Source organism: Prevotella sp. kh1p2, from assembly GCF_900111525.1.
In the GTDB taxonomy this organism is placed as follows: domain Bacteria; phylum Bacteroidota; class Bacteroidia; order Bacteroidales; family Bacteroidaceae; genus Prevotella.
The window spans coordinates 115,344-173,014 of the sequence record NZ_FOHY01000002.1; the positions used below are offsets into that span (position 1 = coordinate 115,344).

Genomic DNA, 57,671 nt, shown 5'->3' on the forward strand with positions numbered 1-57,671 from the left:
CGTAATATTCGTAGAGCTCGGCCTGGCTTCTCAGGGGCTCTCCTTCCTGCAGTTGGTTGCCGCCGTTGCCGTCAATGATGCGGCCGTTGGTGGTGTCGGCGAGCCCCGTCTCGACCGTATTCATCAAATCGGCCTTGAGTTCATCATCGTAGACCGGGGTCATCACCTCGATGCGACTAAGCAGATTGCGCGGCATCCAGTCGGCCGAACCGAGGTAATACTTGTTCCGGCCGCCGTTGCAGAATATCAGTATCCGGCTGTGTTCTAAATAACGGTCGATGATACCCACAGCCCGGATGTTGTCGGAGAGTCCGGGCACGCCCGGAACAAGCGAGCAGTTGCCGCGCAGGAGGATGTCAACAGTCACGCCGGCCTGCGAGGCTTCGTAGAGTTTAGCTACCATTTCATAGTCTGTGATGTGGTTAATCTTCATCTTCAACCATGCCTCCTTGCCCTCTTTAGCGTTCTTTATCTCAATGTCGAGCATACGGAGAATGCGCCGCTTCATGGAGTTTGGCGAGACGAGCAGCTGGTTGAAGCGCACCTGTTGGAACGGTCGCTCGATGAACTGGAACACTTTTGCCACCTCGGTAACGATGGATGGGCGCGCCGTCATCATCAGATAGTCGGTATAAACCTTGGCATTGCTCTCGTGGAAGTTACCTGTACCCACGCAGGCCACGCTTCCTTTCTTGTCTTTAATGTAGAGTAGCTTGGAGTGAATCTTAAGTCCTTCGACGCCGAAGACCACGTTGATGCCTTCTTCCTGCATCCGTTTGCTCCACATGATGTTGCTTTCTTCGTCGAAACGGGCAAGAAGTTCAACCACGGCAGTTACCTTCTTCCCGTTGCGAGCTGCGCAGATGAGGGCTTCCACCACCTTGGAATCCTTGGCCAACCTATAGAGCGTGGTCTTGATTTCCTTCACTTCGGGTTTCAGAGCCGCCTCCCGGAGCAACCGGATGTAACCGTTGAAGCTGTGATAGGGAACATGGATGAAGCGGTCTTTTTCTCGAATGAGGTCAAGCAGGCTCCGAGAAGAGAGGAATTCCGGTTTCATCACCTGCTTCCATTGCGGATAACGCAGCTCCAAGTGGCCGCAGTCAGGGAAGTTCATGAGGTCTTTATGGTTCTGGTAACATTCGCTTCCGAGCGTTGTGTCGTTATCCCGAATCTTGAGTTTCTGCATCACCTTCTTCTGCATGTCACGCGGCATACTGCGGTCATAAACCACCCGGATGGGCTCGCCTCTCTTCCGGCTGCTCACTCCATGGGCTATGCGCTCCATCGTGCTGTAGTCGGCATCGTTGTCGACCTCCATTTCCGCGTCCTTGGTAAACTTGAAGCTGTAGGCGCGGTAGGTGCTTTTCTTGAACCCGCTGAATATGAGCGGCAGGCAAAACCGGATGACATCGTCGAGATACATCAGGTTGTCGAAGCCCTCGGAGCGTGGTATCTTGACAAAGCGACCATGGTTTTTGTCGGGCACCTTGATAATGGCATACTTGGGTTTCTTGGCATCCTTCTCCGTCATTTCTACGAGTAGATAGATGCGGTTGTCCTCCAATACGCTGAAGTCCTTCATCTCACTGACCCATATCGGGTTGGTATCGCCGTTAAGCCTGTCGTAGTAGAAGTCGCGAAGCCAGGCCTGCTGCTCCCCGTTCAGTTGCTTGTCGTTGAGCAGCCTGATGTTGTGGAGTTCCAGTTCGCGCATCACCTGCTGCGTTGCCTCTGAATACTCATGGCTGTACTGCTCGTTAAGTTTGGTGATGGTTTTCAGCGCTTTCTTCACTTCCTGCCGCATCTTGGGCGTCGCGTCGTCACTCTCAAGGATGCGGTTGAGCGAGGCCACGCGGACGCGAAAGAACTCATCGAGGTTGTTGGAGTAGATACCGAGGAACGAGATACGCTCGAGCAGCGGGACATATTCTTTGCGTGATTCCTGCAGAATGCGGTGATTGAAGTACATCCAGCTGACATCACGGTCGACATACATCGCTTTCGTCAATTTCTTTTTAGTCATAAACGGAGGATGGAAAGTAAGTAGGAGAACGAGAGGTCCTTTGCAGCAGCGCCCTTATTTGGCTTTCTTGGCAGGCGCGGCAGCCTCTTTCTTGGCCGGTGCTGCGGCCTCCTTCTTGGCGGGAGCAGCGGGCTTGGGCTCGTCTTTGCGGCCATCTACCATGAACTCCAAGTCATCTTCGTTCACGTGCAGGGCCTTGCGGATTGCCTTCACTCCGTCGGCGGGAACGGAGAACACCTGCAAGTTCTCGCATTCGGCAAAGGCCTTGCGGCTCAGCTCCTTAGGTACATCCTCAAAGTAGACGCTCTTCAGGCTGTCGCAATCGGAAAAGGCATAGGCCTCAATGTGCTCCACAGAAGCCGGAACCACCACGCTGGCAAGGGCATCACAGTCGCTGAAGGCGTCGCGTCCTATTTTCTTAAGCGTCTTGGGCAGCGTGAGCGCGGTCAGACTCTTCTTCCCCATGACCGCCCGGTCGCCTATTTCTTCCACTCCTTCGGGAATGGCAAGCGAAGCCTTGTCGCCCAGCACGTACACCAGCCGTTTCAGATTGGCTGTATAAACGAAATGACCTTCGAGCACATAGTCGCCCTCGTCCAGCTTCTGCAAGGCCAATGTGAGCACTTTACTCTCAAAACCGGAGTTCTTCTTCAACAGTTTGCTGATTTTGTCCAGCATCTTCTTCTTATTCTCTTTCATATAATGACTCAAATAATTTGTGTAAAGTTAGGCAGAAATATCTATATCAGGGCAAACTTACATATTACGTTATTGTTAAAATACGGTTACAACCAACATGGCCAGACCTCTGCAAAACCGCATGCGGAGGCCCGCGCGTGGTCAGCCAATCCGGCGTTCCGTAAAGTCTGCATGTTTGCAGCCGCTATGGCGGAGCTATCGTTCAAGGGCCTTGAAGGTATGCTTCAGCGGCCTTGACCCATACCTTCAAGGCCCTTGAACGATAGCTCCAAGAACGCAGGAGATGCGGACGGACGAAAGTAGCTGATACACATGCGGTTACAGAAATCATTCGTTCGCGAGTTTCCTGCCGGCAACAAACGTGCCTGTAAGGTTCCCTTCCGGGGCATGCCGCCACCGGGCAGCCTGCCTTTTGCTTACAGAACGTGCGCACGCCGGCCGCCACGCAGCGGCTTTTTTGTGTAAACAAACGATAATAAAGGCCACAAAGGCGCTGATTTCCAAATATTTTACGTAACTTTGCAGCCGTACAAAGGGAACGAACCACCTCATTGGTTCCTCCGCTAAAGAGGAACTATCGCGTGCTATGTGGGTTCTTGTTGGTGGTTGGCTGTCCCTTTTTTACAGGACAATTAAACATCAACAACATTGAAAACATTCGAAGAATTGGGCGTTTCTGAGCACATCAGAAAGGCCATCAGTGAGTTAGGATTCGAGCATCCCATGCCGGTCCAGGAAGAAGTTATACCCTATCTGCTCGGCGAGGGCAACGATGTTATCGCGCTGGCACAGACCGGCACGGGCAAGACGGCTGCCTACGGCATTCCCGTTTTGCAGAAAGTAGACCCGCAGAGCAGGGAAACGCAGGCGCTCATCCTGTCGCCTACGCGCGAGCTCTGCCTGCAGATAGCCGACGACCTCAATGCCTTTTCCAAGTACATCGACGGCCTGCACGTGGTTCCGGTCTATGGCGGAACCTCCATCGAGACGCAGATACGCCAGCTCCGCCACGGCGTTCAGATTATCGTGGCCACGCCGGGGCGCCTCATCGACCTCATGAAACGCGGCGTTGCCAAGCTCGACGCCGTGCGCAACGTGGTGCTCGACGAGGCCGACGAGATGCTCAACATGGGCTTCTCCGAGAGCATCAACGCCATCTTTGAGGGCGTTCCGGCCGACCGCAACACGCTGCTCTTCTCCGCAACCATGAGCAAGGAGATTGAAAGAATAGCCAAGAACTACCTCCATGACTATAAGGAAATAGTGGTGGGCAGCCGCAACGAGGGCGCCGAATTCGTGAACCACGTTTACTACATGGTGCACAGCAAGGACAAGTATCTGGCACTGAAGCGCATTGTTGACTTCTATCCGCGCATCTTCGCCATCATCTTCTGCCGCACGAAGCTGGAAACGCAGGAGATTGCCGACAAGCTCATACGCGACGGCTACAATGCCGAGTCGCTGCACGGAGACCTCTCGCAGCAGCAGCGAGACCTCACCATGCAGAAGTTCAGGCAGCATACGGTGCAGCTGCTCGTGGCCACCGACGTGGCTGCTCGCGGACTGGACGTTGACGACCTGACGCATGTCATCAACTACGGACTGCCCGACGACATCGAAAGCTACACCCACCGCAGCGGCCGAACGGGCCGGGCGGGCAAGAAAGGCACCTCCATCTCCATCGTTCACACACGCGAGAAGTTCAAGATAAAGGCCATAGAGAAGGTCATCGGCAAGGAGTTTGTGGACGGAGAGCTGCCCTCTCCCGAGGAAATATGCAAGAAGCAACTCTTCAAAGTCATGGATGACATCATGAAAACCGACGTCGACGAGGAGCAGATTGCCCCCTACATGGGCGACATCAACCGCCAGTTTGAGTACATAGACAAAGAAGACATCATCAAGAAGATGGTAACCATCACCTTCGGTCGCTTCCTTGAATACTACAAGAACGCGCCGGCCATAGAGAAACCTACATCGACCCGCAAGCGCGGAGACGACCGCGGCGAGGGCCGAAACCACGGAAAGGTATCGTCCGGGCGCCGCAAGCACGAGGCCGAAACAGGCTACAAGCGCCTCTTCATCAATCTGGGCAAGGCCGACGGCTTCTATCCGGGCGAGGTGATGCAGTTCATCAACGCCCATGTTCATGGCCGCCAGGAGGTGGGACATATCGATCTGCTGCAGAAGTTCTCATATATAGAGGTGCCGGAGCAAGATGCGGCCAAGGTGATGCGCGGCCTCAACGGCACCGTTTACAAGGGTCGGGAGGTTCGTTGCAACGATGCCGACGAGCAGGGGCACGGCCCCCGCACCCGTGGCGACCGCAGCGAGAGCCGTTCGCGCAGCCGCGACGCCAAGCCGCGCACGCCCCGCAAGTTCCGTACAGAGGACAACGGCGACTGGCGGGAGCTCATAAAAGGCAACTCGTTCAAGCTCAAAGGCGAGGAACCTGACTTCAATGAAGAGGGCTGGGCACGCCGCCGACCGAAGAAAAAGTAGGCCGGCAGCACCTTCATCAGGTATCCATTTACCACCCAACACCTAACACCCATCACCCAAAAGGTCACACCATTACCACCCAACACCCATCACCTATCACCCAAAATCCCATCACCCAACACCCAGAAACAATGGAAATAACCACATCCATCTATCATTCGCCGGTTGGCGAGCTGCGCTTAGGCTCGCTTGAGGGCAAGCTGTGCATGTGCGATTTCATTCTGCCGGGGCACGAGTCACGCACGGTAAAAAGGCTGAAAAACGCATTTCAGGCCCATTTCATCGATGGTATTACGCCCGTCATTACGCAAACCGGCATGCAGTTAGACGAGTATTTCGCCGGCCGCCGCAGCGCGTTCGATATTCCGATGCAGCTCTGCGGTACGCCGTTTCAGCAGCAGGTGTGGCGCATCTTGCAGACTGTGGGCTACGGAGAGACCATTTCCTACGCCGAAGAAGCAGCGCGGCTGGGCCGTCCCACGGCCTACCGGGCAGTGGCGAATGCCAACGGTGCCAACCCCATTTCCATCATCATTCCCTGCCACCGCATCATAGCAAGCAACCGGAAGCTCGGCGGCTACGGCGGCGGACTTGACAAGAAGCGCTTCCTCCTGCAGCTGGAACAGAGCCTGGAGAGGGTGAGGGAATAAGCAAAAGGTAAAGAAACAAAACGCATGAGAGCTGGGGCAAACCTCGGCTCTCATGCGTTTTAGGAGGCTGAAAACGGCGGATTAATCGTACGAAATGTTCCTCAGTTCGCCTATCTCGGCACTTGCGGCCTGCCGGGAGAGCGTTGCCTTCAGCTCTGAAAAGCTGATGGAGAACGACGGACGGAAGTCGGCAGAGTGCATGTACTGCAGCATCGAGCGGTAGAAAGCCCGCGACTCGGGATATTGCAGCTGCCGCCGCAGGTTGCTCATGCACACCAGCAGGCGCCCCCGGCCTACCTTGAACTCGAACACAAGACCCAACTTGTGGTTGCGTTCGATGTTGTCTATCACCTGCACAATGGGCCGGTAGGAGCGTGGGAAGACATCAAGTATCATGGGACTGGAGCCCTTGATGATGCTGAACCACTGCCAGTTGGTGTGCTCCTCGGTAGGAAAACCGCGGAAGAGCGGATGCTCCGGGTGCGTAAAAATGCCCAATGTGCCCGGTGAAACGGGCTTTTTGTTGTTCTCGCAGATGGTCTTGAACATGCGGTAATTCCAGTAGTCGGTCTGGAAAAGGCCCTGAACAACGGGCAGCGAGGCATTGAGCACGCTGTCTTCACGTACCGACGTAGGCGACGTGAGCCACAATACAGAGGCTCCGTTTTCGAGTTTTTTGCCCATTTCATCGGTCAGATGAGAGGTGATGAGTATTCCTTTTTTCAAATCCGTTATCTTGTTTTCCGCCTCCGGATAAACCCACAGAGGGTAGCTGTTGTGGTAAGGCGTGCCGCCGACGGCCACCTCTACCGTGAGGCGGGTGGGCTGCCGGATGCCCCGGAGGTCGGCGGCAGCGGTGCCGACACGGAACAGTCCCACGCTGTCAGCAGGCACCGGGAGGCTGCCCTCGGCCGCTGTCTGCCCGCCGGGCAGCACCAGCCGCCAGGTTAGTGTCTTGCCTTGCAGCGGCCGGCCGCTGTAGTTGGCAATGCTGAAGCCGGCCTTCCAGCCGCTGCCGCCGGCCTGTCCGGCCTGCCGGCTGGTGGCAAGAACGCAGCTGTCGGCCTCCATCAGCGGCACCACGGGCGAGCACCACTGGCGCCACTCCTCGGGAGTAACGAGCCCCTTGGACTGCATGTTGGCGTCGAGTATGCCCACATAGGCCGAGCCCTGGCCCGGGTAATCCTGAATGTCGAGCAGGTGGAAGCCCGCCATGTGGCGCGTGCGCAGGTCGGCCTCGATATCTGCTTTGTACAAACTCACGCTCCACGCGCCGCTTGCCCGGTGGAAGTCGGCAGCCTGGTCGCCCATACCGGCGGCCTGCAAGCGGCGGCGGAACTCCTCCATGTTATACGGACGGAGCACGCCCTGATATTGAGGAATCTCGCTGTCGAAGTCGGGATAGGTTTGGAACTGCCCCGTCTCGTGGCTGATAACGGGCACGGAAGAACGCAGGCAGGCCTGCTCGAAGTTCCACGAAGTGGAGGGGCGGAAGTGGTTGATGATGCCGCCGTCGAGCGCATCGCAGAACCCGAACGAGCCGCGCGTATGCGTGTGGAACTGCCCCCAGGCCTCTCCGGCCGTGCGGCAGGTGGTGAAGTAGTCCATTTCAGGGCTCACTCCCCGGAACCCGAGGTAGTAACTGGAGCCGAGGGTGTAGAGCTTCCGCGAGTCGAAAGCACGCAGTACGCGCACGAACTGCTGCATGGTCTCCACGCTGCCCCACAGCTCATTGCCCAGTGCCATCATCACAAAGCTGGGATGATTGCCGTAAGCCATGAGCAGCTGCTTGCCTTCGCGCAGCAGGAAGTTCATGAGCGTGGAGTCGGCAGCATTGAAATCGCCCCAGAAAGGCAGCTCCGGTTGCAGATAAACGCCCATTTCATCGGCCGCTGTAAAGGCCGCATCGGGCGGGCACCAGCTGTGAAAACGCACGTGGTTGATGCCGTACCGGCGGCACGTAGCCAGGTACCGGCGCCACGTTTCAACGTCCATAGGCGCGTGGGCGGTCTGCGGAAACACGCAGGCATCATGCTTGCCGCGCAGGAAGGTGAGGTTTCCGTTCACGTAGAAGTGGCGGTCGTGCGCCCGGAAGTCTACCAGTCCGAAGGTTGCGGAGAGCGTATCTTCGCCCGTGATTTCGGCCTTTACGACGTACCGCTGGGGCGAGAACTCGCTCCACAGCTTGCTGTCGGCACCCAAAGACAGCTCCAGTGGGAAGAAGTGTTCGGGCTTGGAAGTGGGTTCGAGGGTTATTTTACGGAACTCGCGGCTCGTCATCACGCGCCCCGCAAGGTCGGTTACGGCCACGCGGAGGCGTGCCTTGGCGCCGGGCGTGCCCTCGAAACGCAGCAGCACCTGCGCCTTGCGGGCCGCGGCATCGGGCTTAACGGTCATGCGGGTGAAGTGAACAGGGTTGACGGCCTCGAGGAAGAAGCGGCCGATGATGCCGTTCCAGTTGGTCTGCGTGTCCTCGGTAAAGGCGTGCGACGAGGCGTACACCTGCCGCGGCACGCCGCTCGAGTTGTCTACGAGGATGCAGATTTCGTGGCTTCCGGGCGTGAGCGCCGCGGTGAGGTCATATACCTGCGGCGTGCAGATGTTGCCCTGCGAGCCCTGGCTGCGGCCGTCTACAAAGACCGTTGAGGGCTTGGTACGCTCCATGTGCAGGCAGATGCGCTTGCCGCTCCACTCACGTGGGATGACAACCGTGCGCCGGTACCACGCCTTGCCCACGTAACTGAAGAGGCGGGTGAGGTGCCCCGTCTGGCTTCGGTCGGTGCAGGGGTTGCCCTGCCGGTTGGTGTCGGTGGTGCCGGGCAGCGTGACCATGGCCTCGCGGGGCTGCCTGGCGTCGGTTAAGGCGGCCGCATCAAGCGTGAGCTGCCAACTGCCCGAGAGGTCCATCTGCAGGCGGTAACTCTTCTCTTTGGCGTGTACGGGCAGGGCGAGGAGGCCTGCCAGGAGTGTAATCATGATGTGCTTCATGCCGCAAAGATAGCGAATGATTTTGAAAGGGGCAAAGTCTGAAAGTTATTTTTGGGTGATGGGTGTTAGGTGTTGGGTGTTCATGGAGAGCAGGATGAGGAGGAGGAGGGAGATTGAAGGATAACCCCACCCCGGCCCTCCCCGAAGGGGAGGGGGATTGAAGCTATCGGTCAAGGGGCTTGAAGGATAACCCCTCCCCGGCCCTCCCCGAAGGGGAGGGGGATTGGAGCTATCGTTCAAGGGGCTTGAATGGGTGCTTCAAGGGGCTTGAAGGTATCGGTCAAGAGGCTTAATGGATAGCTTTTGCAAACTCTCTGATATTCAGGTAGTTCTGCGGATGGCTTTTGAAGGGTTGGCGTAGGCTTCCCCGTAGGCGCCAGAGTATCCTCCCCTTGGAAAGGGGAGGTTAGGAGGGGATGACGCGTAAGCGGCTTGCTACCTTTCTGCCGGGTATCATCCCCTCCTCCGCCTCCCCTTGGAAAGGGGAGGATACCGGTTTGTCTTTCAACTGTTTTGTTGGCTCCTTGCCCATTGATAACCAACGAACAGGCGCCAGAGTTTGCTTTTCAAAGGAGAGAAAAACAAATATAAAAAGGGGAAAGCATGTGCAGATGCTTTCCCCTTATAGGTAAGGTGCGGCTGCGGAGAGCCGTTATTGGGCGCCTATTTCCTTGAGCAGGCGGTCGGCATGGCCCCACTTGTCCATCATGTAGAGCACGTAGCGGATGTCTACTCCGATGCAGCGGGCCAGGCGATGGTCGAAGTTGATGTCGCTCGAGAGGCTGTCCCAGTTGCCGTCGAAGGCCAGGCCGATGAGCCGACCCTTGCCGTCGAACATCGGCGAGCCGCTGTTGCCGCCCGTGATGTCGTTGTTCGTAAGGAAGCAGAGCTGCATCTTGCCCGTCGTCTTGTCCTGATAAGGGCCGAAGTCGGAGGCCGAGAGCAGCTGGTGCATGATGGGTTCGGCGAAATATTCCACGTTTTCATCGGCCTTTTTCATCTTCTCCACCATGCTTTCTGCCGTGGTGTAGTAGCCCGATGGACGGCCGCCGAGGTCGAAACCGCCCACCTGTCCGTAGCTCAGTCGCATGGTGAAGTTGGCGTCGCTGTAGTGAGGCAGGTCCTGCTCCATGTGTATCTTGGCGTCGCAGAGCAGCCTTTCCTGCCTGTCAATCTCGTCGGCATGCTCCAAGAGTTCTGTTCTTAAGGCGTCCATTACTTCCAGCAGGTCGAGCCCATACATGGTTCCGGGGTCCTTTTGGAACGATTTGCGGTTCACGTAGAGCTTGCGGCCGCTCTTCATCAGGGCCGATTTGCTCCACAGATAGTCGACATAAGCGGCGTAGTTGCCGCCGAACTTGGTGTCGATGGTCCGGTAGAACTTGGGCAGATACTTGGCGCTCACGTGCTGGCGGTAGTTCCTGAAGAGGGTGGCCATCACCTCCTTGTCGAGACTTGCATCCCACTCGGCCGAGTTGTCCTTAAATTCAACGTACTGCTTCTTGGGCTTCTCGGCCGGTCCTTGCAGCTCCATGTAGTTCAATCGGAACGCGCGCGTGTTGAATTCGCTGGTTCCCAGGAACGTTTCGCGGAAGAAGGTGAACGTCTTCATGGCCTCGGAGCGCTTGGCGTAGAGGTCTTTCATCTTGTCGAAGTCGAGCTCTCCCTTCAAATAACCGGTGGAGTCCTGCCATGACTTGATGTGTTCTTCGTACTCCCTTTTCTGGTTCACCAGCCCGATGGAATCGATACATTTGTTCATTCCGATAGAGTTTTTCCAGTAGTTGGCGCTCTGGGCGAACTTGGAGTCGTACTTGATGCGCACTGCCTCGTCGGCCCGCATGTGGCGGAGCATGACCTCCTGCTTTACGCCTCGTACCTGGGCGCGGGGCTCGTTGGTGGCATCGCGGCGCTCCCGGATGCCGTACGAGGAGAGGTAACGGCTGGTGGAGCCGGGGTAACCGATGGTCATGGCGAAGTCGCCTGCCTTGTATCCCTGCATGCTTACAGGTGCCCAGTGCTTGGGATGGTAAGGAACGTTGTCCTTGCTGTAAGGCGCCGGACCGTTTGTTCGTGGGTTGGCATAGATGCGGAAGACCGAGAAATCGCACGTTTGTCGTGGCCACATCCAGTTATCTGTTTCCCCTCCGAACTTTCCCATGCTCTTAGGAACGGCGAAAACGAGGCGCAGGTCGGTGAAGTCTTGATAGGTTGTGGCGTAGAACTTGTTGCCTTCGTAGAAGGCGTCGATGTCAACATGCAGTGTTGAGTCCTTGGTCTTGGCCTGGCGGGTGAGTTCATTCTGGAGCGAGTCGATAATGGCTTCCTGCCGTTCGGCGCCCTGCAGGTAGAAGCCTGTGCCCAGTACGCGGTCCGTGATGTCCTGTTGCGAGACCATGAAGCTAACGAACATGTCCTCGTTGGGCAGTTCCTCGCTGTAGTCCTTGGCGCAGAAGCCGTTGAGCATGTAGTCGTGCTGCACGGTGGAATGACTGCGTATGGACTCGAATCCGCAGTGGTGGTTGGTGAAGACGAGCCCGTCGGGCGAAACGACTACGCCCGAGCAGTAGCCCGAGAAGTTCACTACGGCGTTCTTGATGGCGTCCTGCCCCTCGTACAGTGCACCGTAGGGCAGCTGGAAACCCTCCTGCTGCATGGTCTCGTAAACGGCCTTGGGCAGGTTGTAGAGTGTCCACATGCCCTCGTCGGCATGTGCCGGAAAGGCCAGGAACGCAAGGAGATAAATAGGTAGAAGTACCTTCTGCAATGTTTTTTTCATATTGATAAGTTGATATTTTTATTTCTGTGAATGGCGGTGAAGCACCATGGGCAGGTCACGCTTCACGATAACGGCCACAAAAAGGGCTATGAGCAGCGTGTTGACTGCAAGGGCCGGCCACGTGGAAAGCATGGCATTGGAGAGGCTGATGGCGCCGAATAGCACGCCCGCCGTGAGCACATAGAGGGCTATCTCCTTGACGGGATAGTTGATGGGATAGTACTTCTGGCCGAAGAAATAGCTCAACACCATGCTCAGGGCGTAGCTTACGAAGCCGGCCCAGGCGCACGCCCAGTAGCTGAAATAGGGTATGAGGACGATGTCGATGGCAATAAGGGCCACGGCGCCTACGGCAGAAAAGTAGGCTCCCCAGATGGTGTGGTCGGTGAGCTTGTACCAGAAGCTGAGGTTGAAGAAGATGCCGAACATGATTTCTGCAGCCATCACGATGGGCACAATCTCAAGTCCTTCCCAGTAACTGCGGCCCACGATGAAGCGCAACACGTCCATGTAGCCCATCACGCAGAGAAAAGCCAGCAGCGTGAAGATGACGTAGAACTTCATGGCCTGGGCGTAGGTGGCCTTGTTGTCCTTGTCTTTCGACTTGCCGAACACGAACGGCTCGTAGGCATAACGGAAGGCTTGGGTAATCATAACCATTATCATGGCTATCTTGATGCAGGCACCGTAGATGCCCAACTGTGCGCGGGCTTCGGCTGCGGTGCCGTCGTACACGAAGGGGAAGATGATTTGCGAGGCGCACTGGTTGAGCTGTCCGGCCAGTCCCATCACCAATAGCGGCCAGGTGTAGGTGAGCATCCGCTTGCACGTAGGCCAGTCGAAGGCAAAGCGCAGGCCGCGCAGTTCCTTCCAGAGCATGAGCAGCGTGGCCACCGAACAGAAGGCATTGATGTAGAAAACCCACACTACGTCGAGCGTGAAGCTGCCGTCGTAGATGCCGAAAAGATTGATGCGGAAGTACGGCAGCACGATAAGATAGAGCACATTGAGCGCAATGTTGAGCGCAATGTTGAATATCTTGAGCATTGCGAACTTGATGGGACGGTGCGCATAACGCAGGTATGCGAAGGGAATAGCCGTGAAGGCGTCGATTGCTACGGTGATGTACATCACCAGAATGTATTCAGGATGGTCGGCATAGCCCACGAGCGAGGCGATGGGTTGGTTGAACACAATCACGATTACAGCAAAGATGAGCGACGTGAGGCCAACTGTCTTGAGCGTGGTGGCGTACACCTGCTCCGGCTTTTCACCCTCCTTGCTCATAAAACGGAAGAAAGTTGTCTCCATGCCGTAGGTGAGCAGGATGATGAGCAGCGCCACATAGGCATACACGTTGGTAATGATGCCGTACTGTCCGCCGGCCGCATTGAACTTTGCTGTTTGTATGGGAACGAGCAGATAGTTGATGAACCGGGCCATGATGCTGCTCAGTCCGTAGATTGCCGTATCCTTTGCTAAGCTCTTGAGATTTGCCATGAGTTGGTGAGGTTATGATAGCAAGAGGCTGGGATGGGGCCTCCGGTTTCTCCGGTGGCTGCGTGCAGCGGCCTTGCCGGCGGCATCCGGTTCCCTTGCCTGTGCCCTGTATTCGTTATGTAAAGAAGATGTATCCTATCACAATGGCCGCAATACTGCCCACGAAGTCGGCCAGCAGGCCGCATCCTACAGCGTGTCGGGTGAATTTAATGTTCACACTGCCGAAGTAAACCGCCAATATATAAAAGGTGGTATCGGTCGATCCCTGGAATATACAGCTCAACCGGCCCACAAAGGAGTCAGCTCCGTAGTTCTGCATGGCCTCCAGCATCATGCCGCGGGCACCGCTTCCCGACATCGGCTTCATAAAAGCAGTGGGCAGAGCGCCCACAAAGTCGGAGTTCAGTCCGCAGCTTTCCGTGCACCACTTGATGCCGTCGATAAGCATATCCATGGCTCCCGAGGCACGGAACACGCCCACCGCAACGAGTATGGCCACCAGGTAAGGGATGATTCTCACGGCCGTCATGAAGCCTTCCTTGGCTCCTTCGATGAATGCGTCGTACACGTTTATCTTCTTCCGGAACCCGGCCAGGATGAAGAGAACGATGATACCGAAGAGTATCAGGTTAGAAGCTACGGCCGTAACCTTGGCCATCGTCTCCTTGTCCATTTGCCCGAAGCCCCAGATAATGATGCCCACAAAGGCCACCAGCCCTACGAGCAGCGTGAGCAGGGCAGGCTGCAGGAGGTTGATGCGCTGCCACAACGCGGTTACGATGACGCCTGCCAGCGTTGCCACAGTGGTGGCCAGCAGGATGGGAATGAACACATCGGTAGGCTGGGCGGCGCCATACGAGGCGCGGAAAGCCAGTATGGTGGTGGGTATGACGGTAAGTCCGGAGGTGTTGAGCACCAGGAACATAATCATGGGATTGGTGGCCGTGTCCTTGCGGGGGTTAAGTTCCTGCATCTGCGCCATGGCCTTCAGGCCGGTTGGCGTGGCGGCATTGTCGAGCCCCAGCATGTTGGCGGCAATGTTCATGAAGATGCTTCCCATGACGGGATGGTTGCGCGGAATGTCGGGAAAGAGCCTGGTAAAGACCGGACTGAGCATGCGCGCCAGCACGTTTACAGCCCCCGCACGCTCTCCTATCTTCATGATGCCGAGCCAGAGTGCCAGCACCCCGGTGAGTCCCAACGATGTTTCAAAGGCCGTCTTCGATGAACTGAAGGTAGAATCTACTATCTTCTGGAAGATGGTGGCATCGCCCATGGCCAGCTGTATGGCGCCAAAAAGAAAGGCGATGACGAAAAACGCTATCCAAATGTAATTTAAAACCATTCGGTTGCAAAGTTAAAACATTTTGTTGATAACACAAAGTGCCGGGGCCAAAGGTTTGTCCTCGGAGCGAAAAATCCCGGACTTCGGGAGCCGCCAGCCATGGTGCTGCGTGCCAAAGTCCGGCATTCAGGATTGCCTGCAGGTGCCTCTGCGGCTTATCTTACCTTGACTCTGCGGGCGCGGATGAGCTCAACCTGCTGCACGATGTCGGCATAGTGCAGCTTGTCGATGCCCGTGCTGGCAGCCTGCCGCTCCTTGGCGTAGGCCTCTATCTTGTCCAAATGCTGCAGCAGATACAGCTCGGTGTCGGAACTAACGCTGCCGGCAGCGGAGCCGGAAGCCTTCTCTGCCCCGCCCCTTGACGGGTTGAGAACGAGGTTCAGCTTGTCCAGATAGTTGCGTTCCAGGCCCCGGTGCAGCCTGTTCTGCAGCGAGTTGGAGCCGTCGAGCGGCTTCCACACGTTGGCGAAGACGGTGTTCAGATAGTCGTCCAGCTGCAGGGCAGCGGGCTGAGTGTACGAGTCGTTGTACACCTTCTCCATCAGTCCGCCAGCCAGCAGCAGCGAGAGGGCGTTGTTCTGGCGCGAGGCGATGTCGTCGGCTACGTCGAGTCCCGTCTTCTCCACAAGCTCCGCGGGGTACATCCACATAGGAGCATCGAACACGTTGCGCCCTATCCAGTCTATGGCCTCTTTCTCCTTGGCCGCCGGAGCCACCTCAACGGGCTTGCTGCCGGGCAGGTTGTTGAGGTAGTGTCCGCCCACATTACGCATTACATGACCCGTATAGCGGCGGAACTGGTCGCGTACGCTCTTGTACATCTCATTGAGATCTTCGTACTGGTAGTTGTCCTGACGGGTCCATTTGGGCAGGTTCGCGATGACGCGTTTCAGGTTGCGGATGCCGTAGTCGCTGGCTTTCATGCTGTTGTCGCCCAGGTCCTCGGTCTGCGAACGCGGGTCCTCGCCCCGTCCCTCGCCACCGAACCAGAGGCGCGGGTTCTGCTTCAGCACCTTTGTAGTTTCGGTCATGAGCCCCTTCTTCTCGTCCATCTCGTCCTTAAACTCTGGCCTGTACTGGTATCCCCACTTAATGGCCCACTTGTCGTAGTCGCCTATACGGGGGAAGAGACCTCTGGGCGAGATGTTGTCCTCGGGCTGTGCAACGTAGTTGAAGCGGGCATAGTCCATGATGCTTACGGTGTGGCCGTGGGCCTCGACCCATGCCTTGTCGCGCAGTTTCTCCACGGGCGTGGCGTAGCTTGCGCCCATGTTGTGGCGCAGCCCGAGCGTGTGGCCCACCTCGTGCGAGCTCACGAAGCGGATGAGCTGCCCCATGAGTTCGTCGTCGAAGTGCATGGTGCGGGCGCGTTTGTCCAGCGGTCCGCACTGCGTCATGTACCACTTGGTGAGCAGACTCATTACGTTGTGGTACCAGCAGATGTGACTCTCGATGATTTCTCCGCTGCGGGGGTCGATGATACGGGGGCCGTAGGCGTTCTCAATCTCGGCAGGCAGGTAGCGCAGCACGCAGAAGCGGGCGTCGTCAACGCTCATGTCAGGGTCGTTGGGCCACTCCTTGGCCACGATGGCATTCTTGAATCCGGCTGCCTCGAAGGCCACGTTCCAGTCGTTGATGCCCTGGATGAGGTAGGGCACCCACTTCTTGGGCGTGGCGGGGTCGATGTAGTACACTATCTGCCTGACCGGTTCGGTGAGCTTGCCGCGGGCATACGCCTTGGCATCTTTTGGCTCCAGGCGGTAGCGGGCCACTATCTGTTCGCGGTCGGTTTTATGCTGATTGTCGTCAAAATACGTCACGCGGGTGGTGAAGAAGCCCACCCGTTCGTCCCACAAGCGCTTGCGCATGGGCGTCTTGGGCAGCAGAACCATCGACGTGTTGAGCCCTAACGTAACGCTGCCCGTAGCCGATGCCGGCGTGCGGTACAACGACCTGCCGCCCACGCTGCCGCCGGCCGTGGCCGCATAGGTGCGGGTGGAGCCTATCTCGATGTTGATGGGGAACACGCGCATGGAGTCTATGAAGGTGCGGTCGGCCTGCAGGGCGCCTATGCCCAGCTGCTTGCCGCCGTCCTTGGGAATGCTCACCACGTCGTTGTCCTTGGCGAAGAAGCCCGTTACATCTATCAGGCTCATGTGCGGATTGGGGTTCTTGCCTATTATCTTGAACGATGCCACGATGGGGTTAGTTGTCGATGCACGCAGCGTTTGCTCAATGCGCGAGTCCTCGGGGGCTATCTGGCTCACGGCGTAAGCACGCAGGAGCATGGTTGCCGTGTCGCGTTTTTCGAAGTAGAGGGTGTTCTCGTTCACCTCCTCACCGGAGAACTTGCCCGCTCCCTGGGGCACTGAAGTGAGGCGCGTAACGGCCAGCACGTAGCGGCCCAGCATGGAGTCGGGCACCTCGAAGTACCACTTGTCGTCAATGTGGCGCACGGTGAAGAGCCCCTTCTGTACGCTTCCGCGCTTCTTGAGCAGCTCGTCGTACTCGTTCTTCTTCTTTTCATCCTTCTTGTCCTCGGGCTTCCGGTCCTTCTTGTCTTGCTGCGGGTGCGGGTGTTTGTCCTGTTTGGCTTCCCTGGGCGTCTTGTCGTCCTGGCGGGTGCTGACAGAACGGGAGGCTGCATTCAGGCTCACGGCAAACGCCAGGAGTGCTACAGCCAGTTTTTGCTTCATCTTCATTGCTACTTGTGATATGGATATTGAGACTGCAAAATTAGTGATAACTTTGCGATTTCAGCCCCCTCAGGAGCAAAAAGTTGTAAATCGGGGGCCGCGTTCCTGACCAATTCGGAGCAAAAAGGCCGTTTCCGCCCTCCGCGGAGCAGGTTGCCCGCGATGCCGGAGATATGATGTGCGAACTTTCGACACTTGTCGCACAATCATTCGACAAGTGTCACACAATCGTGCGACAAGTGTCGAAAGTTCACGAACCTATCGAACAATACCTCCGGTCGCCGCTTCCGGCACCCCGCCAGGCGGCATTTATGGCCCGTTTTCCGAAATAATTGGCGGCAAACCTTGTGGGTTCAGGAGTTTTTGATTAATTTTGAGGCAACTATCAACATCTTAAACAAAATGAAGACTCTATTCAGATTACTTTTCATGTCATGCTGTGCCGTGTTCGCCCTGCAGGCCAACGCACAGAAAAACGTAGCCTATCAGGACGCGCAGGTGCGCATATCGCTCATTACGGACGGAGCGGCGAGGCTGGAATATGTACCCGACGGGAAGTTCATGGACGACAACTCGTTCGTTGCCGTGAACCGAGATTACCCCAAAGTAGATTACAAGGTTAAGACCAGAGGCAAGCAGGTGGAAATCAGAACGGCCCGCATGGTGGTCAGGTACATCAAAGGAAGCGGTAAGTTCACTGCCTCCAACCTTACCATTACTTCGGTCAAGGGCGCCCGGAAGCCTTTCAGCTGGAAGCCGGGACAGAAGGATGACAAGAACCTGCTGGGCACTTACCGCACCCTGGACGGCTATGACGGCGACTGGCAGACGTGGGAGAAGCGCAAGATGCCTATCGAGGACGGACTGCTCTCGCGCAACGGATGGACCTTCATCGACGACTCCGAGGGTTATATATACGACCACTCCGACTGGCCCTGGATAACGAAACGCCACGAAGAGGGCAACACCCAGGACTGGTACTTCATGGCCTACGGGCTTGACTATAAGCAGGCACTCAAAGACTTCACCGTTTTTTCGGGCAAGGTGCCGCTGCCTCCGCGCTACGCTTTCGGCTACTGGTGGAGCCGCTACTGGTCGTACTCGGATGCAGAGCTGCGCGATTTGGTGCGCAAGTTCCATCAGTATCAGATTCCATTGGACGTTCTGGTCATCGACATGGACTGGCATTACACCGAAGAAGGCAAGGGCGGCTGGACCGGCTACACCTTTAACCGCCGCCTGTTCCCCGACCCCGCCAAGTTCCTTGGCTGGCTCAAAGGCAACGACTTGCAGATTACATTCAACCTGCACCCGGCCGACGGCATCAAGCATTATGAGGAGCACTACCCCGAAATGGCCAAGTGGATGGGCATAGACCCCGCCACCAAGCAGGACATTCCTTGGCAGGCATCGAGCAAACAGTTCATGACGGGCTGGTTCAACACCCAACTGCGCCCCATGGAAAAGATGGGGGTAGACTTCTGGTGGCTCGACTGGCAGCAGTGGGGTAACGACAAGCAGTTCCCCAAACTCAGCAATACGTGGTGGCTCAACTATACGGTATTCACCGACATAGAGCGCAACCGCGACACGCGACCTATGCTCTACCACCGCTGGGGCGGGCTGGGCAACCACCGTTATCAGATAGGTTTCTCCGGCGACTCGTACATTACGTGGAAGTCACTCGACTTTCAGCCCTACTTCAACGCCACCGCTTCCAACGTTCTTTATGGCTTCTGGAGCCACGACATAGGCGGACACCAGGGCGCGCCGGGCATCGATCCCGAGCTGTACGTGCGCTGGATGCAGTTCGGAGCGTTCAGTCCCATCCTGCGTACGCACTCTACCAAGCAGGCCGTTCTCAAGAAGGAGCCTTGGGTTTTCGATAATGAACACTTCGAAATGCTGCGCAACATCGTGCTGCAACGCTACCGCATGGCGCCTTACGTGTACACCATGGCTCGCAAGACCCACGACGAGGGGCTCTCTCTCTGCCGCCCCATGTACTACGATTACCCTGAAAACGAGGAGGCGTACGCCAACAAGGACGAGTACATGTTTGGCGACCAGATGCTGGTTTACCCCATTACGGCGCCCGGAAAGGACGGAGTATCGGAGAAGAAGGTATGGTTACCGGCCGGCAACGACTGGTTCGAAGCCTCTACGGGCACGCTGCTCAAGGGCGGACAAACCGTTACCCGCTCCTTCCAACTTGACGAGATGCCGGTCTACATCAAGGCAGGAGCCGTGATACCTGAGTACGGCGAGGTCAAGAACCTGCGCCGCAACGACAACTGCATCACCGTAAACGTGTTCCCGGGGCAGCGTGGCGAGTTCTGTATGTACGAGGACAACGGCAACGATAAGGACTATGAGAACAACTATGCCACCACAATGCTCTCCTCGGAGCATTCGGGCAACAGCCTCACCGTGAAGATAGGGGCCCGCAAAGGCAGCTATAAGGACATGCCGGCACAGCGCAGCTTCAAGGTCAAAGTTGTGGCCTCGGCCGTTCCGGAGCGTGTAACGGTGAACGGAACGGAGGCCGAATACGAGTACGACGGCGAGAACCTGGCGCTCATTATCGACGTGCCGCAGACCGACTGTGCCGCAGAAAAGACCGTGACCGTTACCTATCCCAAGGATGCGGTCGACGTTGCTGACGGCCTGCTGGCCCAGATGAAGCACGTGCGCAGCGGCATCGTGGCCCTGAAATACAACAATGCAGGCATCGTACTCAATGAAGAACTGGGCACGATGGGCTCACTCGGCGAGGCGCTGCAGTATTTCCCCGCCCGCTTCAACGAGCTGGTGAGCGCCTTCAAGACCAACTACAGCAACCTGCCCGCAATCCTCAAGGCCAACAAGGTGGATGATGCGGCAGCGGCCAAGTTCCTCCGCCTGAAGTAAACGGACGCCAGTCAGACAGCATGAATATGGAAAAACAATATCTTTTAGGGTTCGATGTGGGCAGCAGCTCTGTCAAGGCATCGCTCGTGGATGCCGACAGCGGCACCTGCGCTGCTGCCGCATTCTTCCCCCGGACCGAAGCTCCCATCAAGGCGGTAAGGGCCGGATGGGCCGAACAGGACCCGCAGATGTGGTGGGAAAACGCCAAGTTGGCCCTGCGTAAGGTAATGACCGACGCCGGCGCCACGGCCGACCAGATACGCGCCATCGGTATATCGTACCAGATGCACGGCCTCGTCTGCATTGACAAAGACCGCCGGGTGCTGCGCGACAGCATCATCTGGTGCGACTCGCGGGCCGTGCCCTACGGCAACAGAGCTTTCGACGAGCTGGGCTCCGAACGCTGTCTGTCGCATCTGCTCAACTCTCCCGGCAACTTCACTGCGGCCAAGCTGGCCTGGGTAAAGGAGCATGAGCCGGCTGTGTACGAGCGCATCGACAAGGTCATGTTGCCCGGCGATTACATTGCCATGATGCTTACGGGCGAGGTGAACACCACCGTGAGCGGCCTCTCCGAAGGCATGTTCTGGGACTTCAAGGAGCAACAGCCGGCCTGGTTCCTGCTCGATTACTTCGGCTTCGGCCACCAGTTGCTGCCCCATGTGGTGCCTACATTCGCCGTGCAGGGCCAGGTTACGCGCCAGGCAGCACAGGAGACGGGGCTCCGCGAGGGCACTCCGGTGAGCTACCGGGCCGGCGACCAGCCCAACAACGCACTCAGTCTGAACGTCTTCAACCCCGGAGAAATAGCCGGAACGGCCGGCACCAGCGGCGTTGTTTACGGCGTGCTGGGCGAGGTGAACTACGACCCAAAGAGCCGCGTAAACACCTTTGCCCACGTAAACTACACCCACGAGCAGCCCCGCCTGGGCGTGTTGCTCTGCATCAACGGCACCGGCATACTCAACTCATGGGTGCGCCGAAACGTTGCCACGGAGCCGGCAGGCTATCAGGAGATGAACGAACTGGCCGCCACAGTGCCCATAGGAGCCGACGGGTTGACGGTTATTCCCTTCGGAAACGGTGCCGAACGCGTGCTCCAAAACCGCGAAACGGGCTGTTCCATCCACGGACTGAACTTCAACAAGCACACCCGCGCCCATCTCATGCGAGCCGCTCAGGAGGGCATAGTCTTCAGTTTCTGCTACGGAATGGAAGTAATGGGCCGCATGGGCATGGACATCAGCAAGATACATGCAGGCCGGGCGAACATGTTCCTCAGCCCTGTGTTCCGCCAGACGCTGGCCTCCACCAGCGGCGCCGCCATCGAGTTGTACGAGACCGACGGCAGTGTAGGCGCCGCGAAGGGTGCCGGCATGGGCTGCGGAGTGTACAAGAACCACGACGAGGCCTTTGCATCACTGAAGCAGCTGGCCGTCATTGAGCCCGACGAGGCGCACCGCGCAGCCTGCCTCGAAGCCTATGGAAGGTGGAAAGAGGTGCTCAGACGAGAGACGCGGGCATAGCTTCAGGCTCACCGACATGCAATTTTCTATTCCAAATAATTACCTAACAAACAATAAAATGAGTAAAGAGTATTTCCCACAAATTGGCAAGATTCCCTTCGAGGGACCAGAAAGTAAGAACCCGATGGCTTTCCATTACTACGACGAAAACAAGGTGGTAATGGGCAAACCCATGAAAGACTGGCTCAAATTTGCCATGGCCTGGTGGCACACACTGGGACAGGCAAGCGGCGACCAGTTTGGAGGACAGACCCGAAAGTATGCCTGGGACGAGGCCGAAACGCCCCTGCAGCGCGCCAAGGACAAAATGGACGCAGGCTTCGAAATCATGGGCAAGCTCGGCATTCACTACTTCTGCTTCCATGATGTGGACCTGTGTGACGACACCGACGACATCAACGAGTACGAAGCCAACATGAAGGCCATTACCGACTACGCCCTGCAGAAGATGCAGGCACAGCCCGACGTGCACCTGCTGTGGGGCACCGCCAACGTGTTCGGCCACCGCCGGTACATGAACGGAGCCGCTACAAACCCCGACTTCGACGTGGTTGCCCGCGCTGCCGTGCAGATAAAGAACGCCATAGACGCCACAATAAAGCTGGGCGGAACCAACTACGTGTTCTGGGGAGGCCGCGAGGGCTACCAGAGCCTGCTAAATACAGAGATGCAGAGGGAGAAAGACCACCTGGCCAACATGCTCGCCGCAGCCCGCGACTACGCACGGGCAAAAGGCTTCAAGGGCACCTTCCTCATCGAGCCCAAGCCCATGGAGCCCACCAAGCACCAGTATGACGTCGACGTGGAGACGGTTATCGGCTTCCTCCGTGCACACAACCTGGACAAGGACTTCAAGGTAAACATCGAGGTGAACCACGCCACGCTGGCCGGCCACACCTTCGAGCATGAGCTCGCCGTGGCCGTAGACAACGGCATGCTGGGCTCCATCGACGCCAACCGGGGCGACTATCAGAACGGCTGGGACACCGACCAGTTCCCTGTAGACAACTTTGAACTCACCCAGGCCATGATGCAAATCATCCGCAACGGCGGCCTCGGCAACGGCGGAAGCAACTTTGACGCCAAGCTGCGCCGCAACTCCACCGACCCCGAGGATATCTTCATAGCCCACATCTGCGGTATGGATGCCATGGCGCGCGCACTGGAGAACGCCGCAACCATACTGGAGCAGAGCCCGCTGCCCAAGATGGTAAAGGACCGTTACGCCAGCTTCGACGCCGGCAAGGGCAAGGAGTTTGAGGACGGCAAGCTCTCTCTCGAAGACCTGGTGGCCTACGCCAAGGAGCACGGAGAGCCCCGACAGACCTCCGGCAAGCAAGAACTGTACGAAACCATCGTGGCTCTTTACAGCAAGTAACGGGCACGTCAGCGCTCCGCACGCTACTATATAATAAGGTGCATTCCCACACCCTTCAATCCTGAAGGCGGGAATGCACCTTTTTCTTTGCTTCTTCTGTTACCACCCGCTGCCACGTTATCATCCCCTCCTCCGCCTCCCCTTTCCAAGGGGAGGATACCGGTTTGTCTCTTTGCGATATATCCTTTAAAGGCTGTTTCTTGTTAGTGGAAATGCAGCTGATGGTTCCTCACCTTAGAAAGGGGAGGTTAGGAGGGGATGATGGACCGGAGAACAGAGCCTTGCCGCTACCGGGCAGGCATGGAGCGGAGCATGTCGAGGGCGGCATTCTCGGCCGCTTCCATGACCTCACGCTCGCCGGGGCCCTTGTCGTTGATGCCGCACAGGTGCAGCACTCCGTGTATGATGACGCGGTGCAGTTCGTCGGCATACTCCTTGCCGAACTGCTCGGCGTTGGTGCGAACGGTGTCCAGAGAGATTACGATGTCGCCGTTGATGACGTCGCCCTCATCGTAATCGAAGGTGATGATGTCCGTATAGTAATCGTGGCCCAGGTATTCGTTGTTCACCTCGAGTATCTTCTCGTCGCTCACGAACATGTAGCCAATCTCCCCCACCTTGCGTCCGTAGGTGGCGGCCACGGCCTTAATCCAGGCCGTAGTGGCCCGTTTCCTGATGTCCGGCATCTTAACGCCGTCTGCGTTGTATGTTATCATTCTGCTTCGCTGTTAGCTGTTGTTTCATCGTTCTTCTTTGGAACGAAGGCCGAAGTGTCCTTGCCGAAGTGCTTCATCTCCCTTACCAGCGTGGAACTGATGCCCTGCAGCGCGGGCTCCGTAAAGAGCAGGAGCGTTTCTACGCCGCCCATGGTGCGGTTAAAGTCGGCCTGGTCGCGCTCGTACTCAAAGTCTCTGACGTTGCGCACGCCCTTGATGAGGAACCCGGCGCCCACCCTTTGGGCCAGGTCTATGGCCAAATCGGCGTACGCCACGACCTCTATGCGGGGCTCGTCGGCATAGATTTCCTTGATTGCCTGCACGCGCTGCTCGCTCGTAAAGGCGTATTTCTTCTCCGGGTTCACGCCCACGCCGATTACGATTTTATCGAACAGCGGCAGCGCCCGCCTCACCACGGAATGGTGCCCGATGGTGTAGGGGTCGAAACTTCCTACAAACAGTCCTGTCTTCATCATCTTGTTTTGATGCAAAAGTACAATATTTATTTGAATTGCGTAACTATTCGGCCAACAAATTCGGCAGGCCGTAGCATGGCGGAGGAATGGTGCTGCCTACTGCCCTGCCGGCAGGGGCCCGGACGGAGGTGCCGTTCAAGGAGCTTGAAGCATATCTCCAAGGCTGCCGAATGGCACCTCCAAGGGGCTTGAACGATACATCTTCCGCAGCGCCTTTGTACAGGCGGTTCTGTGAAGGATGGCTAAACAGGCTGCCGGGGATGATAATCAGAGGTACAGCACGGCCTCGTTGCCCTCGTTGAAGAGCAGGTCGAGGATGCTGAGGTTGGGCAGGAAGCCGTGGCGGAGGCAGCAACTTGTTAATTTATTTATACTTTTCAAATCAACAAACTGATGTTAAAATAAAGTGCGAAAAACTTATAAAAAGTTAACGGAAATCATATTTTCAGCCCTAAATCATCCAACCTAACAAAATAAAAGCTAATATTGCGGTAAATTGTATTTACCGAACTAAGTTGACCACACACTGCTTTTTAAAGGAGAGTTAATATAATTTTTAAATACAACGCTTATGAGAAACAATTTACGTTTAATTGTGTCAGTCCTCGCAGGGTTATGCTCTACAGGCTTGATGGCTCAAGTTACATCAATTACTGACGGATACTATCGTATCAAGAACGCTGCAACCCGTGCGGACGGAAAGCAGTATGTGTACGTTACAGGCAAGTACGAAGCTCAGCCCAACGCCACTCACGACGAGGCTGTGACGCTTCCCGGCACCGTTATTCACCTCAATGTAGCCGACACTACCATCAATGCAGAGGCCGTGTACAATGTAAAAACACTTCGCTCGCAGGGCGTCGACGTCATCAACGGGTACCTGCTGCCGGCACTGGACAAGGTGCGTACGGAGCTGAAAGCTAAGCTAAAAGAGAAATTGGGCAGTGATGCTCTTGCGCAATTCGCCTATAGCATCTTTGAGAACGATGTCCTTGACAAGTGGGATCTGAACATGCACATGAAGCCGGTTACTACCAGCGACGGCCGTGCAGCCTACTATGCGTACGCCACAGTGCCGTCTATGCAGCCGCTGGTTGACTTCTGGAAGACTTGGGGTCCATTCGCCGGAGGTGCCCTGGACTCATATCCTGACTTGAAAGCAGCGCTTGAACGCGGCGACGCTACGGCAACCTGGAAGGCCGTGGAACAGCTGGCTTACGGGAAGATAGTTGCCACCTTCGGCGCCGACAATGCCATGACGCAACTCGTAAAGGGATATATCGACAACGATCGCATACACAACGGCATGACCTACTACCTCATCTCGGGCGGCATCAACAAAGTAGATACGAACCAAACTGCCTACGATCCGAACAATCCTACAGGCACCGCACACAACGAATACGACGGTTCAAAAGCTGAATTCGACTTTGCCAACAACAACGCCGACAACTACTGGGGCCCCGAACTGCCTGCAGCAGGCGATGCCGGCATGTGGATATTGGAGAAAGTTGACGCTGACAATTACTTCAGCGTGAAGCCTTCGGCCAAGATGAAGGGCCTCAACGGCAAGTACTACACCACCCTCTACACCGACTTCCCGTTCCAGATTGTGGGCGACATGACGGCCTACACCATTGAAGGCGTGAACGAGAAAGATGCCAATGGCTACGCTTTCGCCCGCGTAAAGAGCCTCGGCGGAGCAGGAACTGTTGTGCCTGCGCAGACTGCAGTGGTGCTGGAGTGCCCGTCGGAGAACGTGGCCGACAACCAACTGCTGCCCACCGGGACGGAAGAACCTGCCACCAGCAGCAACCGACTGTGCGGTAACTTCTTCGCGACAGCCATCAGCGGCATGACTGCTACTGACGGCACAGGGGCCACTCATGCCGTTACGTACAGCAACCTGCGCGCTTTCAACATCAGTACCAGCGATGCCAAGAACCCCATAGGCTTCTATAAGGTGAGCAGCAACGTAACAACCATTCCGGGTAACAAGGCTTTTCTCGTGCTTACCGATGCCGAGGCACAGGCCAAAGGCTTCTACCTCATGTTCGAGGACGGCTCTACAACGGGCATAGAGCAGATAGAAACGCCTGCCGAAAACCTGAACCATGCCGTTATCTACGACCTGCAGGGCCGCCGAGTGACAAATCCGGGCAAGGGCATCTACATCGTGAACGGAAAGAAAGTTATCATTAAATAAGTAAGGGAGGAAACGAAATATGAAAAAGACATATCTATTACCCGCATGTGAGATAGTGAAGCTGAACCTTGGCGACCAACTGCTGGACGACAAGTTCGGTAATCAGAGCGGCGTTCCCGTAGGCGGCGATGAAGAAGTAGGAGGCTTCGAGTCGAAGCCGGGCAAATTCTTTGAAACCGAGGAACTGCCCAAATACGATGTCTGGGAGCAACAGTAGCAGTTGCCCTGCGGCTTGCAGGCCGTCCCGGTAACAAGCCCCGCTTCCGCCTTTCGTTCAAGTAAAGGCCGGAGCGGGGCTTTTCTTGCGGTCTCGTTTGCACCCTTTCGGGGAAAGAAAGCAGGCTTGCGGGAACTTTCGACAAGTGTCGCACGATTATCAGACAGGTGTCACACATTCGTTCGACACTTGTCGCAAGTTCCAAGAAGATACATTCGGGTTGTTTTTTTGTGCTTATCAGAGGTACAGCACGGCCTCGTTGCCCTCGTTGAAGAGCAGGTCGAGGATGCTGAGGTTGGGCAGGAAGCCATGGCGGAGGCGGTAGACCTGGTAGTAAGGGCGGGGCCGGAAGGCGGCATCGGGCAGGGGATGCTTGGGGCGGATGGCGTCGCGGAAATCGGCGAAGGGCGCCGCGGGCTGGCTTTCCGGGCTGCAGCTGCCCTCGGGAGCGGGCGCATCGGCCGTGCCTACGTACGTTTCGGTAGGCCTGATGGTGGGCTCTATGTCGAGCAACCGGCAGATGCAGTGCGTAAGCTCGAGGTTGAAATCGAAGAGAAACTCCCACTTGCGCTCGAAGAAAGGGCGCAGGTCGTCGGCATAGTAATCAAAGAACGGGCTCTCGCCGTAGGCCGAGAGCAGCGCGTTCCAGTGCAGGTGGCGCCAGTTGCCGTGGTTGCTGATGCGTACGTCGCGCATCAGGCACTTCGCATTCTCGTACCTTTGAATGGGCACGGTGAGCGTCTGCGGGCCGTTGACGGCCGCTATGACGCAGCGGTTGCGGTAGGTCTGCTTCACGTAGTTGTCGTGGCGCTCGAGCAGGCACACGTCGTATCGGACCAGCTTCTGGTACCACTGCACGGGCCCGAAGTAGGTGGAAGAAAGCAGGGCTGTGGTCATGGGATGGGGCGTAGCAGGCGGTCGCGGCGCAGGTGGTAGCCGTCGAGGTTGTAAACCACAACGAATGCGCGGCCAATAATGTTGCGTTCGGGTACCAGCAGCTGGCTGCGGCCGGCGGCGGAGTGGACCAGATAGTGGCTGCGGACTGCGTACTCGCACAGCTGACAGTCGGCGGGAATGACGAAAGCCTTGCCGTAGGCCGTGATGGTATCGCCCGGAACGGCGCACACGCGGCCCAGGAGCACGCAGCTGTTGAGGCTGTCGGGGTTGTCGAAAGCAATGAAGTCGCCCTTGCGCACGGGCCTTCTCATCACGCGCGAGTATCTGAAGAAGGAGCTGCCTCCGGTGCGCAGGCCATAGCTCCAGCGGTTCACCATCACCCTGTCGCCCCGGAGCAGCTGTGGCTCCAGGCTCTTGTCAGGTACTGTGTAGATGGTGAATGCCAGGGCGCGAAAGACCAGCATGAGCAAGCAAGTGACCAGTAGCGCCATCAGAAACTTGAAGGCATTCCTCATGTTTCTATTTGATATCGTCGACCCAGCGGAACAGTCGGCTCCACCGAACGCCTCCGAAGCCCTTGCGGTCGGGGTCGGAAGACCACCAGATGAAGATAGGCTTGCCCACGATATGGTCCTCGGGCACGAAGCCCCAGTAGCGTGAGTCGGCCGAGTTGTGGCGGTTGTCGCCCATCATCCAGTAGTAGTCCATCTTGAAAGTATAGCTGTGGGCGAGCCGTCCGTTGATGTAAATCTGGTTGTTCTTAACGGTCAGCTCGTTGTTCTCGTACACCCGGATGGGGCGCTCGTAGAGGGCGATGTTCTTCAGGCTTAGCTGCACGGTGGCTCCTCGCTTGGGTATCCACACGGGTCCGTAGTTGTCGCGCGTCCAGCCGGTAACGGCGTTGAGCGGATAGAGGTCGCCCGTGGTGGCATCTGTATTCAGTCGGATGCTCTGCACCAGGTCCTTGCGGCCCTTGAGATAAGCCACGGCGTGTTTCGTAAGGGGCATGTAGCCGCTCTGGTTCAGGCTCGTGAGGTCTTCCATCGAGATGCCGAGCTCCTTCAGCACATCGTCGGGGATGTCCCGTTTCAGCTTCACGTAGTAGGTGTACTGCACGTTCTCGGGCTCTTTGTTGGGCTTGCCGTCGAGGTACACGATGCGGTTCTTAATCTGGAGTGTCTGCCCCGGCAGTCCCACACAGCGCTTGACGTAGTTCTCGCGGCGGTCGGTGGGCCGGCTGCTGATGTCGCCGTACTCGTTTGGATTGTTGGCTATGTAGTTTCGCCCGATGGCATAAAGGCGGGCGAAGTAATCGTGCTGTTCCTGTGCATTGAGCGTCGAGGGGTCTACGGGGTTGGGATTGTTCTGCTGGTCAATCTGCTGACCGAAGGAATAGGCCATCTGGTAGAAGTCTGCTGCCTGCCACCGTTCCTCGCTCACGATGGTATCGCCGGCGGGATAGTTGAACACCACGATGTCGTTCAGCTTCACATGGCCCAGCCCCTTCACGCGTCTGTAGTCCCAGTGGGGCCAGTCTATGTAGCTTTTAGTCTTGATAATGGGCAGCGTGTGCTGTGTAAGCGGCATGGTGAGGGGGGTCTGCGGGATGCGCGGACCGTAGCTCACCTTGCTCACGAAGAGGTAATCGCCGGTGAGGAGGCTCTTCTCCAGCGATGATGAAGGGATGACGTAGTTCTGGAAAAAGAACTGGTTGATGAAGTAGACGGCCACCAACGCGAACACCAGTGCATCGACCCAGCTCATCAGGAAGCGCACAGGGCGCTCGCTGTCTTTCCACCATTGCCAGCGTATTCGTTTGGTTATATAAGCGTCGTAGATAAAAGGAACGACGATTAAGCCCCACCAACTCTTCACCCAAAAGAGGAAGATGAGATACAAAAGCAGTACAATGGCAAACTTGGCCCATTGTACCTTCATGTTCAGTTGCCTTTTTTCCTTGTCAATCATTGCTGTGTCAGAATTTGAACAAATCAGATGTAGTTAGTAATCCGGTATGGTTTTGCGTGTACTCTGCAGCCAGGACGGCTCCCAGAGCGAAGCCTTTGCGGCTGTGGGCATCGTGGGTTATGGTGATGCGGTCGGCCTCGGAGTCGTACGTTACGGTATGAATGCCGGGCACTTCTCCACGGCGCACGCTGTCTATAGCTATCTCATCGGGCGCCGCCTCGGCCTTGCCGGTCGTGGTGCCGTCGGCTGCCAGGAAGGTTCCCTTTACCCAGGAAGACTTGCGGTCGAGGCTATCGACAATGTCCTCGGCCAGCGTGATGGCCGTTCCCGACGGCGCATCGAGCTTGTGTACGTGGTGAGTTTCCTCCATGCGGACATCGTACTGCGGGAACGCATTCATGATGCGGGCCAGATACTTGTTGACAGCAGCGAAGATGGCCACGCCTATACTGAAGTTTGAAGCCCAAAAGAGAGTCTGCTTGCCGTCGCGGGTCAGCGCCTCCACTTCGGCCTTGTGGTCCTTCATCCAGCCCGTAGAACCGCTCACGACCTTCACGTTGTGGCTGAACGCACGCAGGTAGTTGGCGTATGCCGAGGTAGGATTGGTAAACTCAATGGCTACATCCGCCGATGCAAATTCAGGCGAGTCGAAATCCTCCTGATTGTCAACATCAATGATACTGACAATCTGGTGGCCACGGTCTTTGGCTATTTGTTCTATCATCTTGCCCATCTTGCCGTAGCCGATTAAAGCAATCTTCATATTCATTCGAATTAAATATTCCGCAAAGATAACGATTTTTTCTCGCTTACACCTAACTATTACGAATTTTTTATGTAGCTTTGCATTCATAAATAGACCGTAAACAGCGCATGGAGGAACTGTTACATTACTGCTGGAAACACAGGCTCTTCCCCTTGGGAGACATGGAAACGACCGGACACAAGACCGTAGAAGTGATTGACCCGGGGCTCCACAACACGAACGCCGGCCCCGACTTCTTCAATGCCAAGGTAAAGATTGACGGCACGGTGTGGGTGGGCAACGTTGAAATACACGACAAGGCCAGCGACTGGTTTGTCCATGGACACGACCGTGACGCCCACTACGACAACGTAATCCTGCACGTGGCAGGCGTCATTGATGCCCAGGCACGCACCCACTCGGGGCAGTTGCCGCCGCAGATGCAGCTCAGCGTGCCCGCTGCAGTAAGCAAGCAGTACCGCGAATTGCTCACTATCGACCGCTATCCGCCCTGCTACGCCATCATTCCCCGCCTCAGCCGGCTCACCGTACACAGCTGGATGAGCGCCCTGCAGACCGAAAGACTGGAGCAGAAGACCGCTGCCATCAAGGCGCGGGTGGCCGATTGCAACGGCGACTGGGAAGCTGCATACTTCGTGACCTTGGCCCGCAACTACGGCTTCGGCATCAACGGCGAGGCCTTCGAGGCCTGGGCACGCTCCGTGCCGCTATCTGCCGTGGCCCACCATCGCGACGACTTGTTCCAGACAGAGGCCATCTTCATGGGCCAGGCCGGACTTCTTGAGCCTGAATCCATTCCCTCCCGCCACCGCGAAGAGGCGCTACGCGACCCTTACTTCATCCGACTGAGCGCCGAGTACGCCTATTTGAGCCATAAATTCGGGCTCAAACCCATTGATTACAGGCTGTGGCGCTTCCTCCGACTGCGGCCTGCCAACTTCCCGCACATACGCATCGCCCAGCTTGCCAACCTCTACTACCACCGCCAGGCGGGGCTAAGCAGCCTCGTGGAGTGCGAAACCGCGGAGCAGATGAGGCAGCTGCTGAAGTCGGCCGTCACACCTTACTGGCGCACGCACTACGGCTTCGGCACGCCCAGTGCCAAGAGCGAGAAGAGCCTCTCGCCAGCTTCGCTGAACCTGCTCATGATAAACACCGCCATTCCCATGCTCTTTGCGTACGGCCGCCACTTGCTGAACGAGGCGCTGTGCGACCGTGCCTTCGACTTTCTGGAGCAGCTGAAAGCCGAAAACAACCACATTGTAAGGATGTGGCAGGACTGTGGCATGCCCGTTGAAAACGCCGGCGACTCGCAGGCACTCATCCAACTGAAGGCGCAATACTGCGACCGCAAGGACTGCCTGCGGTGCAGGATAGGCTACGAGTATTTAAAAGCAAAGACAAGAACGACCCCTCCCGGCCTCCCCGAAGGAGAGGAGTTGTAACCTGCAATCCATCATCCAACATCAAATAACAGATAAGAATGAACGATACAACACAGTCTCCTACCCCCCGCGAAGGCCGGAAGAAGCCCCCCTACATCTACGAAACGCGCATGGAAGTGCGTGATTACGAGTGCGACATACAGGGTATTGTGAACAATGCCAACTACCTGCACTACATCGAACACACCCGCCACCTCTTCCTGCTCTCCACGGGCTTGAGCTTCTCCAAGATGCACGAGCAGGGCGTAGACGCCGTGGTGGCGCGCATGAACCTGCAGTACAAGACGCCGCTCAGGTGCGACGACGAGTTCATCTCGCGCCTGGGACTGCGCAAGGAGGGCCTGCGCTACGTCTTCAACCAGGACATCTACCGCGCCGTCGACGAGCGTCTGTGCTTCAAGAGTACCGTCGAACTGGTGTGCCTCATCAACGGTCGGCTGGGCAACAGCGATGACTACGACCGCGCCTTTGCCCCCTATCTGAAGTAAAACGGCATGGACCAGCAGGAAATCATCAACACCATAGCCCTCACGCGCATCAACTACTTCAACCTTGCGGGCATGCTCGAGCTGTACCGCCGGCTCGGTTCGGCAACGGTGGTGTTCGAGCATCGCAACGACATACGCGACATTCTGCCCGATGCCTCGCCCCGACTCGTGGCTGCCTTCAGAGATGTGGCGGAGCCGCTGCACCGTGCCGAGGCCGAGTTTGAGTGGGACCAGCAGCACGGAGTGCAGCCGCTGTGCCTCTCGGACGACCGTTATCCGCAGCGGATGAAGGACTGCGCCGACGCTCCCCTTGTGCTCTTCTACCGCGGAACGGCCAACCTGAATCAGCCGAAGGTGGTGTGCATCGTCGGAACACGCCACTGCACGGCCTACGGACAGGACCTCGTGCGCCGCTTCATGGCCGAGTTGCGGGCCTTGTGCCCGTCAGTGCTCATCGTGAGCGGGCTGGCCTACGGCATCGATATCCATGCTCACCGCAACGCACTGGCCAATGGATACCCCACGGTGGGCGTGTTGGCACACGGGCTCGACGACCTCTACCCGCCCCACCACCGACAAACGGCCGATGAAATGGTGGAAAACGGCGGATTGATAACCGAGTTCCTGACCTGCACCAACGCCGACAAGATGAACTTCGTAAGGCGCAACCGCATCGTTGCCGGCATCTCCGACGCCTGCATCCTCGTAGAGAGTGCGGCCAAGGGTGGCGGCCTCATCACCTGCGGTATTGCCCAGAGCTACGGCCGCGACGTGTTTGCATTCCCCGGAAATGTAAGCGCCACGTACAGCCAAGGATGCAACAACCTTATCCGCGACAATGGTGCAGCGCTCATATCCGGCGCCGCCGACTTCGTGAAAGCCATGGGATGGCAGGACGATGCCGCCCTGCAGAAGGCCCGGGCAGAGGGCATTGAGCGCCAGCTTTTTCCCGATCTCTCGGCCGAGGAGCAGCAGATAGTCGGCCTGCTGCAGCGCACCAACGACCTGCAGGTAAACATCCTGGCCGCCCGCACCGGCCTTCCCGTGGGCCGGCTCACGGCTCTTCTCTTCGCTCTCGAGATGAAGGGAGTTGTCCGCACGCTTGCCGGCGGCATGTACCACCTGCTGGGTTGAGGCCTCTCTTACGGCTTCCGCACCCGCGGCGGATAGGTAAGAAGAGAATAAAAACAGGCGTACAGTCGTGCAACTGCCGACAAATTGCTACCTTTGTAGCCGGAAATGAAGATAGGAAACATAGACTTTGGAGAGCGCCCGGTATTCCTCGCGCCCATGGAAGACGTAACCGACGTTGGCTTCCGCATGCTCTGCAAGCGGTTTGGTGCGGCCATGGTGTACACCGAGTTCGTATCGGCAGACGCCGTGGTACGCAGCATCAAGTCGACGCTCGACAAGATGGTAATCAACGAAGAGGAACGACCGGTGGGCATACAGATTTACGGTCGCGACGTGGACTCAATGGTGGAGGCCGCCCGGATAGTGGAACAGGCGGGGCCCGACGTCATCGATCTGAACTTCGGCTGCCCCGTTAAGAAGGTTGCCGGCAAGGGAGCAGGGGCCGGAATGCTGAAGAACATCCCCCTGATGCTTGACATCACGCGCGCCGTGGTGAAGGCTGTGAACACGCCGGTAACGGTAAAGACGCGCCTGGGATGGGACCATGACAACCTCATCATCACCTCGCTGGCCGAACAGCTGCAGGACTGCGGCATCCGGGCTCTTACCATCCACGGCCGCACACGCAGCCAGATGTACACCGGGCAGGCCGACTGGACGCTCATTGGCGAGGTGAAACGCAACCCCCGCATCCACATTCCCATCATCGGCAACGGCGACATCACCACCCCCGAGGAGGCCGAGGAGGCTTTCAACCGCTACGGCGTAGATGCCGTGATGGTGGGCCGCGCCACCTTCGGTTGCCCCTGGATATTCAAGGAAATGCGCGATTTCATCGACTCCCGGCACCCTTCATCACCCCCCGCCCATCACCCATCACCCATCACCCCCCACCCATCACCCCCCACCCATCACCCATCACCCAACACCCAACACCCATCACCCGCCACCCAACACCCATCACCCATCACCCTGAACGATAAGATTGACATCCTGGAAGAGCAGTTACGCATCAACGTGGAGCGCATAGACGAGTACCGGGGCATACTGCACACGCGCCGGCATCTGGCCGCCAGCCCCATCTTCAAGGGCATACCCGACTTCCGCCAGACGCGTATCGCCATGCTCCGCGCCTCCACCACGGCCGAGCTGGTGGCCATTCTGGAAGACTGCAGGCAGCGCCTGGCCGGCCGGTAAACCGTCAGGACGCAGGGCGAAACGGCTCTACGCACAGCCCGAGAAAAGGTTCCGGAGGGCCGGCAGGGGCCACTTTTCGGCCGCAAAACCGCCGGGTTACAAATAAAATCAGTATCTTTGCCAAAACAAAAAAGGACAAGGAAACGGAATGGCAGAAGATTTTGACATCAGAGAAGAACAGCTCAGCTCGGCCGAGAAGGACTTTGAGAACGCGCTGCGGCCACTGAAATTCGAGGATTTCGCTGGCCAGCAGAAGGTCGTGGAGAACCTGGAAGTGTTCGTGGAGGCCGCCAAGTACCGCGGCGAGCCGCTCGACCACACACTCCTGCACGGACCTCCGGGACTGGGCAAGACCACCTTGAGCAACATCATTGCCAACGAGCTGGGCGTGGGCTTCAAGCTCACAAGCGGCCCGGTGCTCGACAAACCGGGCGACCTCGCTGGCATCCTGACCTCGCTGGAGCCCAACGACGTGCTCTTCATAGACGAGATTCACCGCCTCTCTCCTGTGGTGGAAGAGTATCTCTACTCGGCTATGGAGGACTACCGGATAGACATCATGATAGACAAAGGCCCCTCCGCCCGCTCCATCCAGATAGACCTCAACCCCTTTACCCTCGTGGGCGCCACCACGCGCAGCGGTCTGCTCACGGCTCCGCTGCGTGCCCGCTTCGGCATCAACCTGCACTTGGAGTACTACGAACCCGAGACGTTGCAGCGCATCCTGCACCGCAGCGCGCGCCTGCTCAAGGTGCCTATAGACGATGATGCGGCCGTAGAGATTAGCCGGCGCAGCCGAGGAACGCCGCGTATAGCCAACGCCTTGCTGCGCCGGGTACGCGACTTTGCCCAGGTAAAGGGCAATGGGCGCATCACGGCCGACATTGCCAAGGTGGCGCTGCAGGCTCTCAACATAGACCGGTACGGGCTTGACGAGATTGACAACAAGATACTTCTCACCATCATCGACAAGTTCCGCGGCGGCCCCGTGGGCGTATCGACCATTGCCACCGCCATAGGCGAGGATGCGGGAACGGTGGAGGAAGTGTACGAACCCTTCCTCATTATGGAGGGGTTCATCAAGCGCACGCCCCGCGGTCGTATGGCCACACGCCTTGCCTACGACCACTTAGGCCGCAATCCCTTTGCCGGCAACGTGGTTGAACCTGACCTGTTCGGCTAACGGGAGCACCGGCCGCGGATGACGGCGGCCCCAATCAAGAGTGGCGCAAACCCCGGCTGCGGGTGCTGCTGTTGCCCTTCAGGAACTTTTGACAAGTGTCACACGGTTGTTTGACAATTGTCGCACGATCTTTCGACACTTGTCGAAAGTTCCCCGAAACCGTGTTCCTTACCACTTGCAGGCACGTGCAGCAACCCGGGAAAACATCATGAAGAGGGAAATTGCAGACTGGCGGAGGCCGTGCAGTTAAGGTTTCTTAACTGAATTATCCTCATTTATGAGGATGGTTTTTCGTGTTTCTTGACAATGCCTCCTGCTTTTTTGCCTATATTTGCCGATAGTTAACTGCGATGCTCATGAACATGCGCAAGATTACATCACTGAAAGACAAGTTCTCCTACTGGCAAAAGGTGGGGCTGCTGGTGCTTGCCGGCGTCATCGTTGGGCTGGGACTGCTGTTCTTCTACTTGCTCCGGATGCACACCTACGTTGTAGGCGACGACCCGGCGGCATGCGTCAACTGCCACATCATGGCCCCTTACTATGCCACATGGTCACGTTCGAGCCACGGACGCGATGCCACCTGCAACGATTGTCACGTGCCTAATGGCAACATAGCCTCACATTATTTATTCAAGGGGATGGACGGCATGAAGCACGTAGGCTACTTCGTGACCCACGGCGAACGGCAGGCAATCATGGCCGAGGAGGCCAGTTCCGAAGTTATCATGGATAACTGCATTCGCTGCCACACGCAACTCAACACCGAGTTCGTGAAGACCGGCCGCGTCAACTACATGATGGCCAGGCGCGGAGAGGGCATGGCATGCTGGGATTGCCACCGCAACGTGCCCCACGGAGGCATGAACACGCTCTCCGGTACGCCCTACGCAGAGTCACAGGTGCCCATTCCGCCCTCCCCGGTGCCCGAATGGCTGCAGAGATTAGTTGGTAAATGAAAACCTGAAAGATATGGCAAAGCAATTGAAAAAATGGCAAGGATGGCTGCTCTTCGGTGGAGCCTTGGCCGTCGTTTTTGTGTTGGGTTTGCTCTGCTCGTCACTTCTGGAGCGCAGAGCCGAGGTGGTGAGCGTGTTCAACAACCGCCGCACACCGATGACAGACTCCATTGTAGCGCAGAACGAGAGGTTTGCCGAAGACTTTCCACGTGAATATCAGACGTGGTCGATGACCGAAGATACCTCGTTCGTGAGCCGTTACAACAGCTCGCAGGAGGCCGACGTGCTGGATGCACATCCCGAGATATGCGTCATCTGGGCCGGTTACGCCTTCTCGCGTGAGTACAACACGCCGCGTGGTCACCGCCACTGCATCGAAGACTTGCGCAAGATTCTGCGCACGGGAAACCCGGGCATCGACGGCGAAGGCGACATGCAGCCCGGCACCTGCTGGACTTGCAAGGGCCCGGATGTGCCCCGACTGATACGGGAGAAAGGCATCGGCGCCTTTTACGGGGCCAAGTGGAGCGACTGGGGACCGGAAGTAGTGAACTCGGTGGGCTGCTCCGACTGCCACGATGCCCGCACCATGGATTTGCATCCGGCCCGTCCGGCCCTGTACGAGGCATGGGCCCGCGCCGGCAAAGACGTTCGCAAGGCCAGCCATCAGGAGCTGCGTTCGCTCGTATGTGCCCAGTGTCACACCGAATATTACTTCGAGAAGGACAACAACCAGTACCTGAAGTTCCCGCAGGACAAGGGACTCACCTGCGAAGCTGCAGAGGAGTATTACGACAGCATCGGCTTTTACGACTACATACACCCGCTCTCCAAGGCCAAGATACTTAAGGCCCAGCACCCTGGATACGAGATTTTCAAGCAGGGAATACACGGACAACGCGGCTTGAGTTGTGCCGACTGCCACATGCCCTACAAGCAGGAAGGCGGCGTGAAGTACACCGACCACCACATCATGAGCCCCTTGGCCAACATCGACCGTACCTGCCAGACCTGCCACAGGCAGGATGCAGAGACGCTGCGCGAGAATGTCTACGAGCGTGAAAAGAAGGTGTATGACTTTGCCGGCAAAGTTGACAAGGAGCTGGCCTATGCCCACATCTACGCCAAGTTTGCCTGGGAGCACGGTGCAACGGAAAAAGAAATGGAGCGTGCGCTGATGGATATCCGCAAGAGTCAGTGGCGTTGGGACTATGCCTTGGCAGGTCACGGAGCGCCGTTCCATGCTCCACAGGAGGTCATGCGCCTGCTGGCCGACGCCATGGAGTATGCCAAGGACGCCCAGCTGCAGGTTACCAAGGTCGTGGCCCGTCACGGATACACGGCCGACATCCCTCTTCCCGACATCTCGACCAAGGCCAAAGCCCAGCAGTACATTGGTCTTGACATGAAGAAGTTGAACCAGAAGAAGCAGCAATTCCTCGACACCTACGTGCCTAAGTGGATAGAGACGGCCCGCAAGAACAAACGTTTCATAACCAAACCTATGTAAAACGGCTTTGCTGCTGCGGTCTCCCCGTACTCTTGGCGGAGAGACTGCAGCAGCCTGCCGACAGCTAACAACCAACCAACTCACCCGTCCGTACGGCTTTTCTGCCAAGCAACGACGGTGCATTTTGATATATGTGGACACAACTTTGGAGATATAAAGAGGGCACGGCCATTGCCGTAGGGCTCCTTGTTACGGGAGAATTGCTGCAACTGACCGTTGGCCCGGTGGAGTGGAAAATATTCATGTGGCCGGCCAATGCGATTGTGCTGGCTGTTTTTTTGCTGTTTCTGGCGGTGGCCTACCTGCTGCGCAGCCGTGTGTATGCGTGCCGGTTCATAACCACCTCCTATGCTGCAGTGCCCGCACTGGCGGCTGCCGCCCTGATGACAGTCCTCATGGGACTCACCCGGCAGGTAGCCGAAGGCAGTCCGCCTGCCGACCCCGTGGGGCTTACACGTATGCTTAGCTACTGGCCCTTTGTGCTTACCTACGTCTGGATGACGGCCATCGTGGCCCAGGCAGCCATCCACCAGCTCGCCCACTTCTCGTGGCGAAGGCTGCCTGCGCTCGTCAGTCACGTGGGTATTTTTATCGCTCTGACGGCTGCCACGCTTGGAAGTGCCGACATGCAGCGCCTCAAGATGTACTGCATGGAGGGCCAACCGGAGTGGCGGGCACTTGATGACAGGCAGCAGGTGCACGAATTACCCATAGCCATTCAGCTCAACCAATTCACCATCGACGAGTATCCGCCCAAGCTCATGATGACCGACGGCAAGGGATTACCATTGCCTCACGGCAAGCCGGCGAGCCTTACAGCCGACAGCTCCTTCCGTTCAGGCACGTTGCAGGGCTGGACCATCCGCCTGCTGCGCCGCATCGAGAACGCCGCACCGGCCACACTGGGCAGCATGGCGGGCAAGATGCCGCCCCAGATGATGCACATGATGCGCATGGACTCGCTCGGGCTGGCGCGCAACAGCAACGGCTTTACGGAGTGGAAACAGCCCGGCGCGGCCTGTGCACTCTACGTAGAGGCCTCCAGAGGCAACGAAAAAAAAGAGGGATGGGTGTCGTGCGGCAGCTACATGTTTGGCATGCAGACACTCAAACTCGACGCCACGCACACGCTGGTGATGCCCAACAGGGAGCCCAGGCGCTTTGTCTCGGACATCGAAATCTACACCCGCAACGGGCAGAACGTGGCCACCGTGGTCGAAGTTAACAAGCCTTACAGCATAGCGGGGTGGAAAATATACCAGTTGAGCTACAACGAACAGATGGGCAAATGGAGCAACATGAGCATCTTCGAGCTGGTTACAGACCCCTGGCTGCCGCTCGTCTACGTCGGTATCTTCCTGCTCCTGGCCGGTGCCTTGCTAATGTTGTTCTTCCCGCACACTTCAAATAACAAGTAAACATAACGAAGCTCTCTCCCCGGGAGAGGGCAAGCAGAAGTTTTATCTATGACTTGGAACTACTTTATTCTTTTTGCCCTGGCAGCTTTGCTCTGCTGGACAGCGGGCGCATGGGCGGCCTGGAAGCAGCGCACAGCTCTCGTTTATGCCGCCACGGGCATAGGACTGGCCGTGTTTCTGGCCTACATCGTGCTCATGTGGATAACCCTGGAGCGGCCTCCCCTGCGCACAATGGGCGAAACCCGACTGTGGTACAGCTTCTTCCTGCCGCTGGCCGGGCTCATTGTCTACGGCCGGTGGAAATACAAGTGGATACTCACTTTCTCCACGCTGCTGGCTGCCGTGTTCATCAGTGTGAACATCTTTAAGCCCGAAATACACAGCAAGACGCTCATGCCTGCCCTGCAGAGCCCTTGGTTTGCACCCCATGTTATCGTCTACATGTTCTCTTACGCGCTGCTGGGAGCGGCCTTCGTCATGGCCGTCTACCTGCTCTTCTTCCGCAAGGGGCGGCCGGTGACGGAGCAGGAGATGGACATCTGCGACAATCTGGTATATGTGGGCTGGGCTTTCCTCACCTTCGGCATGCTCTTCGGAGCCCTGTGGGCCAAGGAGGCTTGGGGCACTTACTGGGCCTGGGACCCCAAAGAAACCTGGGCGGCGGCCACGTGGCTGGCCTATCTGGTGTACATTCACCTGCGCCACAACAGGCAGATAGCGCCGCGCACGGCCCTGTGGCTGCTCGTTGGCAGCTTCGTGCTGCTGCAGATGTGCTGGTGGGGCATCAACTATCTGCCGTCGGCCAGGGGCGTAAGTGTTCACACTTACAACTTGGGGTAGCTGATTTTTAGAGACACAAAGTAACGGAGTATTCGTTCTGCTGCTGTCGGTTTTTAAAGACAGAGTAACAGAGTAGTTTTTCTGCTGCTGTCGGTTATCAAAGACAGAGTAACAGAGTAATTTTTCTGCTGCTGTGGAGTGGCCTGTTAGCTGCAATTAATTCATGGAGATAAAGCTGCAAGTCAAACCGGTATCCTCCCCTTGGAAAGGGGAGGCGGAGGAAGGGATGAGCCTCGGCAACGTTAGGAGCAGATACCCAAAAACGTACTGCGAAGAACGCAGACTGTAAACCGTTAAAAATCAGAAGGTTACGAGCAGGAAAATAAAAGGTGTCTTTCAAGCTCGCTGAAGGGCATGTTCAAGCCCCTTGAAGCATACCTTCAAGGGGCTTGAACGATAGATATACGAAACCAGCATGAAGCAGGTGTCATGCCGAATGGCGGCCTAACGGAAGATGAGCGTGGTGAGGTGCTGCTCCTGCAGCATGTCCTGGGCCAGCTGGCGGATGTCCTCGGCCGTAACGGCCTCTATGTGCTCGTGCTGCCACTCGATGCTCTTCAGCCAGCCGTACTTCAGGTACAGGCGCGCCACGGCCAGTATGTTGCTCTCGCGGTTGTCGGCAGCAATGCCCAGCTGGCCGTACATCTGGCGCTTGGCCGTTTGCAGGGCGGCAGGCGAGAGGGGTTTGTCCATGAGCTTGTCGAACTCGCGGCGCATCAGCCGGCGGCACTTCCGAAGGTCGCTCTCGTCGCATCCAAAGTAGGTGGTCCACACGCCCGTGTCCTGGTAAAGGCCGAAGAAGCTCTCTACGGTGTACACCAGGCCGTTGCGTTCGCGCAGTGTCAGGTTGAGCCGGGCATTCATTCCGGTGCCTCCCAGTATGTTGGTGAGCAGCCAGAGGGCCGGTTTGCGGTCGCTGAAGGCGCTGAACGTGCGGCAGCCCGTGATGAAGTGGGCCTGGTGGGTGTTGCGGCCTACGGCTATCTCTTGCGGTTCGTAGGCCGGCAGGCGGCTCTCCTGCGGCGTTGATACGTGGATGGGCGACGGCGGCAGGTCGGAGGTGAGGCGTTCGAGGCGGCTGACGAGCCTGTCGAAGTCAACATCTCCGGAGATGAAGAACACCATGTTGCCCGGCCGGTAGTGGGCAGCGGTGAACTGAAGGGCGTCGGCAGTGGTGAAAGAGCGTACCCGCTCGGCCGTTCCCAGTACGTTGTGGCCCAGCGGAGTGCCCGCGAAGACGAGGTTGTCGAACTCGTCGTAAATGAGTTCTGACGGCGAATCGTTGTAACTCTCGATTTCATCGCAGATGACCTCTACCTCCTTCTCTATCTCGTTTTGCGGGTAGGTAGCGTGGAAAACCAAATCGGTAAGCAGGTCAACGGCCTTTGCAACGTCCTTCTTCATGACCGCCGCGTGGTAGAAAGTGTTCTCCTTGTTGGTAAAGGCGTTGAGGTCGCCGCCCACGCTCTCGAGACTGTTCAGGATGTTGGAGGCGCTGCGGTGGGCCGTTCCCTTAAAGGTGGTGTGCTCGCAGAAGTGGGCCAGGCCCTCTTTTCCGGCCATTTCATCGCGCGTGCCGGCGTAGATGCCGTAGCCGCAGTAAACGACCTGGGCTGCAAGAGGCTCGTGGATAACGCGTAATCCGTTGGCTAAAGTAAAGGTGTTATATTTCATTGCGTCCGCAAAAATACGCAAATTCTTTTTGAATTTCATCCGATTTACAGTATATTTGCATGGCAAACGAATTAATACATGCGTAAAGTTATTGGAATAGGAGAGACAGTTCTCGACATCATCTTCAAGAACGGGCAGCCCATCAGCGCCGTTCCCGGAGGCTCCTCGTTTAATTGTCTCATCTCGCTGGGGCGCTCCGGCGTGGATGCAACCTTCATCAGCGAGGCCGGAAACGACCGGGTGGGCAAGTACGTGATTGACTTCTTGAGACAGAACGGGGTGAATGCCGACAACGTAAGCGTGTTTCCGGACTCCAAGTCGCCTATCTCGCTGGCCTTTCTCGACGAGAAGAACAATGCCGACTACCTGTTCTACAAGGACCATCCGCACGACCAGCTGGAGTTCCAGTTCCCCGACGTGCAGCGCGACGACATCGTGGTGTTCGGCTCCTTCTTCTCCGTTAACCCCGTGGTGCGCCCGCAGGTGGCCGGTTTCCTTGACTATGCACGCGACCGGGGGGCCATTCTGTACTACGACGTGAACTTCCGTTCCGCGCACAAAAACGAAATCATGAAGGTTACACCCAACCTGATAGAGAACCTGGAGCTTGCCGACATCGTGCGCGGAAGTTCCGAAGACTTTGCCATACTGTACAAGATGGACAACGCCGACAAGGTTTACAACGCCGAGATATCTTTCTATTGCAAGAAGTTTATCTACACTCAGGGCAACTCGCCCGCCGAGGTGAGGGCCGAGAACGGGTTCAGGCAGTCGTATCCCATTGTGGAGGCAGCCGCCGTGAGCACCATCGGAGCGGGCGACAACTTCAACGCCGGCTTCATCTACGGCATGCTGAAGTACGGCGTCATGCGCCAAGACATAGACCGGGGACTTACCGCCGAGCAGTGGAACCACGTGATGGAGTGCGGACAGCTGTTCTCGGCAGAGTGCTGCAAGGACATCTACAACTACGTTTCCAACGACTTCGGCGCCCGAATGAAAGCAAATCTAAACCAATAAGATGTATATGAAGGAAATTAAAAACAAGGTCTACTATGTAGGAGTTAACGACCGCAACAAGGCTCTCTTCGAGGGTTTGTGGCCCTTGCCTTACGGTGTTTCATACAATTCTTATCTGATTGACGACGAGAAAGTGTGCCTGATAGACACCGTGGAGGTTGACTTTTTTACCCAATTCATCGAGAACATACGCGCCGTTCTTGGCGACCGGCCCATCGACTACCTGGTTGTGAACCACATGGAGCCCGACCACAGCGGCTCGCTCGCGCTCATGCGCAAATACTACCCGGACGTACAGGTGATAGGAAACAAGAAGACCTTCGACATGATGGCTGGCTTCTACGGCATCAAGGACGGACAGATAGAGGTAAAAAACGGCGATTCCATCGAGCTGGGAACCCATAAGCTGGAGTTCTACCTCACCCCGATGGTGCACTGGCCCGAGACCATGATGACATTCGACACCACCGACAACGTGCTCTTTACGGGCGATGCGTTTGGCTGTTTCGGAGCACTGAACGGCGGCATTATAGACGAAGCAATCGACACCGACTGGTGTTGGCTCGAGATGACGCGCTACTACAGCAACATTGTAGGCAAGTACGGTACGCCCGTACAGAACGCCCTGAAGAAGCTCGCAGGCCTAAAGATAGATTACATCTGCTCTACCCACGGCCCCGTTTGGCACAAGTACGTGCCCAAGGTGGTAGAGATGTACAACCACATGAGCCGTTACGAGGCCGGCACAGGCCTGGTTATCTGCTACGGAACGATGTACGGAAACACCGAACGGATGGCCGAAATTATCGCCCGCGCAGCCTCCGAGGCCGGCGTAAAGAACATAGGAATGTTCAATGTGTCGAAGACTCACCACTCTTATATCCTGCAGGACCTCTTCCGCTTCAAAGGTCTCATCGTGGGTGCGCCCACCTACAACAACGGCCTCTACCACGAGATGGACGTCCTGCTGTCCGAGATAGCCAACCGAGACATCAAGAACCACTACATCGGATGGTTCGGCAGCTACTCCTGGGCCAGCAAGGCCGTGAGCAAGATAGCCAAGTGGAACGAGCAGTGCCTGCACTTTGAGCCGGTTGGCGAGCCCGTTGAAATGAAGCAGGGCCTCACCCCCGAGGTGGTTGCCAAGTGCGAGGCACTGGGCCGCGCCATGGCAGCAAAGCTGCTGGCAGAATAACCCACCATCCAACTATTCCCCCACCAAGGCGGCGATACCTCCTGACCAAAGTGTCAGCCCGGTATCGCCGCCTTGGCGTTTCCTCCCTTTCCACGCTCCACTCCCGCTGCAATCATCCCCTCCTCCGCCTCCCCTTTCTAAGGGGAGGATACCCTGGCGCCCGCCCGCTGGTTATCAGTGACATGCTGTATCGAATAAGCAATGAAACTAACCGGTAACCTCCCCTTGGAAAGGGGAGGCGAAGGAGGGGATGACAAACAGGCAGCTAACAGCAACACTTATACACTATCTTATATATAATAGTAGCTTACAAAAGCAGGAGGAAACAGCAGGAAGAAAGATATTGAGGCCGGGAAACGAAAAAAGGAGACAGCTTTGGGCGGCTGTCTCCTTTTTATATATATGACCGAAGGCTATCGGCTACTTCTTTGCAGGCACCAGCAGCGTGACTGCCTTCTGCACTATCGGGTTCACCTGGTTCATAATCTGGAAGTATTCCGTCATGTCCCAAAGGTCGCGGGCGATGAGAGCCTTGAGCTGCAACCTAAGATACGGGAGCGTTTGTTGCAGTTCCTTGGCATCGCGGGGCTTCACTTTCTGCTTCTCGCCCTCGCGCAGTATCTCGTCCGTAAGACTCTGCGGAACCTCATAATGCGCGATGAAATCGGCAAAATCAGGATATTGCTGCTGCAGTTTCTTGCGGTTGTTGTCGATGTACTTCAGGTCGGCATTGATGATGATGCTCTTGGCCGACAGTTCCCGATGCAGCCTTGTGTACTGCGTGGTGTCAAGAGGAACGAAGAAATCGGGCATAATGCCGCCCCCTCCATAGACCGTGCGGTGACGGCGCAGGGTGTAGAACTTGAGCGAATCGGCAAAGTGGATGCTGTCGGCACTGTAGAGTTCGCCGTGTTTGTAGCGGTTGTCAAGCTCGCGTGCATAGTCCTCCATGTCGCCCTTCGTGTACGGTTTCTGGATGCAACGGCCCGATGGCGTATAGTAATGGGCCACGGTGATGCGCATCATGGAGCCGTCGGGGAACGGCACGGGACGCTGTACGAGTCCCTTGCCGAAGGTGCGGCGCCCTACTACCTGTCCGCGGTCCTGGTCCTGGATGGCGCCGGTGACAATCTCGGCAGCCGAAGCAGTGAACTCGTTGACCAGCACCACCACCCTGCCGTCTATCAGTTTGCCGTTGCCCTCGCCCTTGAAGTCGGTGCGCGGGGCCCTCCGTCCTTGGGTGTAGACAATGAGATCGTTCTTGTGCAGGAACTCGTTGGCTATCTGTACGGCGGCCTGCAGGTAGCCGCCTCCGTTCTCCTGGAGGTCGAGTACGAGGTCGCGCATGCCTTCCTGCCTTAGCTTTTCGACGCCTTCCATGAACTCCCCGTAGGTTGTGGCGCCAAAACTGCTGATGCGGATGTAGCCCACCTGCGGGCGCAACATGTAGACGGCATCAATGGTTTTGACAGGTATCTTGGCGCGTGTAACGGTAAAGAAGAGCTTATCTGCTATGCCGCGGCGCACCACGGTGAGCCTTACCTTGGTGCCTTTGGGGCCCCGCAGGCGGCGCATGATTTCCTCCCGAGGCATCTTTACGCCGGCTATGGCCGTGTCGTCTACCGCCACGATGCGGTCTCCTGCCACGATGCCGACCTTCTCGGAGGGCCCGTTGATGACCGGCTGGATAACGAGCAGCGTGTCCTGAATGAGGTTGAACTGCACGCCAATGCCCTCGAAGGAGCCTTCGAGCGGCTCGTTAAGGGCCTCGGTTTCCTTGGCCGTGCTGTATGCTGAGTGCGGGTCGAGCTTCTCCAGCATGCCGCGGATGGCGTCTTCCACGAGCTTCTGCTCGTCAACGGAGTCTACGTAGAGGTTCGATATCGCCATTTCGGCCACCTGCAGCTTGCGTACAGGGCTCTCTTTGCCGAAGTTAAAGCGCAGTTGTGCCGGCACCGAAAGGGGGAAAAGGGTAAAGATACAAAAGAGAAAGCAGGCGAAAAGGCGTGCCGCCAATGGTGTGCAGGAACCGGAAGTTCCGCCTTTCTCCGCTCTCCGGAGGGTTATCGGTTTGCTTGTAGCGTTCATGTTGCGTTGTTCTATGTCGGTTTACGAGCCTGTGCTTCAGGCTTCCAGTTCTTCGGGTAGGTCTTCCTCTACCACCAGGTTGTCGATGATGAAGTTCTGCCGCTCCATCGTATTCTTGCCCATATAGTATTCCAGGAGCTTCTGCACCTGGTCGGTTTTATGCAAGGTTACCTGCTCCAAGCGCATGTCGGGCCCGATGAAATGGGCGAATTCATCGGGACTAATCTCGCCGAGACCCTTGAAACGGGTGATTTCAGGGTCGGGCCCAAGGTCCTGAATGGCCTTGCGACGCTCCTCGTCGGTATAGCAGTAGCGGGTGATGAAGTCGCTCCGCTTCTCCTTTGTGCCCATGCGGACATCGGCATCCTCTATCACCTGCTTGTCTTTTATCTTGGTGCGGCGGTTGCGCACGCGGAAGAGGGGCGTCTGCAACACGTAGACGTGGCCTTTCTTGATGAGCTCGGGGAAGAACTGAAGGAAGAAGGTGATGATGAGCAGGCGGATGTGCATGCCGTCGACATCGGCATCCGTGGCCACAATCACCTTGTTGTAGCGCAGCGTGTCGAGACCATCCTCAATGTCGAGAGCCGCCTGCAGGAGGTTGAACTCCTCGTTCTCGTACACCACCTTCTTGGTCAGACCGAAGCAGTTGAGCGGCTTTCCGCGCAGCGAAAACACGGCCTGCGTGTTCACGTCGCGGCTCTTGGTGATGCTGCCGCTGGCCGAGTCGCCCTCGGTAATGAAGATACAAGATTCCTCCTTGCGGTCGCTCTTGGTGTCGGAGTAGTGGATGCGGCAGTCACGCAGCTTGCGGTTGTGCAGGTTGGCCTTCTTGGCACGCTCGCGGGCCATCTTGGTCACGCCGGCCATAGCTTTGCGCTCGCGCTCGTTTTCTTTCACTTTGGCCTCCAAGGGGTCGGCAACGTCATCCTTGTGGATGTGCAGGAAGTTGTCTACCTCGCGCTTGATGAAGTCGCCCACGTACTTGTTAATGGTGTCGCCGCCCGGCGCCATGAGCGTTGAGCCGAGCTTTATCTTGGTCTGACTCTCGAAGACAGGCTCCTCAACGTTGATGGCGATGGCCGCCACAATGCCGTTGCGGATGTCGGTGTACTCGTAGTTCTTGTCGAAATATTCCTTGATGGTCTTTGCAATATGCTCCTTGAAAGCGCTCTGGTGGGTACCTCCCTGCGTGGTGTTCTGGCCGTTCACGAAGCTGTGATATTCCTCTCCGTACTGGTTGGTGTGCGTGAAAGCAATCTCGATGTCCTCACCCACGATGTGAACAATGGGATAGAGACCGTCGGTAGTCATGCTGTCGTTAAGCAAATCTTCCAGTCCGTTGCGGCTCTTGATGCGCCTGCCGTTGTACATAATGGTGAGTCCGGAGTTCAGGTAGGTATAGTTGCGCAGCATGGTTTCCACGATTTCATCGTGAAAACTGTAGTCCTTGAAGAGCGTGTTGTCGGGTTCAAAGAAGATGTAGGTGCCGTCTTCGTCCTTTGTCTTGCCGGTGTGGTCTTCCTGCTTGATGCCCTTGGCAAAGGTGATGGCGCGCACCTTGCCCTCACGATATGACTTCACCTCGAAGCGGGAGCTCAGGGCATTGACGGCCTTCACGCCGACTCCGTTCAGTCCCACGCTCTTCTTGAAAGCCTTGGAGTCGTATTTACCGCCCGTGTTGAGCATGCTCACGGCCTCAACGAGCTTTCCCTGCGGGATGCCTCGGCCGTAGTCGCGCACCGAGACGCGCAGGTTTTCGTCGATATCCACCTCGATACGGTCGCCTGCGTGCATCTTGAACTCGTCGATGGAGTTGTCGATAACCTCCTTGAGGAGCACGTAGATGCCGTCTTCGGGCAGCGAGCCGTCGCCCAGCCGGCCTATGTACATGCCCGGACGGGTACGCACATGCTCCATATCCGACAAGTGCCGGATGTTATCATCCGTGTATTCTACCTGCTGATGGTTTTGGGTATTGTCGTTTATTTCCATTATCTATCAGATTTCTTTCCTAAAACAGCGGTGCCGCTTGTTCACTCTTGCGTCGAAATATTGCCACTGGCTGAGCACTTTCGTGTTGGTTTCCATCTGCTGCATGGTCTCTGCCCACTTGAAACCGTACTGCCTGTACCAGTGTATAAGGTCTCTGATGATGAGCGCGTTGGCACCTTTGTCGCGGTACTGGGGCAGCACCCCTACGAGCAACAGGTCCACTTTTTCGGTGTTGTGGTACTTGATAGTCTTGAGCATGTCTATCCATCCGAAGGGCAACAGCCTGCCCCCGCTCTGCTTAAGGGCCTTGGAGAAGGACGGAAACGTGATGCCGAAGCCCACGAACTTGTCCTCGTTCCGGTCTTCTACCACGGTTACGAGGTTCAGGTCGGCCACTTTGATGTACGAACTCACGAGCTGGTCTATCTGTCTTGGCGACAAGTGCGAGTATCCGTACAGGTCCTTGTAGGTTTCGTTCACCATCTCGAATATCCTGCGGCCATAGCCCTCTTTCATGAGTTCGCGGCGTGAGAGCTTCCGTACATGGAGGTTGTAGCGCCGCTCTATCATCCTCGAAATCTGCTCTATCTTGTCAGGAACCTCGTCGGGTATCCTGATTTCGCACTCCACATAGTCGTTGTCCTTGGCAAATCCGCCCAACCGTGCCATGTGGTCGACGTAGTAGGGATAGTTGTAGTTGGTGTACATGGCGGCTTCCTCGTTGAAGCCTTCCACCAGCATGCCCTCCCGGTCCATGTCGGTAAAGCCCATCGGGCCTACCACATGCGTCATTCCCCGCTCTGCGCCCCATGCTTCCACGGTCTGCATGAGTGCTTTTGAGACTTCGGTATCGTCGATGAAATCGAACCATCCGAAGCGTACGTCCTTCGTATTCCATTGCTCATTGGAGCGCCGGTTGATGATGGCAGCCACCCTTCCGGCAATCTTTCCATCCTTGATGGCCAGGAAGTAGTCGGCATCGCAGCACTCGAAGGAGGCGTTGCGGTCTTTTCTCAGTGTGGCTTCTTCGTCTATATAGAGGTAAGGAACGGCGAATTCACAATTACGATACAGTTCGGTTCTGAAGTTGATGAAGGCTTTGAGGCCTTTCTTGTCCGTCACTTTCTGAATCTCTATCATCTTGCTTCGTTTACTTACAGGCTTTTCTTATAGCAGCGGCGGCGTTTGTGATTAATTGGGTTCAGCGGCCCCCACTGGCTCTGTACGCCCTCATTGTTCTCCATTTCCACCTGACTCTCGCCCCATTTGATGCCGTAGGCCTGGTAGCGGGGTATGAGGTCGGCAAACAGCAGGGCGTTGGCGCCCTTGGCCCTGTACTCGGGCAGGACGCCCATCAGGAGCAAATCCACGCCCTCGGTCTTGTGGCACTTGATAGCGCGCAGCAGATACCACCAGCCCAGAGGCCACAGCCTGCCGCGCCGGCACTTCTGCAGCGCGCGGCTCAGCGAGGGTATCGTAATGCCCATTGCCACCAGTTTGTTGTCGGCATTGCCGTCTTCAACCACCGTAATCAGGTTCAGGTCCACCACCGGAATGTACATGTTCACGTACTGGTCTATCTGCCGCTGGGTGAGTTCCGAGAAGCCGTAGAGGTCCTGATACGTGTCGTTGATGAGCGCGAAGAGCTTGTGGCCGTAGCCGCCCTGGTAAATGTCCTTCTTTGTCAGCTTCCTTACGTGCAGGTTGTAGCGGTTCTCAATCATCTCGGCTATCTTGGCATACTTCTCCGGTACCTGCTCTGGCACCTCCAGAAAGTATTCCACGTAGTCGTTGTCCTTCTCCCATCCGCCCAGCGTCTCCATGTGCCGGGGATAGTAGGGATAGTTGTAGATGGTGGCCATGGTACCCAGCTTGTCGAACCCCCAGGTGAGCATGCCTTCCGGGTCCATGTCGGTAAAGCCCAGCGGGCCCACAATCTCCTTCATTCCCCGGGCGCGGCCCCAGTCTTCTACGGCCTTGAGCAGGGCGGCGGAAACCTCCATGTCGTCCACGAAGTCTATCCATCCGAAGCGTACATCCTTGCGGTTCCACTTCTCGTTGGCCCTGTGGTTGATGATGGCAGCCACCCTTCCCACGACCTTTCCGTCGCGGCAGGCGAGATAATACTCCGACTCGCAGAAGTCGAAAGCTGCATTCTTATCCTTGCTCAGTGTATTGAAATCGTCATTAAACAAAGTCGGCACATCGAACTCATTGCCTTCATACAAATCGTAATGGAACTCTATAAAGGCCTTGAGTTCTTTCTTGGTTTCAACTTTCTTGACTACTACGGATGACATCGTTGGTTGTTATTTATTGCTTTAAACGTGCAAAAATAACAAAAAACACGCATATTACAAAATCTCATCCGGTTTTTTGCATATTATTAAGGTGTGTTCCTGCCGCCCGGTGGTGGTGCCGAAGAGGTAGACATCGCCGCCGTCGGCTATTTTGAGGCGCTTACGGAGCCCGGCGACCGACAGCGGAAAGTTCCTCACCGCTACGTTGGCCCGGCGGATGCCGGCCAGTGCGCGGCGCAGCTCTTTCTTGTTCATCGACGTAACAGCCTCTACGCTGAAGACCCGGCCAGGGAAACCGGCCGGCACCTCGGCAGCCACAAAGAGATGGGAGTTGCTGCCCACGGCCCGCAACCCGAACCGGCGGCACAGCGCGCCAAAGCAGCCGGCCTTCATGACCGAGGCATTGGGCACCAGCAGCACTTGCCGGCCAGGAGCCAGCTCGGCAGCCGAGGCCAGCGTGGGCACGGTCTGCAGCCCGGCCTCATCCAGCAGGCAGGAGAACACGCTGCCATCGTTTGCGCAGCAGAGCTCGGCCGGCTGCCGGCTGCGGTGCGACAGCACGAGCAGCAGCTCCTTGCATTCGCCGCCCATCGACACCACGTGCACCTGGCGCACATACTCCTGTCCCAGCTCTCGCACGGCCTCGCTGATGTCGAGCATAGGCGAGAGCTTGAGCAGCAGAAAGTCCGACTTGGCCAGCAGCTCGTCACGCAGCGCCAGCACATCGGGCGTGCAGTCGGCTATGGCATAGGTCTTGCGGCCGTGTGCATCTCTGCGGGCAGGGTCGAGAAACACCACCACGGGCGGCCGCTGCGGACCCACCTCGGCTGTGAGCACGGGCATGGTGTGCAGATAGTCCGTGCCGTCGGCACACACCGTCTGCACCTCGTGCAGTCCCAGCAGGCTCAGGTTATGCGTTGCCACAGCGTGCAGCTGCTCCTGCCGCTCCACGTACACGGCTCGCCGAACACAGCGCCCCATCAGGGCAAAGTCTACCCCGAAGCCGCCCGTTAGGTCAACCAGCAGGCCGTCGGCCGGTTCTCCGTCAGCGTTTCCTCCGCCTCCGCTGCCCATGCACTCAGCCAGCACAGCCGCCTTATAGCGTGCCGCAGCCTCCGACGAGCACTGCTCCAGCGCGAGGTGGGGCGGATAAACGATGCCGTCAATGGCTGCCCACGACGGCAACTTGGCCCTGGCCTGCTGCCGTCCCGCTATCTGGTCGAGCACGAACGGCACGTCGAAGTCGGCATCCTTCGGTATCTTCAGCGCCAGCTCCCGCACATCATCATCGGCATGGGAGGAAATGAAAGAGGCGGAAGAGTCCGCCTCGGCTCTATCAAGGGAGCCTACCCCAGCCCTCCCAAAGGAGAGAAGCCTATCCTCCGAGCTAATCATAATTATCCATTATCAATTGTCCATTATCAATTACCAGCAGTTAATTATCAATTCTCAATTCTCAATTACAGGAGGGGAAGTCCCCCTCATCGCCTCCAAAGGAGCGAGAACCTACCCCTGCCCTTCCCAAGGGAGGGTGCTTTAAGCCAGAAGAGAACCCCTTATCCCTCAAAAAGGGAGGACGTTTTGCCTCCGAACTAATCATAATTATCAATTGTCAATTATCAATTATCAATTGTTCATTATCAATTATCCATTCTCAATTATCAATTAAACGTCATCACTTTCCTCATCACTCGGCACCGAATGCTTGCGGAAGTGGCTCGGCGGAATGCCGTATTTGTGCTTGAAGGCCTTGCTCATGGCAGCCAGCCCGCCGTACCCGGCCTGGTAGGCAATCTCCGACATACTCAGGTCCGTGGTGCGTAGCAGCTTGCGGCAGTAGTTCAGCTTGCAGTCGCTCAGCCACGAGGTAAAGGTGAGTCCGAACACGTCGTATATATAATGAGAAAGGTCGTCGCGCGACACGGCGATGGCCGTAGCCACTTCGTCCATCGTGATATTCGACTGCTGCAGCGGAAACGGCTCCCTGCCCAGCCACGTGCGCATGCGCTCGCGCAGCTCCTCCAGCCCCTCGTCGTCGTCCTTCTGCTCCACTACGCGGTAGAACTTGAGGTAACCTTCCGTTGCATACACAAAGAGGCCGCACGTAAGCAGCATAACGACAACGTGGTAGAGCGGTTCGTTGATAAACAGCCCCACATACATCGCGACCAGCACCAGCAGCCAGAACATGAGCACGCGCCCCAGCCGCGTGGTGCGCCACTGCAAGTTGCGCGTGGCCCGCCACTCCCTGAAACGCCTGGCGAACGACTGGTAAATGAGCACCGACATGATGACAATGTAGCCCGTGAGGCAGAAGATGGCCGCCATGCGGGTATAGAAACTCAGCATGCCCATGCTGTAGGCAGCGCTGAAATCACGCAGAGACATGAAGTGGTCGTTATAATCTATCACGTAGTGTACGTACAGGATGGTGAGCAGCACCAGCACGGCAATGTTGTTGAAGAAAACCCAGTACGACTTGTCATGGTAGTAAAAGTCGCGGTTAAAGGCCGTAGAAGCAAAAAAGAACCCCTCGAACACCAAGTAGTACATCAGCATAGACCACGCCTGCAGCACCTCTATCTGCCCGTCGCGATTACGCGTAAACGAAAGCAGCAGCGACGCCACCATTACTAACATACACGAGACAATGATTCTGCGCTGGACGTTGTAGACTTCGTCTTTCGAGTTGCGCCCGTGGAAAAACACCAGGCACGTGCACACCAGCATAACGAGCAGCGCCAAAAAAGTAGATATGTACAATAGCTGTAGCATAGGCTTTTTGATGTAGGTTGACGAACAAAGATAGAACAAAATCGCGAAATACCGCCGTTTACTCTATAAAATACACCTTTTTTAACGAATAACCTCCGTTTCCGCCAGCCTGCCCGCTGGGTACGGCAAGGGGTCGGCAGAGGTGCCGAAGAGCGTCTTTGCCAACTTTCGACACTTGTCGCACGATTATGCGACACTTGTCAAACGATTATGCGACACCTGTCAAAAGTTCCCCAACCGTGGTTTTTACACCCCGTTGCAGCATGACAAAGAAATTTATTTTTATTTTATGTTAAATTGTTTGTCCGTTATGTATAAAAGCGTTATCTTTGCCCCCGTCTTTGTGAAAAGACCAAACGGAACCTTCTGCGCAAGGCCGGCAACAACAGCTAACCACGACGAAAAGGCGCGAAAAACCGACAAAAGAATGCAGAAGAAATCCTTATTTAACAGGCGCCATGCGCAGCGCCGGTGCAAAAGATGAAAAGTAACACCCTGATAGGTCTATTAAAATATCAAGAAATAAGAATTAGTTAAAACTTAGAAATGAAAAGAACTTTTACTCTTTGGGGAATAGCCATGGCCTTACTGTGGCTATTCGCTCCTTGCAGCAGCATGGCGCAAGGGCAAGACGGCAATCACGAGTGGGTAGGTAATTCTATCTCGACCGTGATTAATAACGCCGATGCAGACATGAACACGGTGTTTCTCTACAACGTGGGTACCCACAAGTTTCTCAATGTAGGCAGCCACTGGGGCACCAGCGTATCTGCCTACAACGTGGGCATGCCCATCAAGGTTACCAATGGCGACAATGGGCTCTACCGCATGCAGGGTGTAACGAACACCCCCGAGGGCAACAACATCGCCTTCGGCCGCAAAATGGATACCCAGGACAACGACCCCGTGAGCTGGAACCGCGTGTACTGCGACCGCAGTACGCAAATTAATGGCCACAACAACGGCATACGCGACTGGAAGTTCGAGGAAACTTCGGCCGGCAGCAAGACCTACAAAATAAGCTGCTTCAATGATGAGTGGCAGTATAATATGCAAGGCAACCGCTATCTGCACGTGATGTCGGGGCCCACTGACGGGTCTAACCGCCTGGAACTGGATTATCCCGGTACAGTTAATGACAACAACGGACTGTGGAAAATCGTTACGCTGAAAGACATGAAGGAGGCTTTCAAGGAGCAATATGCTTCCGACGAAGACCCTGCCGACGCCTCTTTCCTCATCCACGACCAAGATTTCAACCGCAGTAACATCAAGGTTGGAGAATGGAAAGCCGACAGTCGGTTCAGCTATGCAATGGTGGATGGCACTACCTACAGGTTCTATCCCGACGGCCGCTACACCTACTACGTGGGCATGGGCTGCTACAGAAGCAACGCTTACCAGAGGTCTTACGGCCGCTACTGGATTGGCTCGGTGCGCAATGTGAACCGCAATGCCAATGCCAACGGCTCGCTCACGCAGACTGTTACCACACTCAAGAAGGGCTGGTATCGCGTTTCTTGTGACGGCTTCTACAGTCCTGGCGTGCAGACTCCGACATGGCAGTGGCCTTGGCTTCAGCCGTCGTCATCTCTCAAGTCGTACCTCTTTGCCAACGTACAGGGCCAGTCTAATGGTTCCTCCAGCGTTTCCACCTTATTAAATGTATTCAAGAAGGAATTCAGCTACACCGTAGATGAGCTTACCCACGAGTATACTGACCAGGAAACGCAGCGGGAGAGCCCATACGTAAAGGCCGCCAAGCTCTTCGAAAAAGGCAAATATACCAACTCCATCATGGTTTACGTGCCTAACGACGGTGACAAGCTGGACATCGGCATCCGCGTAGAAGGCTCTAACATGCCAGCCGACTGGACCGCTTTCGACAACTTCCAGCTACAGTACTGCGGTAACCGCGACCTCGTACTCGACGAGATGCAGACCTCTGTTGATTACATGGTACAGCAGGCAGACGCCAACAACGCCTACACACTCATCCTGAAACGCACACTCAAAGAGGGCATCTGGAACACCATCACACTGCCCGTGAGCCTCACCGCAGCCCAGTTTAAGACCGCATTCGGCAGCGATGCCAAACTCTCTAAGCTCGAAGGACAAGACCCCAACAGAAAATCGCGCATCATCTTCAAGTCGGTTAATCTCTCCGATGACAACACCAACGCCATAGAAGCAGGCAAACTGTACATCATGATGCCCACTCACGGCGCCAATGTAACCGGTGGCGAGTACAAAAAGACGCTAAAAAGCGGTACAACCATTACCGTACAGGCTCCTTACTTTGTTATTAACAACGTAACGCTGGCCGCTGCACCCGAGGCTATTGTGAAAGAGCAATCGAAGCCCACAACCACTATTGACGGCAAGCTGCAGTTCTGTGGCTCTATGATAAAGCAAGATACTAATATAGTTCCGGCCTATTCCTATGTATTAGGTGCCAACGATGGCAAGTGGTACTTTACCCAGAGTGATCTGTCCATTAATGGTTTCAGGTGCTGGATTGCTACAGGTGATGCAGCTGCAGCCAAATTCTTTACGTTCTCTATTGATGGTCAAGACTTTGGAACGGTAACTGCCATCGACGGCATTGAGACCGATAACTCTACGGAAAGCGGAACCGTCTACAACCTGAACGGCCAGGTAGTGCGCAGCAACGCCACTTCCTTAGAAGGATTACCTAAGGGAGTGTACATCTACAACAAACGTAAAATCATAGTAAAATAATGGAAATGAAGAAAAACAGTTATGTTCAGCCTCAGGTAGAGGTGGTGTATATGGATGCAGAAGAACTGCTGCAGACCCCAGGAGCAAGTACTATTCAAAACGGAGATAATGAAGAACCGGGTCCTGTAACGCCTGGCAATCCTCCGGGTGGTATAGGTTCTAAGCCTTGGTTTGGCGACGATAAAGAAGAAACTACCGACTGGCATTAAGCCAGAAGCAGATCAGGCCACACGGCGCCACACCTTTCCTGCCTGATTTTTATACAGTATAAGGACTTCCTTCCGTTCTTCCTTTCATGCAAAGGTAGGGCGGGAGGAAGTTTTTTTGGGTCTTTACGCACGCTGAAATTCGTCATAGCAACTTTTATTCTTCTTGCTACGGCGAGCTCGCAAACAAGGAGAAAGAAGCTATTTAAGCCCATTTCATCGAAAAGGTTCCTTATTTCCTGCGCTTGTCATCAGCCCCTTTCCTACCCTATGACAAATTAGTTTTGTGTGAAAACAAATCTTTCTTGGTCGTTGACAATAATTTTCTGTCGTGGCCGCGTTACCTTTGCATTATCCATTGAGACCCGTGAGGGTTTCTGGAAAGCAAAAAACAAACCAATTTTATATAAGATGTAGACTTAGTATTCCCAACTGAATACTACTTAAAAAATTAATCTGTGTAAATTTGATATAACTTGAGTTTTTGTTTGGCTGCGTCTCCGTTGTGATAACGGAGGCGTTTTTTTTATTTCGGGTTTTGGTTTGCAGGGTCGGTCTAATTTAAGTATATTTGCACTGGCAACACACTCACACTGCTGCATAAACCAAAAACTAAAGACTCATGAAGAAGAAACTGCTACTGTTAACATGCCTCCTGCTGGGCTGTATGGCCCAGGCCGCACCGCTCACCCTGCTCTCGCCCGACGGCAAACTCAAGGTGGAGCTAACCGTGGGCAACCGGATAACCTACTCCGTTTACGCCGACGGCCGCCCCATAATGGCCGACAACACGCTGGGACTGACCGTTGACGGCCGCCAGCTGGACAACGGCGCCAAGCTGCAAAGCGTGAAGCACGGCTCGGTTAACGCCACGGTGAAGCCCCCCATAGCTACAAACAGCGCCACCGTAAGCAACCGGTACAACTACCTGCTGGTGAAGATGCAAGGCCACTGGGCCGTGGAATGGCGCGCCTACGACAACGGAGTGGCCTACCGCCTGGTGTTGGACAGGAAGGGAGAGATAGCGGTGAACGACGAAACGCTGGACATCGGGCTGCCCACGAGCTGCACGGTGCACGCGCAGAAGGCCGACGGGCTCTACACTGCCTACGAGGAACCGTACTCACACTTCAGCCCATCGGAGCTGAAACCTGCCGACGGCATGCTCAACCTGCCGCTGCTCTGGGAGACCGGCGGGGGATACAAGGTGCTGCTATCGGAGGCCGACCAGTGGGATTATCCGGGCTTCTTTGTCAG

41 protein-coding genes and 1 pseudogene (2 of these 42 cut by a window edge) are annotated in these 57,671 nt (G+C 56.4%); 21 read left to right on the forward strand and 21 right to left on the reverse strand.

Features of this window, described 5'->3' with window-relative positions; all coding sequences use genetic code 11:
• Both BMW31_RS01825 and BMW31_RS01830 read right to left on the reverse strand, forming a co-directional pair.
• Positions 1-2,026 carry the 5' portion of an RNA degradosome polyphosphate kinase gene (locus tag BMW31_RS01825; RefSeq protein WP_091820382.1) on the reverse strand. Its footprint begins 35 nt before the window's first position, so the window shows 2,026 of its 2,061 coding nt (coding positions 1-2,026); it begins with the start codon at positions 2,024-2,026; its stop codon lies beyond the left edge, outside the window.
• Between the two features lie 54 nt (positions 2,027-2,080).
• A complete protein-coding gene (locus BMW31_RS01830; protein ID WP_091820384.1) occupies positions 2,081-2,725 on the reverse strand; it encodes a leucine-rich repeat domain-containing protein in 645 nt (214 codons plus the stop codon).
• Positions 2,726-3,373: 648 nt separating this feature from the next.
• On the opposite strand from BMW31_RS01830, the gene BMW31_RS01840 reads away from it, so the two are divergent.
• On the forward strand, positions 3,374-5,227 hold the full coding sequence (locus BMW31_RS01840) for a DEAD/DEAH box helicase (protein WP_091820391.1): 1,854 nt from the start codon (positions 3,374-3,376) through the stop codon (positions 5,225-5,227).
• A gap of 131 nt (positions 5,228-5,358) precedes the next feature.
• On the forward strand, positions 5,359-5,877 hold the full coding sequence (locus tag BMW31_RS01845) for a methylated-DNA--[protein]-cysteine S-methyltransferase (protein WP_091820393.1): 519 nt from the start codon (positions 5,359-5,361) through the stop codon (positions 5,875-5,877).
• 81 nt (positions 5,878-5,958) lie between these two features.
• Here BMW31_RS01845 and BMW31_RS01850 read toward each other — a convergent pair whose 3' ends face one another.
• The 5 genes from BMW31_RS01850 to BMW31_RS01870 form a co-directional block, all read right to left on the reverse strand.
• Positions 5,959-8,865 carry a glycoside hydrolase family 2 protein gene (locus tag BMW31_RS01850; RefSeq protein ID WP_091820395.1) on the reverse strand — a complete coding sequence of 969 codons (2,907 nt, stop codon included), beginning with the start codon at positions 8,863-8,865 and terminating at the stop codon, positions 5,959-5,961.
• 652 nt (positions 8,866-9,517) lie between these two features.
• A complete protein-coding gene (locus BMW31_RS01855; RefSeq protein WP_091820397.1) occupies positions 9,518-11,644 on the reverse strand; it encodes a S46 family peptidase in 2,127 nt (708 codons plus the stop codon).
• Positions 11,645-11,662: 18 nt separating this feature from the next.
• Positions 11,663-13,144 carry an oligosaccharide flippase family protein gene (locus BMW31_RS01860; protein ID WP_091820400.1) on the reverse strand — a complete coding sequence of 494 codons (1,482 nt, stop codon included), beginning with the start codon at positions 13,142-13,144 and terminating at the stop codon, positions 11,663-11,665.
• Between the two features lie 115 nt (positions 13,145-13,259).
• Positions 13,260-14,489 (reverse strand): nucleoside recognition domain-containing protein, encoded by a 1,230-nt coding sequence (locus BMW31_RS01865; protein WP_091820403.1) that lies wholly within the window; start codon positions 14,487-14,489, stop codon positions 13,260-13,262.
• A gap of 155 nt (positions 14,490-14,644) precedes the next feature.
• Positions 14,645-17,191, reverse strand: a complete 2,547-nt coding sequence (locus BMW31_RS01870; protein ID WP_091820405.1) for a zinc-dependent metalloprotease — start codon at positions 17,189-17,191, stop codon at positions 14,645-14,647.
• Between the two features lie 396 nt (positions 17,192-17,587).
• On the opposite strand from BMW31_RS01870, the gene BMW31_RS01875 reads away from it, so the two are divergent.
• From BMW31_RS01875 to xylA, 3 genes are read left to right on the forward strand one after another with little or no spacing between them, the layout of a single operon-like run.
• Positions 17,588-20,095, forward strand: a complete 2,508-nt coding sequence (locus BMW31_RS01875; RefSeq protein ID WP_091820713.1) for a glycoside hydrolase family 31 protein — start codon at positions 17,588-17,590, stop codon at positions 20,093-20,095.
• Between the two features lie 26 nt (positions 20,096-20,121).
• The gene (locus tag BMW31_RS01880; protein ID WP_091820408.1) at positions 20,122-21,621 is read left to right on the forward strand and encodes a xylulokinase; all 1,500 of its coding nucleotides are present in this window, start codon (positions 20,122-20,124) and stop codon (positions 21,619-21,621) included.
• A gap of 58 nt (positions 21,622-21,679) precedes the next feature.
• Positions 21,680-22,999: a xylose isomerase gene (gene xylA / locus BMW31_RS01885; protein ID WP_091820411.1), complete on the forward strand. Its 1,320-nt coding sequence runs from the start codon at positions 21,680-21,682 to the stop codon at positions 22,997-22,999.
• Positions 23,000-23,286: 287 nt separating this feature from the next.
• Here the strand turns inward: xylA and ybeY are convergent, their stop codons facing one another.
• From ybeY to BMW31_RS13235, 3 genes and pseudogenes are all read right to left on the reverse strand, one after another.
• Entirely contained in the window at positions 23,287-23,715 is a 429-nt protein-coding gene (ybeY, locus tag BMW31_RS01890) for an rRNA maturation RNase YbeY (RefSeq protein ID WP_091820413.1), read from the reverse strand.
• A complete protein-coding gene (gene coaD / locus BMW31_RS01895) occupies positions 23,712-24,188 on the reverse strand; it encodes a pantetheine-phosphate adenylyltransferase (RefSeq protein ID WP_091820715.1) in 477 nt (158 codons plus the stop codon). Before coaD ends, ybeY begins: the two co-directional genes overlap by 4 nt.
• 270 nt (positions 24,189-24,458) lie before the next feature.
• Positions 24,459-24,536: pseudogene (locus BMW31_RS13235) on the reverse strand (WbqC family protein); the annotation flags it as partial.
• Between the two features lie 286 nt (positions 24,537-24,822).
• Here BMW31_RS13235 and BMW31_RS01900 point away from each other — a divergent pair.
• Together BMW31_RS01900 and BMW31_RS01905 are read left to right on the forward strand one after the other, a co-directional pair.
• Positions 24,823-26,397 (forward strand): hypothetical protein, encoded by a 1,575-nt coding sequence (locus BMW31_RS01900; protein ID WP_255404784.1) that lies wholly within the window; start codon positions 24,823-24,825, stop codon positions 26,395-26,397.
• Between the two features lie 19 nt (positions 26,398-26,416).
• The gene (locus tag BMW31_RS01905; RefSeq protein WP_091820419.1) at positions 26,417-26,614 is read left to right on the forward strand and encodes a hypothetical protein; all 198 of its coding nucleotides are present in this window, start codon (positions 26,417-26,419) and stop codon (positions 26,612-26,614) included.
• Between the two features lie 237 nt (positions 26,615-26,851).
• On the opposite strand, the gene BMW31_RS01910 is transcribed toward BMW31_RS01905, so the two are convergent.
• The 4 genes from BMW31_RS01910 to dapB are packed head-to-tail and all read right to left on the reverse strand — an operon-like array spanning position 26,852 to position 30,242.
• Positions 26,852-27,511: a WbqC family protein gene (locus BMW31_RS01910; RefSeq protein WP_091820421.1), complete on the reverse strand. Its 660-nt coding sequence runs from the start codon at positions 27,509-27,511 to the stop codon at positions 26,852-26,854.
• Positions 27,508-28,026, reverse strand: a complete 519-nt coding sequence (gene lepB / locus BMW31_RS01915) for a signal peptidase I (RefSeq protein WP_094148845.1) — start codon at positions 28,024-28,026, stop codon at positions 27,508-27,510. Before lepB (BMW31_RS01915) ends, BMW31_RS01910 begins: the two co-directional genes overlap by 4 nt.
• A gap of 4 nt (positions 28,027-28,030) precedes the next feature.
• Positions 28,031-29,479, reverse strand: coding sequence for a signal peptidase I (gene lepB / locus BMW31_RS01920; protein WP_091820426.1), 1,449 nt, complete (start codon positions 29,477-29,479; stop codon positions 28,031-28,033).
• Between the two features lie 7 nt (positions 29,480-29,486).
• Positions 29,487-30,242, reverse strand: coding sequence for a 4-hydroxy-tetrahydrodipicolinate reductase (gene dapB, locus BMW31_RS01925; RefSeq protein WP_091820428.1), 756 nt, complete (start codon positions 30,240-30,242; stop codon positions 29,487-29,489).
• A gap of 110 nt (positions 30,243-30,352) precedes the next feature.
• On the opposite strand from dapB, the gene BMW31_RS01930 reads away from it, so the two are divergent.
• The 9 genes from BMW31_RS01930 (at position 30,353) to BMW31_RS01975 (ending at position 40,419) form a co-directional block, all read left to right on the forward strand.
• Complete coding sequence (locus BMW31_RS01930; protein WP_091820431.1) at positions 30,353-31,690, forward strand: DUF2851 family protein; 1,338 nt, start codon at positions 30,353-30,355, stop codon at positions 31,688-31,690.
• Positions 31,691-31,728: 38 nt separating this feature from the next.
• The gene (locus tag BMW31_RS01935) at positions 31,729-32,178 is read left to right on the forward strand and encodes an acyl-CoA thioesterase (RefSeq protein ID WP_091820434.1); all 450 of its coding nucleotides are present in this window, start codon (positions 31,729-31,731) and stop codon (positions 32,176-32,178) included.
• 6 nt (positions 32,179-32,184) lie between these two features.
• Positions 32,185-33,312, forward strand: coding sequence for a DNA-processing protein DprA (dprA, locus tag BMW31_RS01940; protein WP_091820437.1), 1,128 nt, complete (start codon positions 32,185-32,187; stop codon positions 33,310-33,312).
• Between the two features lie 105 nt (positions 33,313-33,417).
• Positions 33,418-34,509 carry a tRNA dihydrouridine synthase DusB gene (dusB, locus tag BMW31_RS01945; RefSeq protein WP_255404785.1) on the forward strand — a complete coding sequence of 364 codons (1,092 nt, stop codon included), beginning with the start codon at positions 33,418-33,420 and terminating at the stop codon, positions 34,507-34,509.
• Between the two features lie 148 nt (positions 34,510-34,657).
• Entirely contained in the window at positions 34,658-35,692 is a 1,035-nt protein-coding gene (gene ruvB / locus BMW31_RS01955) for a Holliday junction branch migration DNA helicase RuvB (RefSeq protein WP_091820440.1), read from the forward strand.
• A gap of 356 nt (positions 35,693-36,048) precedes the next feature.
• On the forward strand, positions 36,049-36,651 hold the full coding sequence (gene nrfH / locus BMW31_RS01960) for a cytochrome c nitrite reductase small subunit (RefSeq protein WP_091820717.1): 603 nt from the start codon (positions 36,049-36,051) through the stop codon (positions 36,649-36,651).
• A 13-nt stretch (positions 36,652-36,664) separates the two neighbouring features.
• Positions 36,665-38,161 carry an ammonia-forming cytochrome c nitrite reductase gene (nrfA, locus tag BMW31_RS01965; RefSeq protein ID WP_091820442.1) on the forward strand — a complete coding sequence of 499 codons (1,497 nt, stop codon included), beginning with the start codon at positions 36,665-36,667 and terminating at the stop codon, positions 38,159-38,161.
• A gap of 131 nt (positions 38,162-38,292) precedes the next feature.
• On the forward strand, positions 38,293-39,579 hold the full coding sequence (locus BMW31_RS01970) for a cytochrome c biogenesis ResB family protein (RefSeq protein ID WP_091820445.1): 1,287 nt from the start codon (positions 38,293-38,295) through the stop codon (positions 39,577-39,579).
• A gap of 48 nt (positions 39,580-39,627) precedes the next feature.
• Positions 39,628-40,419 (forward strand): cytochrome c biogenesis protein, encoded by a 792-nt coding sequence (locus tag BMW31_RS01975; RefSeq protein ID WP_091820447.1) that lies wholly within the window; start codon positions 39,628-39,630, stop codon positions 40,417-40,419.
• A gap of 444 nt (positions 40,420-40,863) precedes the next feature.
• Here BMW31_RS01975 and BMW31_RS01980 read toward each other — a convergent pair whose 3' ends face one another.
• Complete coding sequence (locus BMW31_RS01980) at positions 40,864-42,093, reverse strand: M16 family metallopeptidase (protein ID WP_091820719.1); 1,230 nt, start codon at positions 42,091-42,093, stop codon at positions 40,864-40,866.
• A 78-nt stretch (positions 42,094-42,171) separates the two neighbouring features.
• On the opposite strand from BMW31_RS01980, the gene BMW31_RS01985 reads away from it, so the two are divergent.
• Positions 42,172-43,113: a PfkB family carbohydrate kinase gene (locus tag BMW31_RS01985; RefSeq protein ID WP_091820449.1), complete on the forward strand. Its 942-nt coding sequence runs from the start codon at positions 42,172-42,174 to the stop codon at positions 43,111-43,113.
• A 7-nt stretch (positions 43,114-43,120) separates the two neighbouring features.
• On the forward strand, positions 43,121-44,308 hold the full coding sequence (locus BMW31_RS01990) for an FprA family A-type flavoprotein (protein ID WP_091820721.1): 1,188 nt from the start codon (positions 43,121-43,123) through the stop codon (positions 44,306-44,308).
• A gap of 420 nt (positions 44,309-44,728) precedes the next feature.
• Here the strand turns inward: BMW31_RS01990 and BMW31_RS01995 are convergent, their stop codons facing one another.
• The 6 genes from BMW31_RS01995 to BMW31_RS02020 form a co-directional block, all read right to left on the reverse strand.
• Positions 44,729-46,396, reverse strand: a complete 1,668-nt coding sequence (locus BMW31_RS01995; RefSeq protein WP_091820452.1) for a S41 family peptidase — start codon at positions 46,394-46,396, stop codon at positions 44,729-44,731.
• A gap of 36 nt (positions 46,397-46,432) precedes the next feature.
• Complete coding sequence (locus tag BMW31_RS02000) at positions 46,433-48,391, reverse strand: DNA topoisomerase IV subunit B (protein WP_091820454.1); 1,959 nt, start codon at positions 48,389-48,391, stop codon at positions 46,433-46,435.
• A gap of 6 nt (positions 48,392-48,397) precedes the next feature.
• Positions 48,398-49,531, reverse strand: a complete 1,134-nt coding sequence (locus tag BMW31_RS02005) for an N-acetyltransferase (protein ID WP_091820455.1) — start codon at positions 49,529-49,531, stop codon at positions 48,398-48,400.
• Between the two features lie 14 nt (positions 49,532-49,545).
• Positions 49,546-50,691: an N-acetyltransferase gene (locus BMW31_RS02010; RefSeq protein ID WP_091820458.1), complete on the reverse strand. Its 1,146-nt coding sequence runs from the start codon at positions 50,689-50,691 to the stop codon at positions 49,546-49,548.
• 54 nt (positions 50,692-50,745) lie between these two features.
• Complete coding sequence (locus BMW31_RS02015) at positions 50,746-52,086, reverse strand: THUMP-like domain-containing protein (RefSeq protein ID WP_177166250.1); 1,341 nt, start codon at positions 52,084-52,086, stop codon at positions 50,746-50,748.
• 270 nt (positions 52,087-52,356) lie between these two features.
• Positions 52,357-53,466 (reverse strand): helix-turn-helix domain-containing protein, encoded by a 1,110-nt coding sequence (locus BMW31_RS02020; RefSeq protein ID WP_091820460.1) that lies wholly within the window; start codon positions 53,464-53,466, stop codon positions 52,357-52,359.
• 546 nt (positions 53,467-54,012) lie between these two features.
• Between BMW31_RS02020 and BMW31_RS02030 the strand changes: the two genes are divergently transcribed.
• From BMW31_RS02030 to BMW31_RS02045, 3 genes are all read left to right on the forward strand, one after another.
• Complete coding sequence (locus tag BMW31_RS02030; protein WP_091820463.1) at positions 54,013-56,208, forward strand: T9SS type A sorting domain-containing protein; 2,196 nt, start codon at positions 54,013-54,015, stop codon at positions 56,206-56,208.
• Positions 56,208-56,417 carry a hypothetical protein gene (locus BMW31_RS02035; RefSeq protein WP_255404786.1) on the forward strand — a complete coding sequence of 70 codons (210 nt, stop codon included), beginning with the start codon at positions 56,208-56,210 and terminating at the stop codon, positions 56,415-56,417. Before BMW31_RS02030 ends, BMW31_RS02035 begins: the two co-directional genes overlap by 1 nt.
• 619 nt (positions 56,418-57,036) lie before the next feature.
• On the forward strand, positions 57,037-57,671 hold the beginning of the coding sequence (locus BMW31_RS02045) for a glycoside hydrolase family 97 protein (protein ID WP_091820466.1). Its footprint extends 1,294 nt past the window's final position; the window shows 635 of its 1,929 coding nt (coding positions 1-635); the start codon lies at positions 57,037-57,039; the stop codon falls past the right edge of the window.

What these genes read in the sequence shown, in the direction of transcription:
- BMW31_RS01865 (WP_091820403.1), bottom strand. Translation starts at nt 14,489, where the DNA reads ATGGTTTTAAATTACATTTGGATAGCGTTTTTCGTCATCGCCTTTCTT.
- BMW31_RS01900 (WP_255404784.1), top strand. Translation starts at nt 24,823, where the DNA reads ATGGCTCAAGTTACATCAATTACTGACGGATACTATCGTATCAAGAAC.
- xylA (WP_091820411.1), top strand. Translation starts at nt 21,680, where the DNA reads ATGAGTAAAGAGTATTTCCCACAAATTGGCAAGATTCCCTTCGAGGGA.
- BMW31_RS01850 (WP_091820395.1), bottom strand. Translation starts at nt 8,865, where the DNA reads ATGAAGCACATCATGATTACACTCCTGGCAGGCCTCCTCGCCCTGCCC.
- BMW31_RS02015 (WP_177166250.1), bottom strand. Translation starts at nt 52,086, where the DNA reads ATGATTAGCTCGGAGGATAGGCTTCTCTCCTTTGGGAGGGCTGGGGTA.
- BMW31_RS01880 (WP_091820408.1), top strand. Translation starts at nt 20,122, where the DNA reads ATGGAAAAACAATATCTTTTAGGGTTCGATGTGGGCAGCAGCTCTGTC.
- BMW31_RS01830 (WP_091820384.1), bottom strand. Translation starts at nt 2,725, where the DNA reads ATGAAAGAGAATAAGAAGAAGATGCTGGACAAAATCAGCAAACTGTTG.
- BMW31_RS01935 (WP_091820434.1), top strand. Translation starts at nt 31,729, where the DNA reads ATGAACGATACAACACAGTCTCCTACCCCCCGCGAAGGCCGGAAGAAG.
- BMW31_RS01975 (WP_091820447.1), top strand. Translation starts at nt 39,628, where the DNA reads ATGACTTGGAACTACTTTATTCTTTTTGCCCTGGCAGCTTTGCTCTGC.
- nrfA (WP_091820442.1), top strand. Translation starts at nt 36,665, where the DNA reads ATGGCAAAGCAATTGAAAAAATGGCAAGGATGGCTGCTCTTCGGTGGA.
- BMW31_RS01845 (WP_091820393.1), top strand. Translation starts at nt 5,359, where the DNA reads ATGGAAATAACCACATCCATCTATCATTCGCCGGTTGGCGAGCTGCGC.
- BMW31_RS02020 (WP_091820460.1), bottom strand. Translation starts at nt 53,466, where the DNA reads ATGCTACAGCTATTGTACATATCTACTTTTTTGGCGCTGCTCGTTATG.
- coaD (WP_091820715.1), bottom strand. Translation starts at nt 24,188, where the DNA reads ATGAAGACAGGACTGTTTGTAGGAAGTTTCGACCCCTACACCATCGGG.
- nrfH (WP_091820717.1), top strand. Translation starts at nt 36,049, where the DNA reads ATGAACATGCGCAAGATTACATCACTGAAAGACAAGTTCTCCTACTGG.
- BMW31_RS01905 (WP_091820419.1), top strand. Translation starts at nt 26,417, where the DNA reads ATGAAAAAGACATATCTATTACCCGCATGTGAGATAGTGAAGCTGAAC.
- dprA (WP_091820437.1), top strand. Translation starts at nt 32,185, where the DNA reads ATGGACCAGCAGGAAATCATCAACACCATAGCCCTCACGCGCATCAAC.
- BMW31_RS01990 (WP_091820721.1), top strand. Translation starts at nt 43,121, where the DNA reads ATGAAGGAAATTAAAAACAAGGTCTACTATGTAGGAGTTAACGACCGC.
- BMW31_RS02030 (WP_091820463.1), top strand. Translation starts at nt 54,013, where the DNA reads ATGAAAAGAACTTTTACTCTTTGGGGAATAGCCATGGCCTTACTGTGG.
- BMW31_RS01970 (WP_091820445.1), top strand. Translation starts at nt 38,293, where the DNA reads ATGTGGACACAACTTTGGAGATATAAAGAGGGCACGGCCATTGCCGTA.
- BMW31_RS01985 (WP_091820449.1), top strand. Translation starts at nt 42,172, where the DNA reads ATGCGTAAAGTTATTGGAATAGGAGAGACAGTTCTCGACATCATCTTC.
- BMW31_RS02035 (WP_255404786.1), top strand. Translation starts at nt 56,208, where the DNA reads ATGGAAATGAAGAAAAACAGTTATGTTCAGCCTCAGGTAGAGGTGGTG.
- dapB (WP_091820428.1), bottom strand. Translation starts at nt 30,242, where the DNA reads ATGAAGATTGCTTTAATCGGCTACGGCAAGATGGGCAAGATGATAGAA.
- ruvB (WP_091820440.1), top strand. Translation starts at nt 34,658, where the DNA reads ATGGCAGAAGATTTTGACATCAGAGAAGAACAGCTCAGCTCGGCCGAG.
- BMW31_RS01870 (WP_091820405.1), bottom strand. Translation starts at nt 17,191, where the DNA reads ATGAAGATGAAGCAAAAACTGGCTGTAGCACTCCTGGCGTTTGCCGTG.
- BMW31_RS01930 (WP_091820431.1), top strand. Translation starts at nt 30,353, where the DNA reads ATGGAGGAACTGTTACATTACTGCTGGAAACACAGGCTCTTCCCCTTG.
- BMW31_RS02005 (WP_091820455.1), bottom strand. Translation starts at nt 49,531, where the DNA reads ATGATAGAGATTCAGAAAGTGACGGACAAGAAAGGCCTCAAAGCCTTC.
- BMW31_RS01875 (WP_091820713.1), top strand. Translation starts at nt 17,588, where the DNA reads ATGAAGACTCTATTCAGATTACTTTTCATGTCATGCTGTGCCGTGTTC.
- BMW31_RS01855 (WP_091820397.1), bottom strand. Translation starts at nt 11,644, where the DNA reads ATGAAAAAAACATTGCAGAAGGTACTTCTACCTATTTATCTCCTTGCG.
- BMW31_RS01860 (WP_091820400.1), bottom strand. Translation starts at nt 13,144, where the DNA reads ATGGCAAATCTCAAGAGCTTAGCAAAGGATACGGCAATCTACGGACTG.
- ybeY (WP_091820413.1), bottom strand. Translation starts at nt 23,715, where the DNA reads ATGATAACATACAACGCAGACGGCGTTAAGATGCCGGACATCAGGAAA.
- BMW31_RS01980 (WP_091820719.1), bottom strand. Translation starts at nt 42,093, where the DNA reads ATGAAATATAACACCTTTACTTTAGCCAACGGATTACGCGTTATCCAC.
- lepB (WP_094148845.1), bottom strand. Translation starts at nt 28,026, where the DNA reads ATGAGGAATGCCTTCAAGTTTCTGATGGCGCTACTGGTCACTTGCTTG.
- lepB (WP_091820426.1), bottom strand. Translation starts at nt 29,479, where the DNA reads ATGATTGACAAGGAAAAAAGGCAACTGAACATGAAGGTACAATGGGCC.
- BMW31_RS02000 (WP_091820454.1), bottom strand. Translation starts at nt 48,391, where the DNA reads ATGGAAATAAACGACAATACCCAAAACCATCAGCAGGTAGAATACACG.
- BMW31_RS01910 (WP_091820421.1), bottom strand. Translation starts at nt 27,511, where the DNA reads ATGACCACAGCCCTGCTTTCTTCCACCTACTTCGGGCCCGTGCAGTGG.
- BMW31_RS01995 (WP_091820452.1), bottom strand. Translation starts at nt 46,396, where the DNA reads ATGAACGCTACAAGCAAACCGATAACCCTCCGGAGAGCGGAGAAAGGC.
- dusB (WP_255404785.1), top strand. Translation starts at nt 33,418, where the DNA reads ATGAAGATAGGAAACATAGACTTTGGAGAGCGCCCGGTATTCCTCGCG.
- BMW31_RS02010 (WP_091820458.1), bottom strand. Translation starts at nt 50,691, where the DNA reads ATGTCATCCGTAGTAGTCAAGAAAGTTGAAACCAAGAAAGAACTCAAG.